Consider the following 57,671-nt stretch of genomic DNA (forward strand, 5'->3'; position numbering starts at 1 on the left):
CATCATCGTCATCATCGTCATCGTCGTCATCATCGTCGTCATCATCGTCATCATCATCGTCATCATCGTCATCATCGTCACGACTATAAATATAATCTAGGTCATCCCAATCGTCCCAGTCATCCCATAAATCATCTTCTTGATTTTGACGTTTCATATCAATTACGCGTTCTAAAAATGCAGCAAGATGTCCGCGCGTCACTTGGTTATTCGGTAAATAATAACCTTCATTTGTTGTAATATTTAACGCGCCAATTGTTCCAGCATATAAAATCGTTTCCTCTGCCTTCACATCTTTAAAGCTTTTTAGCTGTGCTGCGCGTAATTCGAAAGCCTTTACTAAAATTTTCGCCATTTGTGCACGTGTTAAGTTTTTATTTGGATTGAAGCGCTCACCATTATTGAACACACCAAGTTCTGTTAGTTTTGCAATCGCAGCGTAATGACTATTGGAAGGGTCAATATCTTTAAAGGCAGGCTTCTTATAGTTGTTTACATCTAGCTTTAACGCGTTCGCAATAAGTGTCGCAGATTGTGCACGTGTCACATTTTGCGATGCACGGTATGTACCGTCTTCGAATCCTCGAATGACGCCTTTATGCGCCAATTTATGTATTTCATTATAAAAATTATGTTGTTTTGGCACGTCTTTAAACGTGCTATTTGCAGAAGCGGGTGTAATCGCCGTTGTTAACAATATTGTAGAAAGAGCGGCGAATGCGAATGTTTTCTTCATAAAAATTCCTCCTAATCATATAAAACTATTAACATCTTACCTATTTTTAGTATATATAAATGATTTTAAGGATTAATTTAACATAAAATTTACATCAGCTTAACAAAAATGTATATGAAAATCCTTTTCAAAAAAACTAGCAACTGAATCCATTGCTAGAGCTAACGTACATCGAGTAGACGTAAAATAGACTGCGCCTGTTGTAAATGTAAACGCATAACATATTGGCTTGCTTGCATTAAAATACTCGCTTTTATAAAATTCATCATTTCTTTTGCAATATCCGTATCCCGTATACGTGATTCAGCCGCTGTTAAGTTTTCTGAAGTGTTCATTACATTATTATAGGCGTGCTCCATACGATTTTGGTATGCACCGAGGCGTGAGCGTTCACGTGATACATGCCCAATGCCATCATCTACAGCTGTTATCTCTTTTTCGGCAGCTTCTCTCGTTGCGATAGAAGCAGACTGTAAACCAATCGCATCCGCACCCATATCGTTTAAAAATAAGTCAATCGTTTGCCCACTATTTGCACCTGCTTGAATTTTTAACGAGGTAGCACTGTAGTCGCCGTTTAGCAATGTACGTGTATTAAATTCGGTTTGTGTAGAAACACGACTAATTTCTTTTTTTAGTTCTTGAAACTCTAAATCAATTTGCTCGCGGTCCGTATCTGTTAATGTATCGCTTGCAGCCTGTACAGAAAGCTCGCGCATCCGTTGTAACATCGCATGTGTTTCACTTAGTGCACCGTCTGCTGTCTGTACGAGGGCAATACCATCTTGAATGTTTTTACCCGCCATATTTAAGCTGCGAATTTGTGCGCGCATTTTTTCAGAAATCGCAAGGCCAGCAGCGTCATCAGCAGCACTGTTGATGCGATAACCTGTTGAGAGTCGTAGCATGGATTGATTCATTGTCTGTGTATGACGATTGTAATTCGAAATCATCATTTTCCCAATACTGCTCCACGTGCCGATACGCATTTGCCTCACCATCCTTTTGTTTTATAATATGTATCGGTATGTTTTATTATTTTTCAAATAATATGCATAATAATAGTCTTTTTATCACTTCTGTTATTATTCAATGCAATCATTATGTGTCAAATAACATAGTTCGTGTCGAAAACTAACTGCGTATGCATCATTTATCCTTCTAAATGTTTCATCATATGTAATCATTGGTTCTTTTTTCATTATTTTTAGTACAAAGTGTTGAGCTGGTAAATCATGTATGCTATGTTGAACATAAATTGAAGTCAAGGAGGACGTGCATGAACTATTCAAAAATCTTCTTTATTCTTATGCTATGTTGCTTATTATGTGTGCCGATGTCGGTGTCCGCTAATGAAAAATATAGTGCAGCAGGAAGCCATGCGAAGTCACTACTATTTTTAGAGTCAAAAGGCATCCCTGACTTAGAACGCTTTGGTCGTTCTGTCACACGCGCTGAATTTGCAATGTACATGGTGCGCGCATTACAATTACCGACGATGGTATCAGGCCGAAAATATAGCGATGTGGGTGCTTCACACATTTATTATGAAGATATTCAAACCGCAACAGCTGCAGGAATTATTCAGGGCGATACAACGACTGGAAAATTCAACCCGTCTGCACCGATTTCGCGTATTCATATGGTACGTATGATTACAAACGCGTTAGAGCTAGTCAATATTGTACCAACTTCAGCGAAGAACCCTAATTTTAGTGATACGAAAGGGGTAAGTGCTGATTATGCGAAACGTATTATGACGACGTATAATTTAGGCATCATTACGGGGGATATGGCGACTGGACAATTTAATCCGTTTAAAAATGCGACAGTTGCGCAATCTGCAACCTTTATTACACGTTTTTACGATGTGATTGACCGACAAAAGAAATGGTATAGTGTCGCAGATATTGTCAGTGGGAATCTTCAGTTAAAAGGTTATTACACAAGTTTCAACAGTGCGAAAAATGCGCTAAAGGAAGGGCAAATTATTTTATATAAAGATAAAGTTCGTTATATGAATGATGGCATCGTGTATTTTACAAAGTATAATACGATGTTTATTGAGTCAACATATTCTGATAACGACGCGATGTCACTTTTATCGAGTACGGAAGCCATGTACGTATCAAGTACGGAAAAAGGTGTAACAGTCCAAATTGGCGATTTACAGCAAACGTATACGCATGAAGAAGTATCGCTTATTCCAACTGAATTAACATCCGTGCCACGTTCCTATTACATAGTGGATAGTGGAGAGCTTGTGCATTATGAATATAAACATGTGTTAAAACGTTATGAGCCTGCGTATATTGTAGGTGCTGCACCTACAAAACTTACAGTAGGGCAGCGTTACTACAGTGTAGATGGCATTACATTTTATAATCAAAAAGCACAAGTGGTAGGCAATTTTTATAACTACTATCAATATATGCCGTTCCGTGTAGCCACTAAATATACAGCCAATCAGCTGAATGAAATGATTAGTACATTATTAGTTGAAGCTGAAAAGAAAGGCTACAAACATGCGACAACGCAAAGTAAACTAATTGGGCTAGGGCAAGCGCTAAAAGATGCAGAGCAAACATATCATATGAATGCGATGGCTTTATTAGCGATGGCTACGTATGAGAGCAACTATGGTATGAGTGAACAAGCACAAAAACACAATAATCTTATTGGTACAGCTGCAGTGCTTTCACAATACGGCAAAGCAAATTATCGTTCACCATCTCTGAATATTCAACAGATGGCACAATATTTTTCAGATGAGTATGTGACGCCTTATCGTAGCCAAATTGATAAAAAGCGAAAATCTGGACATGGCGCTGTGCTTGGCTCAAAAGCAGTGGGCATGAATAAAAAGTATACGGCAAATCCATTTTGGGGCGCACAAGTTGCGAGTATTTATTATCGATTAGATAAACAATTCGGCAACAAAGATGCGCAACAGCAGGTGAAGGTTGCGTTTACCGCTGCGCCAAAAGCTTCGTCATTGCCAACATATGAAACAGCAGATACGAGAGGTAAAATTGCGTTTGAATATCGTAATTTTGGGCTGCCAGTAGCCGTTGTTCAAATTGGTGAGTCATTTACGAAAATTATTGCTGACGATGACCGCTTCACACATGTATATATGCCATCGTCCTCATTAAAAATGATTCAAACAATTCAATAAAATGAAAGGGTGTTTTAGAACAGTTTCTAAAACACCTTTTTTGTTTGTTTCATTAAACATTCACCAAAGAAAGTGTTGGTATAGCAAGGATATACGCAATATTTAAAAAGTCTGAAAAATTATGAATAAATAGTTGACGTGTATTACTATCTGTATTATTATTAATTCAACAACAAAAACTGTTATAACACAGTTAACTTAGAGGAGGTCATGATGATGACACAATATACAGATGGCTATGAATTTTATAAAAAGATGTGCGAGGAGCACGGAATGGCACCGATTAATTTCCGACTATATGTAAAACAACTTTCGACTGAACAATTAATGGCATTTAACTGCCAAGCGAAAGGGTGAGCCACATGAACGACTATCGATTTGCGTATGAACGTTATACAATGGCATGTAACCGTTATGGAATAGAACCGATTAATTATCATTACTTTATGTTACAGCTTTCTACAGAACAAATGACTGCGTATTTAGCGCAAGAGGGATGTGAGGAAATCGCTTATAACTGATACAGATGCCGTCGTCTTTGTCCGTGAATTAAATACACCATAAAAAAGAAACGAACATCGTGTATAACACATATGTCGTTTCTTTTTTATATGCATTCAAACAGGCGTCTACTCTTCCTTTTCGGGAAAAAATCCGTTATGCTTAGTTGTATATATCTCGCAAAATTATGTTATTTTTATACATCGTATGACTATTACGCAGTACAGCGAGTAGATTGTCGGACAGATTGGAGGCGTATCATGACCGAATCACATCTACCTAAACCTTTTCCATCTTCTACAAAAGATTTCCAACAGCTTTATTATGCAGTTGACAATATGATTACCGCATTAGTCGTTGATCGCTACGGCATTATTACGTATGCGAATGAAAGCTTCTGTAAAATTGCTCAATATAACGTTGAAGAATTAATTGGTACAAATTATGAACGTTTATTTTCAACGTACCATGACCAACTATTTTTCACAAATATACGCAAAGCTGTGCAACAAGACTATATATGGCAAGGTGAAATATGCAGTGAAGCGAAAGATAATTCGCTTTTTTGGTTAGAAGCCTCTGTTTCACCTATTTTTAATGAGTATGGTCGACTTATTTATTATGTCGCTGTTTTTACAGATGTTATGGAGCAGCGAAATATCGCAGCGGTCACGAAACAGGCAAATCACGATAGCTTAACAGGTTTACCGAGCCGTAAAAGCTTACAAGCTCGTATCGAAAATGAAATGGAATATAGCACAAGGAACGGACAAGCTTTTGCGGTGTTTGATATGGATATTAACCGCTTTAAAAGCATTAACGATGGCTTAGGTCATACAATAGGTGACCAATTTTTAATTGAAGTATCGGAACGATTAATGTCGATTGACCCGATTGGTAATTCATTTTACCGACAAGGTGCGGATGAGTTTGCATTTATTTTAACGGATTTATCGCAACTAGATACGATGGCACTGAAAATTATGGACCAATTTAAAAAGCCCTTTGTCATTGACGGGCATAAGTTCTATTCAAGCGTTAGTATCGGCATCGCGAAGTATCCAGCACATGCAACAGATGCAGAGTCGTTAATGAATAATGCAGATGTGGCCATGTTATTAGCGAAAGAACGTAAAGGCAATAATTACTTCGTCTTTAATGCCTCTCTAGAAGCGCACGAAATGAAAGATATTACGTTAGAAACGAAATTATACGACGCGTTACGTTTAGAACAGTTGGCGTTACATTATCAGCCTAAAATTGATATTGCGACAGGAAAACTGATTGGGATGGAGGCTTTGCTTCGTTGGCATGATGAAGAGTTAGGTTTTATTCCACCAGACCGCTTCATCCCATTTGCTGAAGAAACGGGTTTAATTATCCCGATTGGCGAATGGGTTCTACAACGCGCATGCCTCGATGTAAAAGGCTGGAACGATTTATTTGACTTAAATTTGCGCGTAGCTGTCAACTTTTCACCGATTCAGCTAGCGTTGCCGAATATTATCGAGATGATTCAAAATGTATTGCATAGCACAAATGTAGATCCGTCCTTTGTAGAAATTGAAATTACGGAAATGAGCATGGTCGATTTTAATGACCAGCTGATGGAGAAACTCGCCATTATTCGTGAAATGGGCATTACGATTTCAATTGACGATTTTGGAACGGGCTATTCGTCTTTAAGTTATTTGAAAAATCTCCCTGTCGATACATTAAAAATTGACCGTGCCTTTATTATGGAAATTGGCACATCTGAAACGAATACAAATTTAGTCGGTGCGATTATTCATTTAGCACATGCGATGAATTTAAGTGTTGTTGCAGAAGGTGTTGAACGAGAAGAGGAGTGGGCTTATTTGAAAAGTTGTGGCTGCGAGCAAGCGCAAGGCTATTATTTTAGTCGTCCACTTTCGCCAGACCTGTTCTTCCAATATGTTTTAACACAGCCATAAAAAAGCATTTGAGACAACAGCAAACCCCCTTCAGCAATCGAAACTGCTGAAGGGGGTTTTTGGGCGTGTATTGCTACGCGAGCCAAAGATGCATTTTTTTATCATTAATAAATCGGGTAAAACATATATAACGGCTTTGCATAATGGTCGTAATTCAGTACGTACAGCACCATTTTCATCCGGATATACGATGTATAGCGTGCGATGTCGTCTAATACATCCTCCGTTACGACTAAAGTATTGCTAGCGCGTAACATTAGCTCATCATCTGCACAGCGAATAAGTAGCGGGACAGGTTGATGGGGGGTCTGCAACTGCTCAAAATATTTGAGTAAATACGCTGTTTCAAGACGTGCGTAAATATTTTGGCGTAATGCATCAAATTGCACAAATTTTTTATGTGCCTCTAAAAAATCTGCGCGTAAATACACATTGTATGCACATACAATATCCCAATGCACGAGCTTTTTATAACGGCTTAGCCAATAAAGTTCTAATGACGCACTGACAAGGCGCAATTGCTCCTCTGTAAAATGCTTCATATAGGCATCCATTTCTTTATGCGATAGCTTTTTATAGCCAAGCTTCGTGTAACGTTTTGCGGACAGTGATGGAATGCCTGTTACTAAATGTTCGGAGCCTGGCCACTTAAAACGACCACGATCAAATTCGAAATGCTCAAATACTGGTGGCGCTTCATACGTTTCACTTGCTTGGTGCATTGGCGACTCGCTAATAAGCTGTTCATACGGCGGCATCGTTGCATCTGGTTGTTCCTCTTCTTGTGCTGTCCGTAATTCTGCCACTTCTTTAAAAGAATCTGGGTGATCAATATTGAAGTGCTGTAAAAAATATCGACTCAGTGTGCGATGAACAGCCGGGTTTATCAGGTGCTGATGCCCACGCAGACGCTCGATATGTTTAATTAAGAAAAACTCGGATAATTGCTCGTTCATCTGAAGGATGTAGCGGAAATCAATGACATCTAAGTACGCTTCAAACTCTTCTGGATGCTGTTGGATCGCTTTTGCGCGCCACGGAATATAATCCCGTAAAAAATCCTTCGATAAATGTGGATTTTTTTGATGCAAATCTTCTAAATGAAGCTCATCAAAAATGACACTTACATGACTGGGCTCAATATGCGGATTGAAGTTTTCAGGAAACGTTAAAGCGCGAAAACCTTGTTCAATGTTAAAGCGACGCACACCAATTTGCATGGCTACCTCTTTTGGATGCCCGATTAATGAGTAAGAGCCAATGGTGCCACGCTCTTCTAATAATAAAAAAGCAAGTTCTCGGCGCTGCTCGTCCGATAATTGCGTATGTGCAGGGAATTTAACCGACGCGTAAAACTCCGGTGTTGCTTCATCAAAATAAAATTTAAATTCCCCTTGTTTATTGACGAGCGACTTTGGATGGGCATTCCGTTTCCAATACAACAAAGCGCCCGCAATTGGCGGTGCGTTTGTGAACTCAATATTCGCGATGGAAAATATTTTATGTGAAAGTGATTCGTCATAAAGAGCTTTAATAAAGTCTATTTTTTGTATCTTTAGCATGCAAGACATCCCTTCAAATTCATGTTCTATTATTATAACTGATTTCCTGTTGTTTTGTATGCACTGGCTGGGGATTGTGCTTGTTTTCTCCCTAAAAATAGGCAATAATAGCAACTATGTGAAGGAGGGCTTAGCCATGGAACAATCAATTTGGCAGCGTGAACAGGCACACTTAACGAATACAAGTGCACAAATTAAACAAGCGATTCAGCTGCTTGAACAATCGCTCCAAAAACAAAAGAATGACATTGTCGAAGAGCGTACATTCGTGTCATCCGAATTTAATGATGTGTCGGGTGAAAGTGCGATATCGTTTTCGCAAATGCTTCAAACAATGGCCCTACGAGAACGTGAATATATGAGTGCAAGTGAGCAATTACAAAAAGCAAAAGCATTATATAAAACGCCGTATTTTGGTCGAATTACAATTATTAATGAAGACGGTGCACCTGAACAGTTGTATATAGGTTTATCGACCTTTCGCGAGCCAACAACACAAGATGTTGCAATTTTTGATTGGCGCGCACCGATTGCTAGTCTATTTTATGAAAATACAACAGGGGATGCGGCCTATACGATACCAAATGGGGAAAATGTAACCGTTGAGATTACTGGTAGGCGTCAATATAAAGTGCGGTATGACCAATTATTACAAGTGTTAGATGCTGACATTTATATCGGGGATGACGTACTCCAACAATTACTAGCAGACACAGCGAAAACGAAAATGAAGTCGATTGTCGCGACGATTCAAAGTGACCAAAACGCAGTCATTCGTTCTAGTAATAAAGAAAACTTATTAGTACTAGGACCTCCAGGGAGTGGGAAGACGTCTGTTGCGATGCAACGTATTGCTTATTTGCTATACGAATATCGTCAAACGATGAATGCGCGTAATATTTTACTGATTTCGCCGTCCGATTTATTTAATGATTATATTTCTGATGTGTTACCGGAGCTTGGTGAAGACCATGTGCAACATACGACTTTTTATCGTTTACTTCAAGAAGCTGGCTTACAGCGTTATAAGGCAGAAACGCATTATGCGAATATTGAACGTTTACAGCGCGCTGACCGCGATATGTATAAAGCCTATGTGTATAAAACATCGACGGCATTTTCCAAGCTGTTGCAGCGTTATGTGCAATCATTAACAAAAGCCAATATGCCTTTTTATCAGTTAAAGCTAGACGGGGACGTTTTTGCCTCAAGTAAGGAACTAAGTCATTTATTTTATACGAAGTTTTACGGACTTGATATGGATTTCCGTTTGAAGAAAATCCGTACCTTTTTACAAAAACGTTTAGCGGTGAAAAAGCAGGCAGATTTTGACGTGACGGTCGCACAGCTAAGGGCGATGAATCATTACGTAGGTACAGACGAAGAGATTACGATGCAAGCACAGCAGCAAATCGCCAAAAAATATGGTCAACTCGCCCATGCGATTGAGCAATTACATTTTGTGAATACTGCTAAGATTTATGTTCAAGCACTTGCAAAAGCCGGTGGTACAAAACATGAGGTGATTGCGGCAATGACGCAAAAAGCGCTGCAAAAACGTCAATTACACTATGAAGATATTGCGCCGTTACTTTTTATTGAATTGCGTATTAAAAAGCTACAGCAGTATCCAACGATTAAACATATTGTGATCGATGAAATTCAAGACTATACACCGCTGCAACTAGCGGCGATTGAATTACTCTATCCAAAAGCTCGCTTCACACTGCTTGGCGACCGTCACCAGTTGGTCCACCCGCTTCAAAAAGAAGTGTTAGACCCTACATTTACCGAGCACTATAAAGTAGTGGAGCTAACAAAATCTTATCGTTCAACGAATGAAATCACCACTTATATGCGTGCGATTTTACCACACACTGCAACCGAGTCATTGGGCGTGCAAGGGGAGAAGCCGGCTGTTTTATATACGACAGATGCACACTATGACGAAACGATTGTTCAGCTTGTCACGAAAGCATTTGTAGAAGGCGAGAGCTTTGCACTTCTGTGTAAAAATAAGGCGGCGTGTGAAGCCTTTTATGCGCGTTTTTCAGCATTACTACCGCAGTTACAACTAATTACAGCTGAACAAAAAACGTATATGAAAGGGCTTCTTGTAATGCCTGCTTATATGGCAAAAGGTTTTGAGTTTTCAACGGTTGTTTTAGCCGATGCAGACGCAACCATTTATACCGACAAAGATGAGTTGTTGCTGTATACGATTGTGTCACGTGCAACACGTAAACTATATATCGTATCGACACATACATTGCCAGTACCACTTGCTTGTATACCAGAAGCGTATTATGACGTAGAGGAGAATGTGTAATGTGGGTTTCTCATAACGGTAAATTGGTGCATATGAAAGACGCGTCACGTCATCGTTATAAGACGTATATAAAAGAAGATGTACTCGCAAACTTAAAGGAATTAGCCGCCGCGCATCATACCGAGGTCGGTTATTTACTTGAAAATGGTGTGATGCATTTACTTGAAGAAGACGCTCTTACATTGCCGAAGCAGCCACGTTGTGCGAAAAAAGAATTTCGAACAACGATGGATGCAGCACTCTTTAACACATTAACGGCACGTGCTAAACAATTAGGTGTACCGATTAATCGTCTTTTGCAAGAAGCGGTACATTATATTGACATCGGCACGGTAAAACGAAAAGATTATCGTTATCGTATCGAATCATTAAAATAGACAAAGGCATGAACATTGGTTATCCAGCGTTCATGCCTTTTGCGTTAGAGCATCTAGGAAATATGTCAAAACCCGCTCCGAAAAAAGAAGCGGGTTTTGACATTATGAGCGATGAAGCATGTCCATTGCTTTTTCTGTATACTGTTCGACATTTTGCTGAACAACTGGGTCATTTTCAGCTTTTGTAATCGTTTGATGCGCTTTACGCTTTGCTGTTAAATTTAATTGCTCCACTTGTGCTTTTACACCTGCGAATGCTTGTGGTACAGCTTGCAGTTGTTGTTTTTGATAATTAACCGTTGTTTGCACTTGTTGAATATTGTTTTGTAATTTTGTGACTTCCGTTACGATTGGCATCGCATCTGCTTGCATTTTCTTCACACGCCCGAAAATATACTGGCCCGGCTCTTTTGCACCAACTGCTGCGACAATCGCACTTCCTAGAAACACAAGTATCCCAATGCCGACTAGTGCTAAGCTAATGATGTACATAATATGCATTGCTGAACCCTCCTTCATCTAATTACTCTTATTGTATACCCGAAATGAACGAAAGTGAACGGCAAATGGCATAAAAAGGTCAATGTATTATCGTGCTGTTAAAAAATCCGGTTGTTGGTATGCTGGGTTAGGGTAGTCATAAAATCCTTTACCTGTCGCAACACCCATACGACCTTGGTCAATCATGTCACGCTGAATTTTTTCGGCAACAAATTTAGCGGCTGGGTCTACTTCAGCACGCATCATATTTAAATTGTACGGTGTTTCCATCCCTACGATATCATAAATCGCAAAAGGTCCCATTGGTGCGCCTGTCGACAGCATCCAGTTTTTATCAATATCATGTGGGTCTGCAATATCTTTTACCCATAATTCCATCGCCGCTGATAAAAATGACACTAATAACGAATTTAAAATATAACCTGGTTGTTCTTTTTTTAATACAAATGGAATCTCATACCAATTGCTTGTGCAAATGCTGTGACGGCTTGTACGTGCTCTGGTGCTGTTCCTGCATGTCCTATAATTTCAGCCGTATTGTTTTTCCAAATAGAATTGGCGAAATGTAGCGCTAAAAACTGCTCAGGTCGCCCTGTATACCCCGCAAATTGACTTGGCAATAGTGTAGAATAGTTTGACGCAAAAATTGTGTGTGCAGGTGCTACAGCGCGTAATTGCTCATAAAAACTTTGTTTAATCGCTAAACGCTCTGGCACAGCTTTCTGCATAAATTGTTTGTAAGCTAGCCATACGTGTTTTGGCCGCTTCGATGGCTTCCTCATTAATGTCATATACCGATACATGGAATCCGAAAAATGCCGCTTGGAACGCAATTTGACTACCTAAAACGCCACTACCTGCAATTGTAATATGTTGATAGTTCATTATGAAAAACCCCTTTGTCTCGTTGATACCTTTATTTTACGCCATTCCATTGCATAATATACGTGTAGATGTAGGTGTTTTAAGTTCAAAAAACCATATAAATGAATGTGATCACATGATAGAACCTCAGCTTGCGTATAGCTTATTTTTAAAAATGTACTGTAGTGAACTGTTAGAAAGCGCGGCAATTTTTGTCGAAGAGCAGGCGACTACGATTGAAGAGAAACGTACATTACATGTTTTAACAACATCATTTGTTCAATTGTTAACGAATCAACGCGTTGTTGATAAAGAAGCACTTCATTACTGGGTGCAAATACGAAGCCAAACAATTCTTGCGCACAGCACATTGTTTGTTGAGGCACTTTCTTACGCGCTAGAGACGGTGTTACATGCAACCCAGTATACGTACCGAGACCAAGTGTTGCAGGTTCATGAAACGCTTCTTACGCAAAGTAAGGATTTTGTGTCACAATGGCATCAAAACAGCCAAGATGAGCCATTTTCAGAACAATGGCGACTGCAAATGGATACGTTTAGCAAAGCATTAATTCGCTACAATGGGAGTGAAGATTTAGCCATTTTACTCAAATTAGCAGAAGAAACATTTCAGTTTAAGCGTTGTATCTTTTTAAGTTATCATCCGTGGCTTGATGAATTTTCAGGGGCAATAGGGGCAGACCGACAAGCTTTAGAACGGTTACGTGGCAAAATTGATGTAGAGCCCGTGTTTTCGATGAAGCGGGCAATCTTTCTCAAAAATCCTGCGCCTTATGTTCAGCCCGTAGCTATTGAGATGCTGAATTTATCTTCGGTCATTTTCATTCCGATTATGCATGACCAACAATTATACGGTTGGCTGTCATTTGACCAAATGGGCGAATCCTTTGATTGTTCCGCTACGTATTTGAACTTCTTACAAGAGGTCGGTAATCGCCTAGGGATGTATCTCGGTAGACCACAGCTACGTAATCGCTTAAACCGGAACATTACCCTTACCGAGAAAGAAAAACTCGTGCTGTATTTGTTATTAGAAGGCCATAGTAATAAAGAAATCGCATCCTTACTGTATATGAGCGAATTTACAGTACGTGATTATGTAAAAATGCTTATGCAAAAAACCGAGGCACGCAATCGAACACATTTAATTACGTTAGCTTTCAGAAGCGGTTTAATTGATTAAAGAAAAGCACAGATGCCCTATAAATTGGACACCTGTGCTTTTATAATCATTTCTTATCGTAATGTAACAAGTGGACAGCTTTCATCGCTTGCCCATTCATTTAATGAACCGTCATATACAGCGACATTTTCTTGTCCTAATTTGTTTAATAGTAATGCATTCCATGTTGCCGCAATACCACCACCGCAGTACGTAATGACTTTTTTCGATGGGTCGAGTGCGCCCAGTTTATCAAATGTAGCACGTAATGTTTCATCATCGTATAGTAAACGTGTTTCAGGATCTGAATGGCTACCGAAAAATGCATGCTTACTACCAGGAATATGACCAGGACGTGGGTACGTCGTCGTCTCACCACGGAAATCCGCTTCTGATAAGCTGTTGATTAAAATGATATTGTCATCTTGTAATGCAGCTTTAACATCTTCTTTTGTAACGATTAATGCTTCACGACGCTCACCAGGAAACGCTGCAGCCTCATAACGTGAAATCCCTGACTCTGTAGGGCGATTTTCAAGCTTCCACTTACGGAACCCGCCGTCAAGCACTGCGACATTATCAAAGCCTTCATACTTTAACTGCCAACGTAAACGAGCAGACCAATCTGACGCTAAAATGTCGACATTTACTAATGGTCCACGGTCATAAATAACGACATACGTGTCTTGCGTGATACCGAGTGGCTCTACTGCTGCTAAAAATTGCGCGCGCGTCGCAATTGTGAATGGTGCTGTGCCGTTAGGGTCTGTAAAGTCTTTTAATAAATCTGCATACGCAGCACCTGGAATATGCTCCTCCTGATAGGCTTCAAAACCACTCCAAAGCTCAGGGAATCCAGCACCTTCAGGAATTTTTAAAAATGTTGTCGCATCAATTAAGCGTAAGTTCGGGTCACCTAAACGCTGTTGTAACCAATCGCCATCTACTACGTGAGGAATGTTTGTCATATAAAAATCTCCTTTAAAATAAATCGTATGAGATTAATATGGATTAAATATAGTAAAAAAGCAATTAAAAAGCGGTCAAAATCCGTATTCTTGCCAAAAAGCAGTTGAATATTTGTTACAATAAAAAAAGATGGAAAATTTTATGGAAGGGGTTTATATGCAATGATACATCAACAGCTATACGATGCCGTGAAACAATTGATCGAACAACGATATCCTACTGGTTGGGGCGGTGCAGCAGCCATCCGAGTGGCAGATGAGACTATTTATACAAGTATTGCACCAGAAGTGATCAATGATTCGACACATTTATGTATGGAAACAGGGGCTATATTAGAAGCTCATAAATATAAGCAAAAAGTAACGCACAGTCTTTGTTTAGCGCGAGAGGATAAACACGCACCGCTTAAAATACTTTCACCTTGTGGCGTGTGTCAGGAACGTTTATTTTATTGGGGTCCTGATGTGCAATGTGCCATATCCAGCAAGACAAACGATATTCTCTTTAAAACATTAGGGGAGCTACAACCCTATCATTGGACAGAAGCTTATTACACTGAAATGACAGAACATTGGCGCAATATATAATGAAACGGGGATAACTATCATGAAAAAAGGGATTATTGGATTGATTATTCTATTCAGCATCGTTCTTGTATGGGTACGCGTAAACCCGCCGTTAGAGTACGGGACCATCGCTGGCAATGAAGAAGGCACGTTATTGATTGTGGGTGTTGGCAATAAAGGGCTAACGAATATTGACATTACAGAAGTGACCATCAATAACGGCGAAAAGCCTGGCGATGTGAAGGTACAAGTAAACCATCCTAACCAGGGCTTTGTCGTAACCGATGATTTTTCGGCACCAGAAGTGGCTACGTATGCGTTTGTCGATGTGAGTATCGCCAAAGGAACGGATATTGACGCACTTTATGAACGACAAGACAATAATGAAATACAAGAAGATGAAAAAATTTATGGTTTAACCCTTTCACATGAGCAACCAATTCATGCGGCCGTTATCCATTACCGTTATTTAGGGATGCCTTATACGCTAGAAGTAAATGCGATGTAAGAGGGAGGAGACTGTTGATGAAAGAACATCTTTTACTTTGGGAACCGTTGGAGCACAATCCATTTTGCAGACAAAGAAATGAACTGCATCTCGTAGCATTTTCTTATGAACAGGACTTTATTTTACTGTTTGAAGATATTGAAACAAACGAACAATATCGTTTTATGTATGAATCGAGAGAAAATCACGGAAAACATGCTTTTATCACATTTCGTATGACAGAAGAATTGACAATACCAGATATAGAAGATTTAATTTCAGATTTTTTTAAGACAGAAAACGCGAATACTTTGAGTTATGGCCCTACTTTTTATAAGGTTGCAAATTCGGAGTATCTAAAATGGTATGACGCAAAAAATCCACTTAGAAAAGAAATTCGACCTAATGCGGAACATCATCTATTTGTGACATCCACACTATATATAGAAATTATTACGGAGATAGAGCCACGTGTATCTAAAATACGAAGTTTGCTCTGAACGAACCGATAAAAATCGCTGAAATCAACGTGCCCAAATGTTACGTGTAGCAGCCTTTTATACGTAGTTGGGTAATTTAAAGGAGTTAGTAATTAAGTGCAGAAACAGTAGATCATATACTATTCATTTTAGGATGTGTAATTATGAAGATAATTCATTCAATCATCGGAATCATGATCATTTTATTCGGGGCTTTATTTTTGAATATTACAGTAGATAATGAAGTTTTTAGAACGATTATGTACAAAGTAATAGGTGGGGTAATTTTGTTTTTAGGTGTTCTATACTTAAAAAACGTTGCGAAGTTTGGAAAGCAGTAATTGTACTTATTTACATATTTTTATTTTGATTTTGGGAGTGGTTGTTTGAAGAGAATTTGGCTTATTCTCATTGGCTTAATAGCACTTGTGATGATAAATTTTATGTACCTACAAAATCAATTGATTACGGATTATCGTAGTTTACTTTACAGTGATCTAGAATATTTAACTCTACCAGTAGAGCGTATACTCGCGTTCCATGAAGAATCTGGAAGTTACGATGAAACAGAACGCACTGAAAAATTAAATCAGTTAAACCAAACGTACGCAGACTTTTTCAATTACACTGGTGGAGGTCTACAATTAGAGCCGGCTATACGTGAAAAATATTACCTAACATACTATGATACCAAGATATCTTATTTTCAAATTATTCAGCGTTATTCGGAGGCAACCACAGAGGAAGAACGTGAACGTGCTTATCAAGACCTCAAAGAGAAAAATGAAGAATATCGGCAGTTCCTTCAAATAGCGCTTGAAGAATTAGTTGAACTGGTTTAAAGCGATTGAATTTTAAAAGCATCTTACATCAATTGTATGTCTAAGATGCTTTTCTTTCACCAAAATAATTGGGAAGTAGGGGGATAACGATGAAGGAAAAAGAGTCATTAATTGAATGGAATCCACTGTCAGAAGCTGTTTACGATCGTTTTATGCATCCGATGTTCTTAGTGAATATTGAGTTTAATGGCGAATTAATATTAACGGTTGGACCAGAAGAGAACCGTTACCAATTTTCGTATAATCGAACAAAAAACTATTTTTACCCCGTTAGAACTTATCGTATTTTACAAGAACACATACGCAATGATATTGAAGAATTGATCCAACAAAAATTCGAAAGTGCAAAAGATCAATCTATACCTTTACCTAATTACAATCCTACATTTTACAAAGTAGAAAATTCATCGTTTTTAAAATGGTATACGACGATTGATGATTCAATTCCTGATATGGAACTAGCGAAATTAGAGCATCACTTATATATATGTGAGGATTACTTTATCGATGTAATCGCAGTAGTTCAACCGAATATCATCAAATTATAAAAAATTAATAAAAGTGTAAAAATGAGGTGGAATACTTTATGTTGGATAAGCCAAATATAAAAGGGAAAAGTTACTAAGAATTAATAAGAGTGTTATTTTAACATTGTAATGTTGTGAAATGGCGCGTTATGGATGATTTTGAAGAAGCGGCTATTTTATTGGATATATCCTTATCCTGAAGATTCCTGACACATTTCATTTTTCATTTTTAAAAGAAACGATAGAAAATGTCATTAAATAAATCACATAATTGGATACAGCCATTGTTATTACATGATTTTCATGGCTCGTGTAGCTATCGCTATTTGCATAAATTTGAGATTTGAGATGCCGTGAAGGCTCTATGGATAGAAAGCAACATAATTACTGGAGATACGGAAAAAGAGGAAATTTAGAACAGGGCATATAAAATTCGACAAAATTAAAATAGGACACGGACATAATATATATTATATTGAGTTATGTTTCAAAATTAAGTTTACTTATAATAGTGAGACAAACGCGTTTCGTTCGTATTAGATTTTCATATATACATAACGAATGTTTATCAGGTTATTTACGGACAGTCGTATAATTTTGAAGTGTTTTGTCGAGTTTAAAAAACCCTCATGAGACATGTCTATTATTATAATGACTCGTGAGGATTTTTTCCGTTTATAACGTTGCAACAAATAATTGTTCTTGGACATCTCTAATTGCTTCATCGACGAAGCTCGCGTATGTGACTAGCTCATTTATTACTTGTTCATAGTCTTTAATTGTTAGCTTACCAAATAATTGGCGCTCCCATTCAGCAATTGCCTGTTGCACAATAATATCACTTGTTTTTTCTATTTTTAAAAAGACCGATTGTTGCATTTTTTCTAATCGCGGTGGATCAATTTGCTGAAATAAATGTTTTTCGTACGCTTTTACCGCTTCTGTTAGCTGCTCGTGCTGTTTTTTGATTTCATGACCTTCTGACATCCCTAATCGGTGTTTTAACTGATTATTATTCATTGTAATCGTTGACATAGAGAGCGTTTGCAACCCGTCTAAATTAGGTGTATAACGCGCTATAATATGCTCCCACTGTTTTTCGTAGTCATCAAGTGCTTGTTTTATCAGTAGATTATAAGTTTTTTCGATGGCTGTTGGGTGTAAATAATGCGCCAATGTTTTCTCAATAATGCTACGGTCATCTAATTCATCGATATTTTCTAGTTTTTCTTGTGGGATGGATGATTTTTTAGCCATTTTAACAAGTGGATTGTACACCTAAGCAGCCGCCTTTTTAGATGTATCTGCTAACGAGCTATGCCATTTTATATTTTGTTCAACTGCTTCTTTCATTTGCGTCAGTTGTTGTTCAAAATACATATGGAGTCCTTGCTGAAGTGTTGTTTTAAATTGTTCGATAATACGTGTCCGTTCATGTAGCATCTTATTTTCAATACGGTTTAATTCATTCAGATAATTTAAGTACGTACTACTTTCAGCCTGAACTGCTACTTTCATATGTGATAACGCCAAATATACTTGTTCATACGTTTTCGCTTGTGTAATATGTGGTAGATTGTCTTGAAAAAGACGTCGCAATGAGGTCTGTATCGGTAATGCTTTTTGTGCGTCTCGTCGTTCTATTCGTGTGAGTACATCTTTAAAAAACAATGGATCACAAATCGCTTGTTGATGATGAAAATGCACAGTAGGCTCTGATGTTGATCGAGGCTGCATTGCTATCGCCATATTGAGCAAATGGATACGCGGAATTTTTAGCTGTACTTGCGAAAACTTTCGTGCATGCTGTAAAGCTGGGAGTGTATCTTGAAATAAATGATATTTTCGAAAACTTTGTTGCTCCTTTAGAGACCAGTGCTGCATCTGAATACGGAATACATTCATAAATTCCGCTTCTGTAAATGCTGGGAAGACAATTGCTTTACCGATGCAACGAAAAACATCTATCTGATAATTAGATTGAATAAATTGCTGTAGTTGTTCTACATGAGCAGTTACTTGAGAAAATGGATTTACTGTTGTTTTATTTTTAAACACGATTACGCCATTTGACTGCACATGCTGTATACTTTATAGGGTAAAGTTTTTTACCTCTACAATAAAAAATGCCTCATTGGGCACAATCACAATAAAATCAGGCTCTAAAACACCAATAGCTGGCTTTGCAATAATAGTCGCTTCTATTGGCAATAATTGTTCTAATTGCTGAAGTATTTGTAACTCTCCTTGTATCCCCTTTTTATCCTTCCCTGTAGCTTGACGAAGGTTTTCTGTTAATAGATCACGTCCGTAGACAATTGGCACATCTCAACACCCCTTTATTCCTCTATAATTATATCAAACGCCAACTAAAAGCCGTTCCATGCATTTTCAACGTTAATTGATGACGTAATAAATAAATTCTATACGTTCAAACGCCTATCTCTGTTTTTTTACGGCGGATAGAACGAAGTGTTGTAGAATATTATTTAAGCAAAGGTCAACGCGTATTTTTTAAATCACCAATTCACATTGGCACAAAAATCTTTGAGCGAATTAGCTCAGGCACCTCAATCTGTTGTATGGCGTTTAAGAGCCGCTGTTAATTCTTTCTCGAACAATAAACGTAAACGTTGTACAAGCTCTCGATAATGGCTTTGGACGTCAGCAGGAACATCTAAAAACAAACTAATTTTAACTTCATGGTATTCGGTTGTATAACAAAGGACTTTACATAATAATGTAGACGTCGACGCTGGTGGTAATTGAATATTTTTTGCTACCATTTGCAACGAGCGTTTAGCTATTTGCAGCGGACCTTCAATATATGCTTCTGCCCCAACCTTGACAATAAAACTCGCATCATCAAATGAACCGACATGCACATCCATGAGCACAATCGGCTGATAAAAAGTAGCGGTGGCTAATTTATCTAAAAAATGAACAGGCATGTAACCACTCCTTTTGTTATATTTCTTCTTTTATTATACAAAATATTCCTTTTAAAAGGTTTAAAAATTTGAAAATAGACAATTTTTCGTCATTTTAAAATATCTTGAAATCTACGTTTTATGTTAAAATGGAACGAACCTTTAGAACTTGATATACGTATAAAGTCCTGATTATGGAAATTTCGTGAAAGGCGTTTATAAAAATGAATAAGAAATTGATACATAGTCTCTTTTTTATCGTTTTACTACTATTTTCAGCATTATTAGCTACTAATTTAACATTTGACTATGGTAAACAAATAGAAGACATTGACCCTCAAATGGAATGGCACTTTTTTCATGAGCAATTCATTCATCCGTCTACCGCGAAGGAAGTTTTGCATAAAGGTGAAATCGTTACACTCCCCCATAAATTCAGTGAGCACTATGACACCGCAAAAACATACGGTACATACATTGCAAAAGTGACGTTACCAATGCAATATGTAAACGAAAAAATCGGGTTGTTTATTCCCTTTCAATATGGTAATTATGATGTTTATATACAAAACGAGCTTGTCTTATCCAAAGGTGATGTTTCGACAACACCGAATGTTTTACATATGGGTGCTGTCATTGGTAATTTTACAAGCACGCAGCGCGAAGTATATATCACGTTGCAGCTTTCTAATTTTTCGTCGATGCGAGGCGGATTTGCACAACACTCGCAAAGCATTATACAACGATTACTTGTTATTTCTTTATTATCAGTCTGATTTTTATGCTAGGTATCTTTTTATTACGCTTTTCATTGCTGACAAAAACGAATAAAAGTTCATACTTACTCGCGGCAATTTGTATTACGTTTGCTATTCGTGCAATATTTGCGCGACCTTTTTTCTATTCGTTAATATTCATTGACATGCCATGGGAGTATGCAGTACGAATTGAAGCACTTACAACATTATTCATTATGTTTTTATTTATTATGTTTTGTCAGGAGCTACTGTCACGCTATATTCGCCCGCTTCATTTATCGATTGCATATAGTAGTGTCATATGCCAAAGTATACTTGTCATCACGGCATCACCTATGTTGTTTCAGCAAACATTTATGTATTGCTTCATCGTTTATATAGATCATATGCCGTATTGCCTGTATATTATCTTTAAACATTACCACCAATTAGACGCAACAAAAAAACTACAAATTTTAGCTATAGTATGTTTAGCTGTTGCGACAATTCATGATGTTTTTATTGTGTATCAAGTAAGAAATCAACTGATGCTCATTCATTTTATGTTGATTGCCTATGCACTTTTACAAATTATGATTGTGACGAAAAAATATGAGGATACATTGAAGGATGTTTTACAATTAAATGAACAAGTAACGGCTTTGAACGTTTCACTTGAACAAAAAGTCAAAGAACGTACGCAGGAATTAGTAACTTTAAACAAAAAACTGGAAGTGCTCGCATCTAAAGATAGTTTAACAGGTATCGCAAATTGTTATCATTTCGACCGTCGTCTTACGTATTATTTTGAAGAAACACGGAAGCCAGATCAAGCGTTAACGTTATTTATGATTGATTTAGATTACTTTAAACAATATAACGATACGTATGGTCATCAAGCCGGTGATGAATTACTTATAAAGGTTGTTGAGACATTACAACGTGTTATTCCTTCTGATGCACTCTTTGCACGTTACGGTGGTGAGGAGTTTGCGATTTTAAGTGATGATGTGCACCTTGATTACGAGCGTTTAGGCAATGCCTTAACATACGCAGTAGAAAAGGCAGCCTTTACGCATGCCCATTGTTCAAAGGGCATTGCGACTGTTAGTGTAGGGGCGTATCATATTCGGTTCGGTCATGCCTTCAAACGACCAGAAGAATTAATTATTGCAGCAGACAAACAGCTATATAAAGCAAAGTATAATGGCAAAAACCAATCCCGCTTCTCGATAGATTAAAATGATATTTTTTTGATGTCGGTTTGAAAAAATACGGGATTTTAAAAAGAGAAAAGCAAAAAAATAACAAAACACCATCTGAGCGTGCATGCTCGGATGGTGTTTTTAACGAGAATTTGAGGGTTTTCTCGTCTAGAAGCGGCAATTAACCGTGTAAATAAAAGGACTGTCGAAAATGATGCCTCGGACAGTCCCACCTACCTACAATTATTGAGCTGTAATTCCACCATCAACAACGAATTCTGAGCCAGTTGAGTAGCTTGACTCATCAGAAGCTAAGAATAATACAACTTGTGAAACTTCTTCTGGTTGTGATACACGTTTCATTGGAATATGTTTTGCGAATGCTTCAATCGCATCTTTTTGATCGCCTTGCATAATCATTGGTGTTGCAATCACACCTGGGTGAACTGAGTTTACACGGATACCCATTGGTGCTAAGTTAAGCGCTGCAGCTTTTGTCATACCGCGTACAGCGAATTTTGTATCTGTGTAACCAACAGCACCACCAACTAAACCGTTAATGGATGAGATATTGATAATTGAACCGCCACCTGCTTTTTGCATTGAACCTGCAACAGCTTTAATGCCTAAAAATACAGATACTTGGTTAATGTTTACGATTTTCATATAATCATCTAACGTTAAATCTAATACAAATTTATTGAATGAAATCCCTGCATTGTTTACTAATACATTTACTGGACCAAATGCCTCTTCTGCCTTTGTAATTACGTTTGCCCAATCTTCTTCAGAAGCTACGTTTTGTTTTACGAATAAAGCGTTTTCGCCTAATTCAGCAGCTAATGCTGTTCCTTTTTCTTCATTTAAATCTGTGATGATGACTTTTGCACCTTGCTCTACGAATAAACGTGCGTGTGCCTCGCCCATACCTTGTGCGCCACCTGTAATAATGGCAACTTTGTTTGCTAAACGACTCATGTAAAAGCCCTCCTCTTAATTAAAAATGATAGTTATCTATCACTTTAAATATACAATACCAAAAAGTCTTTTTAGTCGTCAACTATTTACACATGAATATACGTTAAAAAAATATCTTTTAACATACGCAGCTGAGCTGAAGCAGTTAATGTTACGGGTAAGTTCGGGTCATGGCTTGTTAGTACGCTTTCCGTTGAGAAAAAGCTAATATTATGCACAATTGTCATCATATACACATCAAGGTCAATATTTGTACGAACAGAGCCGTCTTGCTGCCCTTTTTTGGCAACTCGTAGCAACGTTTGTGCCATTTCATAACGAATGCGTGTATACGTTTCGTACGTTTCCCCTGTTGATGCATCCGGTGTGAAGTTTTGAAACGCTTTAAAAAATGTCACAAATTGATGGGCTGGATGCTCAACAAGCCCGATATAGTAATCTAAAATTTGTTCAACCTGTTCATACGCGGAAATGGGTAACTCCGAAATGCGCGTAAGTGATTGTAGCATTTCTTCAATAATGACATTGTTTACAGCGATTAATAATTGTTCTTTATTTGGGAAATATCGATAAAGTGTCGCGATGCCAATACCTACCGCGTCGGCCACATCTTGTAATTGTACTTGCTGAATCCCACGCGTTAAAAAGAGTTCTTGAGCTGCCTGCGTAATTTTTTCCCTGCGCTCGATCTTTTGTTGTTCTCTTTTATTCATTTGCCTATCTCCTCTACTTGCTTTACATAGTTGTATTGTAACATGTAATAACGCAGGATTTCAGAAGATAGACGATCTTACTTCACTTGATTCTACAAGAGTTTGTAAATACTGAAAGCTTGTACAAACATCGTCATATGCCAAAGAAGATTGTAGTGGATACCGTTCTTGCTCAATCGTGATAATGCCGTCATATTGAACTTGATGCACCGTAAGCTTTTCAAACTCGCCTATCTTTTTCTCCATTTACGAAACATTTTACTTATATTTACGTATATGAGAAAAGGAGGTGTTCCGTTATGGTGCAACAGCAGCTTTTACGCGTAGCCAATTTGATTGGCTACGGTACATTTATACTTATGACTGCCTATTCCTTATTGATATTGCCGGACTTACCACAGCAAGTTGCGATTCATTTTAATATTGCGGGAGAAGCGGATAACTGGGGCTCGAAATATGTATTATTGTTAATACCTGTTATTGTTTTATTTATGACCCTTGCGATGGAGGCCGTTGAAAAGCATCCAGAATGGCATAATTATCCCGCGTCAAAAACAAAAGCAAATGAACAAGCGATGTATAAAATTAGCCAACGTACGATGAATTTAGTGAAAAATGCGATACTACTTATATTTAGTCTCTTACAACTTGAAATGATTCGAAGTGCAACGACTGAAAACACATCAATAGGCGCAGCATTTTTTGTGCTGCTCTTAACGGTTGTTGTCGCCCCACTTATATGGCATTTTGCCAGTATGCAAAAGCTATAATCACAAAAAAAATGGTGAAAGAAATGGGCTATCCTTCTTTCACCATTTTTTAATTCTGCGCCCATACGATATCGTCTTTTTTCCAATTTCAGCACAATGACAAGGCATCAATTGCGCATTCGCTTTTCATATTTGGATGAAGAGATTCTTGAAAAAAGCATTACTACACTCTGTGAGATGATGACATCTTATACAGAGATATTGCAGTAGCAAAAAGCCCTCAAAAAGCAAAATAAGCATTGTTGAGGGCTTTAAACATGTTTTACAGCAGCACATATAAACTAACAGCAGCAAGTAGATTTGGTAGCGCAAGCAGCAACATACGGGTCGTCCACGTTTGACGTGTATAACGACTTTCAGCATCTTCTTGCATAAACCGTTCATGCATATGCATGCCTTCAGTGCTCGTTGTTTGTGGAAATGAATCGGATGTAATGATACAGCCAAGCAGTAAAAACATACCGATAATGCCAACAACACTCGCTGCGGTTTGAATATTTGCGATAACTATACTAATCCCCACTGTCACAAGGGCAATGACTGTGCCAACTCCGATGTACTTCATCTTACTTCTCCACCTTTCACTTGCTTATTCTACGTAAAGAAGCAAAGATAAGTTTCAAGAAAATTCGAATAAATTTATGTGTAACTGCTTATAACTCCTCATGCAGTAATTTTGACCAGTCAATTTCATTACTTACTGCGCTAATCGATGTTTGCACAATCGCTTCATCCTCTACTTTATAATAATAAATAATATCTTTCTCATTCAAGAACGTTACGGCAAACGCATAGCCACTAGATGAAGTCGTTGCAGTATCATAAGTAATTTGCCATTCTTCATTCGGATAATGTCGTTGTAAATGTGCTTCAACTTGTGGTTGTAGTTCTTCAAATGTCGCCGTAATACGCTGGGGCAAAGTCACTTCATAAACGATAACTATAGTCGTCATAACTAGGCAAAATGCTAATGTCGCACGTTGGAAACGATTGAAAAATGCACTTGTAAGTATGACAAGCAATAACAATGTTACAAACACCATCAAACGAATCATTTCATAATCCATGTGCATCCCTCCTTCTTTTTCTTTTATTATTCGCTAGTAGTGACCGGAAACCCTTCAAACGAAAACCCCTCTAGCTGTCGAATGCTAGAGGGGTACTTTAGGCTACACATATATTTGGAGGCCATTGCACATTCATGATCAGTGGGTAGCCTAAAAGGGGGAATCTATCGTTAACGATAGTGGCAACGCCTGCGAGACGCTACACAGCTTGAGCCATGTCAGTTGAAACAGATACCGTCATGATTAAAAAAGAAGCAAACCGACAGATGTCAGTTTGCTTCTTTTTCGGTTTTTATCCCAAACTCTTTATTCGTTTATAATTTAAACTCAATTGTTTCGCCAGGCCCCATTGGTAAACCAAGAAGTAACCAAACAGCGAATAAAATAATCCACATAATGGCAAAGAAAATTGAATATGGGATTAATGCAGAAATTAGTGTCCCCATTTTAATGTTTTTATCGTATTTTTTCGCGAATGCTAATAACATTGCGAAGTACGCTAATAACGGTGTGATTGGGTTTGTAATTGAGTCACCCACACGATATGCCATTTGTGTAACGGCTGGTGAGTAACCTAAATACATAAACATCGGTACGAAAATTGGTGCAAGTAATACCCATTTCGCTGATGCAGATGCCATTAATAAGTTCACCGTTGCAACGATAAAGATGAAGCCGATAAACATTGTGACACCATTTAATTCTAATGCTTGTAATGCTTCAGCACCTTTAATTGCTAAAATTGAACCGATGTTACTCCAGCTAAAGAATGCAATCATTTGTGCAGCTACGAATGCTAATACGATGAATGATGATAAATCTGACATCGCTTTAAACATCATACCTGCTACATCACGGTCTGATTTAATTGTGCCAACGACCACACCATAAGCAATTCCTGGAATTAAGAATAGGAATAACATTAATGGTACGATACCCGACATAAATGGTGATTGTAAGAACGCACCATTTTCACCGCGTAAAATACCGTTTTCTGGTCCAACCATTGCAACGATAATAGCAATGTATACAAGTGCTGTAATACCAGCCCAACGTAAACCTTTTACTTCAAGTGGTGTTACTTTTTCTAAAGTTTCTTGTACACCTTCGTATTTACCAAAACGTGGCTCAACCACTTTTACGGTTACCCATGTTGCAACAATAATTAATAACACTGTCGATACAGCCATGAAGTAGTAGTTCATTGTTGCAAGACCTGTATAATTCGGGTCTACCATGTTCGCCGCTTCTTGTGTGATCCCTACTAATAAAACATCTAGTGACGTAATTAAAATATTCGCACTAAATCCACCAGCAATTGCCGCGTATGCTGCAACCATACCAACTAATGGGTGACGTCCTACTGATAAGAAAATCATCGCAGCGATTGGTGGTAAGATGATGTACGCAGCGTCTGTTGCGATACTACCAAAAATCGCTGTAAAAATTAATACAGGCACGATTAAGTTTTTTGGCGCGCTTAACACCGTTTTCTTCATTAGTGCTGTAATTAATCCACTATGCTCAGCTACACCGATACCAATCATTGCGACAATCACGATACCTAGTGGCGCGAAGCCTGTGAAGTTTGACACCATATTCGTTAAAATTTGATGCAAGCCTTCTTTAGACAGCAAGTTGACAACTTCTAATGTGTCACCTGTTGCTGGACTTTTAGCCGTTAAGCCCATTTTATTAAAAATAAATGAGGCAATTAATACAAGTCCCGCCAATATTGCGAAAATTGTAATTGGGTCTGGGAGCTTATTACCGGCTACCTCTACACCGTTTAAAAAACGGTCAATAAAAGATTTTTTTTGTTTCTTTTCCATGTCAAACACCTCCTATAACTTGTTTATTATAAAGAGTGTCTTCGAAAAATCTAACAATAAAAATTTTCTGAATTCTATGTTTTTATCTTATTTTTTCTGTTTTGTACTTATTTTCGCTATCATCTTTCATTTCATACTTATTTTCTGTTAATCTTCCAATTTTTTTGTAGAAAATGCAGTCGTTTCATTTTTATACATTTGTGGCGAAAATGTGGCGAAAAACTTAGGGTGTATGTACCTCTATTTCATATACATACAAGTATGTTGTTTTACCGTCAGATACAATTGTTTTTTCATAGTGGAGCCCATTTTTCTCCGCAATGCGCATGGAAGCGATGTTATGCGCCGTAATTTGCGATACAAAGCGCTCAATCTCCCATTCTTCTACTGCATATTGTACAAGTGCGGCTGTCGCCTCAGAAGCATAGCCTTGTTGCCAATAACGCGGATGTATCCAATAGCCAAGCTCAATTTCAAAGCAATCATCAATTAGCTGTGCAACGAATCCTGCATGTCCTATATAAGCACCACTTTCTTTTTCGACAAGGGCATGCAAGCCGTATTCGTCAAAATTCGTATATTGTTGCTGCATACGTGCTAAAAACTGTTGTGCGTACTGCTTATCTTGTGGCAAACCAGTCCCAATTGTCGCCATAACAGCTGCGTTCGTAACAAGCTCTTCAATAAACGGCAAGTCACGAACCGTATAGCGTTGAAATAATAATCTTTTTGTTTCAAGTTGTAAAGGCATTTAGTTCTTCCTTCTATAGTAAGAGTTCGTCTAGTTGCGCTAAAATTTCACCAGCTTTCCCGTAAAACGTAGCATCAAATTGCTGGTCGTTCGAGGCTGGCTCTAAATTAATATAAATTAGTTTACCTGTTGTCATACTTGGCAGTTGGTTAACGGGATAGACGCTTAAACTTGTTCCAATCACAAAGACGATATCTGCATGACGAATGGCTTGTATCGTTTTCTCCCAAGCTTCTTCTGGTAAGTACTCACCAAAGAGTACAACATTCGGACGTAATGCTCCACCGCATGTACATCGAGCTTCGTTTAAAAAGCGTGTCGCATCGTCATACTGCTTCCCACAAGATTGGCAACGTGTTGTTTCAATATTGCCATGGAGTTCTGATACATGCGTTGCACCTGCTTTTTGGTGTAAACGATCGACATTTTGTGTCGCAATATGCGTAACTCTTTTTTGTTGTTGCCATTTTGCTAAAATATAATAGCCATTATGCGGTGTGACATCCACTAATGCTTGTATTCTTGCTCTATAAAATGATTGAAATAACGCATAATTTGACTTTAAAGCTTCTACCGTAGCAACAGTTAATGGGTTGACTTGTTGCCATCTCCCTTCTTTTGAACGAAAATCAGGAATCCCACTTTCTGTCGACATGCCCGCACCTGTTAACACAACAATAGATGTTGCTTGTTGGATCCAATCTATCACGTTTTTCATTTTATCTATCCCTCCTTTTGTTTTCATTGTAACATTTTGTTATTATGAAAATTTTTAGAATGATTAAGAAAAATAATAATACCTGCATATGCTAACATTGGCGCTGTTTTTGTAACATACTCGTCATGAAGATGAATTGCACAACAAAAGGGCTTTTTTATATACTGTATTTGACAAAAATATAATACACATATTGTAAAAATGAGAAATCGTATTTACGCGAGAAGCATCGGATAGATTGGCCTATCCGATGCTTCTCGCTTTTTTTATTGTATTCCATGTAAAATTAAACCTTGAATTAGCGGAAATTCACCTTTAAACAGTCTATCTCCGCCGTCAAAACACATAAAACAGAAAATAAAGGCCTCCAAGTACATAAAATTGTTTTATTTTAAAAGAAAACCCCCTTTTTAATGTGGAATATTTCCGCTCCCTCATCTTCTGTACTAGTACAAAATAACATCCAACTTTTACTACATGTATATCATATGTTATTAAAAAATCCCACACAAAATAACTACTTTAAGAAGGTTTTTTGTCAATAAACTCCTCAAAGTTGTTTTGATATTATTTCACACGTGCTATTATTCGGATTTCGAACTTTTTTCATAAAACCGTAAAAATGCGTCTAAAATAGCTAATTTAAACATCTGTATTCATGTAAGTGTTTTCAGATGAGTCTGAAAATTAGTATTGCATTATAGCTAAATTCCTTCTAAAATAAATTTCATACCTAGAGATAACGTAGAAATTTCAAGGTGTTACACAGATTTATTTTACATAAGGGGGAATTTTCATGGCAAACAAACCAGTGGAAACGATCAACTATGATGCAATCGACAAAATGGAGTCATTTAACCATTTTGTTAAGAAGAAAAATACGTTTCTTTTCAGCATCGCAGGGGCATTTTTAACATTTTATATTCTGCTTCCTATACTCGCATTCACGTCTGTACTACAACAAAAATGGATCGGCAACATTACAGGTGTATGGATTTATAGTGCAGCATTATTCTTAATGACAATTGTGCTTTGTACAGTATATATTCGCAAAGCGTCACAATTCGATGCAGAAGCCGCAAAAGTAATAGCGGAGTTCCAGCAAGGGGGTAAATAAGATGGATTTAGTAACAGTTGGCTTTTTCGTAGGGATTGTAGGTTTAACATTAATTGTCACGTATATCGCGGCCAAAAAAACATCGTCAGCATCTGACTTCTATACAGCTGGTGGTGGACTAAAAGGGTGGCAAAACGGATTTGCGATTGCTGGTGACTATTTATCAGCAGCAGCGTTTTTAGGGGTATCCGGTGCTATCGCTTTAACAGGTTTTGATGGTTTCTTCTTCTCAGTAGGTTATGTAGTAGCAAACTTAGTTCTTTTATATATTATCGCAGAACCAATGCGTAACTTAGGACGTTTCACATTAGCAGATATGTTAACAGCACGTTTTAATGAAAAACGTATTCGTGGTGTAGCAGCAGCAAGCACAATTACAATCGTTATTTTATACATGATTGCTCAATTAGTAGGCGCAGGCGCACTTATTAAATTATTATTCGGTATCGAGTACTGGTTAGCGGTTTTAATCGTAGGAGTTATGATGACAACCTATGTATTATTCGGTGGTATGACAGCAACATCTTGGGTTCAAATTATTAAAGCAGGTCTTTTACTATTCGGTACGGGTATGTTAGCCGTATTAGTATTTATGAAGTTTGACTTCAACTTAATGACAATGTTCGATACAATCGCACAAGATCATGGTGAAGAATATTTAGTACCTGGTCAAAAGTATACGTCAACACTTGATTCAGTTTCAATGATGATGGCATTAGTACTTGGTACATCTGGTTTACCACATATTTTAATGCGTTTCTTCACAGTAAAAGATGCAAAAACAGCTCGTTCTTCAATTTCTTGGACAACTTGGATTACAGCGATTTTCTTCTCATTAACAATTTTCTTAGGGTTCGGTGCTATGCACTTCGTAGGTATCGACCAAATTATCGCAGAAAGTGCTGCTGGTAACACAGCTGCCCCACTACTTGCAGAATATTTAGGTGGGAACATTATGTTATCGTTCATCGGTGCAGTAGCGTTCGCGACAATTTTAGCAGTAGTATCTGGTTTAGTATTAACAGGTGCTTCAGCGATTTCACATGATATTTACGGTGAAATTATTAAAGATGGTCAATTAACAGAGAAACAACAAGTATTAGCTGCACGTATCGGTTCAATTTCAATCGCAGTTATCTCGATTTTCTTAGCATTAGGCGCTCAAAGCTTAAACGTATCATTCTTAGTATCATTTGCATTCTGTATCGGTGCTTCAGCAAACTTACCAGTAATCATTTATACAATTTACTGGAAAAAGTTCAACTCAACTGGTGCAGTTACAGCAATGACAACTGGTTTAGTATCATGCTTAATTTTAGGGGCAATGGGTCCAAATATTTGGAGCCCAACAGGTAACGCTATTTTTGTAGGTGACCCACTTGTAAACTTAGCAGTACCAGCAATTATTACAATTCCACTTGGCTTCTTCGCAGGTTGGTTAGGTTCTGTAATTGGTGCGAAGAAAGTCAACCAAGCAGAAGCTGAAAAGATTTACAAAGAGATTCGAGTAAAAGCAAACACAGGTATTGCAGTACAAGACGTATCTCACTAAGTCATTACAAAAAGAAATATCCTTCAGCCATTACAACGGCTGAAGGATATTTTTGTTAAACCACATAACGGACGCCTTTTCACAGGTAAAGTAGATGTGCCGATTTAACATCTTTAAAAGCTCCTGCGTATACTTTATCGCAGAACAGCATTGCTAGCCTTACTGAAGTCACCGCTTTATCGACTCCATCAATTCATTTGAAAGTGCTGCGCAACAATTTGTGGCAAGTCATCGATGTGCTTAATTAAATACGTTGGCTTCGCGGCTACTAATAACGGCTCTGCATCGTAGCCCCAACTTAGTGCAACTACTGGCACATTCACTTTATGACACGCCTCAATATCTCGCATTTCATCGCCAATATACAACATACTTTGTGTAGGGATGTTTTGCTCTTTCATAAACTTTTTCAACATGCTATCCTTCCCAAAAATCTTACTAGATGTTAAAATTTCTTCAATTCCTTCTATATGATGCTGCTTGAAAAATGCTTCGATATTTGTACGTTTATTACTCGAAATCACGGCAACCTGATAGCCTTCATGAATAAAGTGCTCTATGGTCTCACGTACGCCTTCTTTTACGGTCACAAGCGCCATCTGTTCACGATATATTTTATAAATGCCTGGCATAATAATTGGTAGTTTGAACAATGGGAAATTATACATCGCTGCACGTTCTTTAATCGTATATTTTAAAAGTGATGGTACATCCTCTAAACGAAGCGGTGTAAAATGAAATTTTTTCGCTGCTACATTCCACGCATGAACGAGCGCTTTTGTTGAATCAACAAGCGTTCCATCAAAATCAAATACAATATATTTCATCCAATCTCTCCTTGTTTTTTTCATATTTCACCATGTTACACGAATTCAATTAAAAGAAATAGATTAAAACAAAATAATTGCCGTCTATGTGTAATCCCTTTCAACCACAAAAACAGTAGAAACCTTATTTTATCTTGTTAATACGCTTTTTTTCTACTAGAAATCGCTTTCTCTTTCAAATTTTTAAAATAATTTTATTGCAATTTTGTGAACGTTATCATAAGATGAAATTGTAGCTAACATGTTACAGAAATTATGCAACATAAAGCAGAAAATTTTAAATCACAAAGGGGTGGATGAATGATGGCACAAGTGAAGCATGACATCGTAGATTACGATAAAATCGCAGCACAACAATCGTTCAAAGATTTAGTAAAACGTAAAAAAGGCTTCCTTTGGACAATTACAGCAATTTTCTTAATTGCGTACATGTTATTGCCAATTTTAACGTCTTACACAGATCTGCTACACCAAGAGGCATTCGGGGGAATCTCTTGGGTTTGGATCTACGCAGCTGGTCTATTCATTATGACATGGAGCTTATGTCACTTATACGTGGCAAAAGCAAATAGCTTCGATAGAGAAGCGCAAGCAATCATTGATGAGTATGTAACAAATGGAGGTGCTCGTTAATGAATGATATTTCGATTACAGCGGTCTTGTTCTTCGTTTTAATTGTAGGTTCAACACTAGTCGTTACATGGTGGGCGTCTAGACGTACATCATCCGCTTCAGACTTCTATACAGCTGGTGGTGGTTTAACAGGGTGGCAAAATGGTTTAGCCATTGCTGGTGATTACTTATCAGCCGCTTCATTCTTAGGGATTGCCGGGTCTATCGCATTGTTTGGGTTCGATGGATTCTTCTTCTCAATTGGTTACTTAGTAGCCTACTTAGTTGTACTTTATATCGTAGCCGAGCCATTACGTAACCTTGGTAAGTTCACATTAGCAGATATGATTACTGCTCGTTTTAACACACCAAAAGTTCGTGGTACGGCAGCACTTTCTACAATTACAATCGTATTATTCTATATGATTGCTCAATTAGTAGGTGCAGGCGCACTTATTCAATTATTATTAGGCATTGACTACTGGATTTCAGTTTTATTAGTAGGTGTCATGATGACAACTTACGTATTATTCGGTGGTATGACAGCAACATCTTGGGTACAAATCATCAAAGCAGGTCTTTTAATGATTGGTACATTAATTATTTCATTCTTAGTATTAGCAAAATTCGACTTTAACATTTTCACAATGTTCAAAGAAATGGCGACTGTTACTGAACACGGTGCAGCCTACTTAAATCCAGGTCTTCGTTATACAAATGGGTTAGACACAATCTCAATGATGATTGCCTTAGTACTTGGTACAGCAGGATTACCACATATCTTAATGCGCTTCTTCACAGTAAAAGATGCTAAAACTGCTCGTTCTTCAGTAATTTGGGCAACATGGCTTGTAGGTATTTTCTACGTGCTAACAATCTTCTTAGGCTTCGGTGCAGCAGCATTCGTCGGAACAGATGCAATTGTAGCAGCGAACCCAGCTGGTAACATGGCGGCTCCATTACTTGCTGAAGTACTTGGTGGCGACATTTTATTCTCATTCGTATGTGCGGTAGCATTTGCGACAATCTTAGCAGTAGTAGCTGGTCTTGTATTATCAGGTGCCTCTGCCCTATCACATGATATTTACGCAGAAATCGTGAAAAAAGGAAATATTACTGAGAAAGAGCAAGTAATGGCTGCTCGTATCGGTTCAATCACAATCTCTGTTATTTCTATCTTATTAGCATTAGGTGCGCAAACATTAAACGTAGCGTTCTTAGTATCATTAGCATTCTGTATTGCGGCTTCGGCAAACTTACCAGTAATTATTTACACAATTTACTGGAAAAAGTTCAACTCAACTGGTGCGATTACAGCGATGTTAACAGGTTTAATTTCAGCATTAGTTCTTGTAGCATTATCACCAAATGTTTGGAATCCAGTAGAAGGTGCAGCAATCTTAGTTGGTGAAGCTATCTTCCCATTAGGTAACCCAGCCTTAGTCTCTGTACCACTTGGCTTCTTAGGTGGTTATATTGGTTCATTAATTGGCGGTAAACAATCTGCTGATGAAGAAAAGAAATTCCGTGAAGTCGATGTAAAAGCGAACACAGGTATTTCTGTACAAGATATTTCTCACTAATTTTTGATAAATTGCCTATAACCCGCTCGATTACTTGTTTTTGCCGGCAAGTAATCGAGCGGGTTTTTTTGTCCTTTTTTATGTAGATTTTGTTATATATATGTGAAAGTTTTTAGAAAAAGAGCTCCTTGGTTAGAAACTACTTTTTTCATTTATAAAATATAAAGTCGGATAAAATATTTTAAATAGTAACTATTACGATTTGTGTTGACAAGCACTTTTCATTCGTGTTACATTTCAAAGCGTAAATATTACGATTTATATTTTGAGAAGGTGGCTTATTTATGACAACAAAACACCCATTACAGTACTAAGTGGTTACTTAGGTGCTGGAAAAACAACATTATTAAACGCATTGCTACAAAATCGCGATGGTCGACGCTTAGCTATTATTGTGAATGATATGAGTGAAATTAATATTGATGCACAATTAATTGCGAATAGTGGCTTTATGCGTACTGAAGAATCTTTTATAGAACTTACGAACGGCTGCATTTGCTGTACATTACGTGAAGACTTACTACTAGGTGTTCATTCCCTTCTTGAACGCGGTACACTTGATGGCATTATTATTGAATCGACAGGCATTTCTGAGCCATTACCGGTTGCGCAAACGTTAACAATTGAAGATGACACGCTCCCCGTCTCAATAACTGAACGTAGCTATGTCGATGCAATGATTACAGTCGTTGATGCTGCACGTTTTATGGAAGATTATGAAAGTGGTGAAACACTGCTAGAACGTGCACAAACGGACGATGAACATGATGTACGTGATGTGTCAGATTTACTCATTGACCAAATTGAATTTGCAAATATTTTAATTGTATCAAAATGTGATGCCGTTCCCCGTGACTACGCAGAGGCACTAAAAGCACTTTTACATACGTTAAACCCTGATGCTGAAATTCATGAAGCTTCTTATGGGCAAGTGCCGATTGAAACATTGCTTAATCGACATGTATTTGATTTTGAAAAGGCCAGTATGAGCGCAGGTTGGTTAAAAGAATTAAATAATGAACATGTTCCTGAAACAGAAGAATACGGTATTAGTTCCTTTGTTTATCGTCGTCAGCGCCCCTTTCACCCACAGCGTTGGTACGATTGGTTAACGGCATTTCCAGGTGAAATCACACGTGCGAAAGGATTTTTCTGGCTTGCTGGACGTGATTTAGCTGGATTATTATCGCAAGCGGGTCCTTCGCTGCAATTTCAAGCGGCTGGTCAATGGGTAGCTGATTTACCAAAGCGCCAACAAGAAATGGCATTTGCACAAGATAGTAGCTTACGCCAACGATGGCATGCGCAATATGGGGACAAAGGAAATGAGCTCGTTTTTATCGGTATTGATATGGATCAGCATGCTATTTGTGCAGCTCTTGATGCCTGTCTACTCACAGATGAAGAATTAAGCCAAGATTGGGCAACATTCGATGACCCGCTCCCACCATTTGTAGCGGCACAATAAATTGTATTTTCGCATAATAAATCCATGCCATTTCTCTAAAAATCGTCGTATAATAGAGACGAGGTGATGTGTTATGCAAAAACATATAGCTTGGTCATTCAAAAAAAAGTGGTGGCAATGGCTTTTTAATAGTCTCGGTATCACATCTGTAGCACTTGCTGTTTTATATATACTTGTTCATTGGTCAACGTTACCAATAGCAGTTCCAGTTCACTTTAATACCATTGGAGAGTTCGATGGATATGGCTCGCGCTATGCCCTTTTTCTAATCCCGACAATTGCTGCGGCATTATACGGACTTTTTCATTATTTAGAAACGACACCAACAATTTATCGCTTTATGACAATGGAAGATGAAGTGCCCGCTAAGTTAGCAGACGTCATTCAATATGTCGTACACATTATTAAAAATACGACGATGCTATTGCTTAGCTATACAACGATTTCATTAATGATGAGTGCGCTGAAAAATACATCTAGTATTAATATGTGGGTGTTTGGTACATTACTTGGCTTTATTTTACTTCCGTCCATCATTGGCGCAATTTATTTAATACGTATGCAATTAAAAGCCTCCGAATAAAAGAACATGGGACATAACGTAATTGTTGAGAAGATTTTGCATCGTATATTACATGTTCTGCTAACAACTATTTCTATCATGCATCCAACAATATATTAGAGAAACGCGTCCGCTATGTGCAGGAGCACCAAAAACAAAAAATATCCTTCAGCAGTTGCCGTTGCTGAAGGATATTTTTTGTCTCTCTCATTTTCGTCTTATTACTTTGGCATCGCAATCCGTTCATCTAACCAGTAATTAATTTGTTGTTCATCCCCATACGCAATCACACCACAATCTGGCGCAATATACGTGATTACCGTTGAACCAATTGCGTACGTATCTTCAATGATAACGACATTTGTATAACGTTTTCCTGCAAGTGTGATCGTTGCATCCGTATCAAGTATACGCTGACGTGATGCAAATAAATACTGTTCTGGGTTCGTCTTAAATAACGGGCGTGTATCATATTTCGTACCGAGTGTGAATGGCTTAGCTGCATGTGTCATGACATCCCCAGCTTCAATATCACCTACCCAGCGGCTTGCACTATTAATATAGATAAAATCAAAAGTTTGATTTGGCTGTAATTCATCTAAAAATTGCCACGTATCTATCGTTTCCTCACTACCTAATTGTCGTGTCTTAAACTGCATACGGTAACGACTTGTCTCATCTTCATAATAATATTTAAATGCTGGATTTGCCGCGTAATCCCCACTCTTTAATGACATCGCACGCGCTAAAAATGCTGAAAAATGTGCACGTGTTAACAATTGATTTGGTTTAAATGCATAAGTTGTTTGGTCGGCTTTTACAGTTGGAAACCCTTGCGCAACATTATTCATCGTTACCAGTTGAATGACGTTATAAAATGGATGAGTTGTTGGCACATCTTGGTACACTTGCTCGTTTCCTCGAATAGCCTTCAACGAAAAGCCACTTGCTAATAATTTCGCCATAAAGGCACGTGAAATACTTGATTCCGGTTTAAAATAAGTTGCTTTACTAAATAACCCTGCTGTATAACCAGCTGCAATCTCTATATAGTACGGGTGTGTTATCGGTACATCTACGTATCCTGGATTTTTAATATTCGTTGTCGGTAAATCTAACGCGCGTACAAGCATTGCGGCGATATGCTTTTTAGCAATCGGATTATTTGGCTGAAATGTGCCATCTGAATAGCCACTGATTACACCATCTGCTGCTAATGCTTCAATTTCAATTGATAAGGAATGGCTTGCTGGGACATCACTAAATGTTTTGGCACTGGTCGGTTGGCTCATTAATAACACGAGGAAAGCGGTTAAACAAAATATTGTCATCTTTTTCATACATTCACTCCTTTATTATTAGTACTTTTATTTCACTAGAAATAAGAACATTCTGATAATAAAGTATAAAGATAGGACTTTTGACATTTATTTATGTACAAAATGAAAAAAACACGTTAAGGGTATTTACCCTTAACGTGTTTGGAATGTAAAATTAAAGTTTTACGATGTTAGAAGCTTGAGGACCACGAGCGCCTTGTTCGATTTCGAACTCAACTTTTTGGCCTTCTTCTAAAGTTTTGAAACCGTCGCCTTGAATTGCTGAGAAGTGTGCGAATACGTCTGCTCCGCCTTCAACTTCGATGAAACCGAAACCTTTTTCTGCGTTAAACCATTTTACTGTACCTTGTGTCATGAGTGATGACCTCCAAATAAATTATTAAATAATAGGCTTTCCTCGTGTTGAAACAAAAAAAGCTAACTATTACAAAATGTATCGAAAGATTACCGATTACGCTTTGTAATAGTTAACTTCTTCAATCTTGTATGCCGTTCTTATTATTTCCTTAATTATATAAGAAAATATCGCAATTGGCAAGGGTTTTATGAAAAAAATTATCAAACGAGCATATTTTCTCTTTAATGCATGTATATGTTACAAAGTGCACTTGAGGAAAATCGCAATTTCCCTCAAGATTACTATTCGAATAAACCAAATTTCGTTTTAATACGTTGTAACTTCTCTGTAATCGGTTTATACAAGACGAGTAAAAACACGAGGTTCGAGACAATATAAATCCCTGTAAATGGTAAAGCTGTAATTAATGCCGCGACAAAAGCCTCCCACTGAAATAAACCAGTTGCTGACATCGCCGTCCAAATATCCATACCTGCTGAGAAAAAGATGCCCGCAAAAATTGAGAATAACACAAGTGCCCACCATTTATGCATGATGCCTGTTTTCCCTAATAAACCTGCAATATAGCCTATTAAGCCCCATGTTAGCATTTGAAACGGGGTCCACGGACCTTGCCCAAAATACATATTCGATGCAAACGCCGTTAATGCGCCTGTTAAAAAACCCGCTTCTGCACCAAGCGCAAAACCTGTAATCGCGGTAAGTGCGGTTACAGGTTTAAACCCTGGTAACATCATAAACAATACCCGACCCGCAATGGAGATTGCTGACATAACCGCAATTACAACAAGCTCTCTTGCATTTGGCTTTTTACGCTCAAGCCGTATAAAAAAAGGGACGAATGCGACAACGAGAATGGCGAAAGATAACACATAATATTGTCGGTCGCCTAAAACACGTAGGCCGATCCATAATAATAGCGGCACGCCGATGCAAAGAAGAATGACTGAAAAGATACGATGCTTTGTTAACATCTGCTCATCACATCCTCAAATGTAATGGCATTTTCAAGATGCGGATACGTTAAGCGATGTGCTGCCGTCGTGTAAAAGCGATTGCTCGCAAAAAATGGACGTGGCGCCTGTATTGCCAATAGTTGACCATCAAAGAACATTGCACAACGTTCGCTAACAGCTGCACAAAACTCTAAATCGTGACTAACGAGCACAATTGTTTGTCCTTGCTGCTGAAGCTCCTTTAGTAGCACTATCAGCTCTTTTTTCATGTGTGGGTCTAACCCTTTTGTTGGCTCATCTAGTAATAAAATTTTTGGTGCATGCGTTAAAATTTTAATCAAGGCAATTTTTTGTTGTTCACCACCGCTACAATCATACGGGTGGCGCTGTAAACAATGTTGTATTGAAAAGCGCTCGATATATTGCTGAATGCGCGCATGTTTATCCGCTCCGATGCCGTCAAACAGCTCTTGTTGCACGGTTTTATGTAAAAATAATGTCCGTGGGTTTTGTGGTAAAATCCCAAACCATGTCGTGTACAACTCATTTGCTTTGTAGCTTGTCAGCTTCTTCCCAGCAAGTTTAACCGTGCCACGTTGCGGTATGAGTAAATGGCTAATGCATTTAAGCGCTGTGGATTTACCAGAACCATTACTACCTACAATCGCTAGTAATTCACCTTCATAAATCGTACAGCTAAAATTACGCACAATAAATGGTGCTTGTGGTGTGTAACGAAAACTCAGCTCATGTGCTTCGACTAATGGGTTTCGCGTTGGTAATGTTTGTTCGTTAAATCGTGTTGTATCCGTAATCTGTGTACGCACCCATCGTTGTCCTTGTTGAATTGTTAGTGGAATATTTTGACGTTGTCGAGACATCGCCACACGTGCAGCAATCGGCAATGATTCATACAAACGCGATTGTGGCGTCACCGCTTCAGCAAGTGCTTGCGGTGTACCGTCGTAGAGCTGTTTGCCTTCTTCTAATACGACAATCCGATCACTTAATGGTAATACCTCTTCTAAACGATGTTCAACAATAATCACGGTTAAACCAAGCTCTTGTTGCAGCTGCTTAATTGTATGTAAAAATGATTTTGCCGCAATCGGGTCAAGTTGTGCAGTCGGTTCATCTAATAGTAGAACAGTTGGGTGCATTGCTAAAATAGCGGCTACGTTGACGAGTTGTTTTTGTCCACCTGATAAATGCATCGTCTCTTCGTGAAAATAGCGATGAATGCCGAAATAATGCGCAACTTCTGCTACTCGCTTACGAATTTCTTGTTGTGTACAGCCAATGTTTTCTAAACCGAATGCCAGTTCATGCCATACACGGTCTGTAACAATTTGTGTTTCAGGGCTTTGGTGTACAAAACCGAGCATTGTCGCGGACTGTTGCGGTGTTAATGTCTGTAATGATTGCCCATCAATTGTAATCACACCGCTTTGTGTACCATGAGGCGTGAGCTCCGGTTTTAAACATTTTAATAATGTTGTTTTACCACTACCTGATGCGCCAACAATTGTTAACCATTGCCCTGGCTCCACCGTAAAATGAATGTTTTGTAAAAGAGGTTGCTCGTTTGGGTAACAAAATGTTACTTGCTGACATTGTATATGTGCCATTGCTTTTGAAAACGTCCTTCCTGCCAAGCTGGGATAAAAAAGAATAGTGCATAGCCGCTATACAGTATGAGATGCAGCGGTGCAACTTGCATCGTTGAAAACGTTGGATAATACGCATAATAGGTACTATCCATCAGTGTCATGATGACTAATAAGCCAATAAATGTGCCAAGTGCATAAAGGGCTGCGCGGTCTTGTGACGTCATCGTATAAATCGAAAACGTCGTACGCTTTTGATCCCCATATCCACGCGCGCGCATCGCATCTGCGCCTTCAATCGCCTGCTCTAATGCCCACGTAATCATCATCGATAATATACGAAATGCTAAGCGCAGCCTACGAATATACGACCCTTGTGCTACATCTTGCCCAATCGCGCGCTGTGCTGCAATCATTTGTAAAAGCTGCATTTTAAATAATGGTACAAAACGTAGTGTCATCGATAATAACAGGGCAAATGTCGGTGAGCCTTTACTACATAAATAGTAAAATGCATCACTGGTCATTGTAAGTTGAAAAATTTGACACCATAGCATCATCGTTGCAAGCAAGGTGCCAATCGCAAAACCATACGCAATCGCTTCAAGTGTGATGGCATTACTATTCACATATAAAATAGGGTGCTCTCCGTTATGACTGAACATCGGATTAATGACCGCAGACAATAAAATCACTGGTACTATCCAGTATAATTGCTTCCAAGCTGTCTTCCCCTTTATGCGACACAATAATGTAAACGCCGCAACAAAACTAATTACAAGTAACACAGGATGCATAAAAAACATCGTACATGCGAGTAGCACAACAAAGAAGCTACATAGTACAAAGGGGTGATAAGTACTTAATTCGCTCATAACTCCACCCCATCTAGGTCACGGCCTAAATCAACCGTATAGCGCCAGCGAATCACATCACCAGGCTTGACTTCATACTGGCTCGCTCCAACATTAGGTGCGACACCATTTACTTGATATACCCAACCGCTTAAATTGCCGGCGCTGAATTCATATAAATGATGAATGCCTTCAATGTAAACCGAATCGTATATATTTTCATCTGCTCCTTGAACTTCCATATGAATCTTAAATTCACGTACAGCTCGTTGTAAAATATCAAAAACGGTTTCACCGTCGCGCACAATTTCATATTGGGTTGGCGCTAAAATAACACCGTCTTTTGGCACATATTGTTCGCTCTGTAACGCACGCTGTAATTTGTCATAATGTGCCGCGTCTAATAATGTTTTCGCATCAATTGAAATTGTTACCGTATTGGTCGTCTTCTCCGGCATGTTCGGCTTTGTATTCGGCACGACTGCGTCCGGTTGTGATTGTTGCGATGTTGCTGGTGGTGTTTCTGTCGGTTGCTCCTGCTGTCCAACTTGTTGCTTCGCTGGTGCTTGAGCTGTTGTTGATTGTACTTCCTCTGTTACAGGTGGCTGTTTCTCTAACTGAGCTGTTGCGCTCGTTACCGCTGTTTCTTCTTCATTTGCTAAAACGGCTGGTTCACTTTGTGTCACAACCTCTTGTGCCTCTTCTTCCACTTCAGCTTGTACGGTTGCACGTTGCACACTTTTTTCGGTTTGCTGTTGTTGTTCTTCAAAATGCTCCACTGTTTGAATTTGACAGGCACTTAAAAAAAGCACTGAAATTATCATCACTAGAATTCGCTTCATACTAGTTCACCACACCAACAAATTGGACAAACATTTTTGCTGCATGTGCACGCGTTGTCGGCTGTGCCGGCATAAATGTCGGAGCTTTACTCACAATACCGTTATTCGCTAAAAAGGCAATCGCTTGCTGCGTCTCAGCGTGATAGTTTGAAATATCTGTAAATGTTGGTACACTTTCAGGAATCGATAATGTTGTTTTGTACGTATAAGCACGCGCCATCATAATCGCTAACTGCGCACGTGTAATCGATTTTGCTGGATTAAATTGCCCCCCATTATACTGAATGAGGCCCGCTTCGTACGCTTGTTGAATCATTACTTGTGTTTCTTGTGCGTAGCGTTGTATATCGGTAAATACAGGCTGTTTTGTCGGTGCTGGTAGCTGTAAGGCACGCACTAAAATCGATATCGCTTGAACACGCGTTAATGCTTGGTTTGGACGGAATGTACCGTCTGTATAGCCATTCATTAATTGTTGTTGTTGTGCTTGTTGAGCATATGGGTTCACCCAATGATTGACGGTATCTGTAAATGGTCGAACCGTTGTATCATCCGTCATAACATATAAGCTTGTTTGTCCTTGTAATGCGCGCTGATATGCGGTATAAGCATAAGCTCCTTGCTCCGTTGCCATACCATTCACTGTGGCATCCGTTTTTAGATGTTTAAAGCCACCTGTTTTCGCATCGTAAAATGATAGTAATGACGGTATAACCGTATGAAATGGCGCTTGATCAAACGGTAGTTGCAATGCACCTAGTGCAACGACAATTTGTGCGTAACTTTCTGAACTCGTAATCGTTCGTAAATCCGCTTCAATATAACGTAATGCATTCGCAATGCTTTGTTGTACATCTAGACGTTCTTTATACGGTGCAAGCGCCTGTAATGTCATCGCTGTCATATCGATATTATTTTCTTCACCATCTAATGTAAAACTACCTGATGGTAATTGATTCGCTAAAATACGTGTCAATAATTGTTCGCGAATTTGTGGGTTTGACGTCAGTGTATATTGCTTACTATCAAGTGCTAATAATGCAAAAACTGGACCATTGACACCTTGAATCTCCACATTGTCTACATTGCGTAACATTTCATATAAATTATAACCACCAATATTCGCTGGATTTGCGCCAATGGCATTCAGCGCTAAAATAACACGAGAATATTCCGTATATTTTAATGTGTGGAGTACCCCTTTTTTCTCCGCAACCGTCTTGGCTACATCTTGAATATACGCAGCATAGTACGCATCATTTTCGTACCCACCACGCGCTAACGCTAAAATAATCCATTCATCCCCGTACTGCGGATTTGGCACAAGTGTTTGCAAGCGCTCAGACATATTTTGCCAAAGTGCGTCCTGTGCATGTGTTGGCTGTGGCACGAGCATAAAACTAAGCATCATCATTACTACTAAAAATAGTCTTTTCATCGTCACTCACCTTTCCTATACATAATGGCAAAAGAGCCGGACAGCTACTCAATACATACGTAGCGTCCTGCCCCTTCACGTAGCGATTATTGTTCAATCACTTGTAATGTTAAAATTAATAATTTCGCCATTTGCTGACGTGTTAATTGTTCATGTGGATTTGCAAACCCAGCTTCATTCCCTGTTAAAATACCTAATTGTTGTAATGTTGCGAATGCCGTTTGTGCATACGCTGAAATTGTGTGTGCATCCTTAAACTGGGGTGCTGTTGTCACTGCTTCTGTATAGCCGCCGTATTGTAAAACACGGTATAACATCACAGCTGTTTGTTGTCGCGTAATTGTATTGCCAGGTTCAAATGTTGTCGCAGATGTTCCCTGTACGATACCCGCTTCTACTAATGCTTGCACCGCATCCGCATACCATTTCCCTTGTACGTCCGCAAACTGAATAGCTTTTTCCGATTTAAGTGCTAATGCACGTGCTACCATTACTGCGAACTGAGAACGTGTTAAGCTAGCTGTCGGTGCGAATGTTGTTGCGGTTGTACCTGTTGTAATATTACGTGCATAAAGCTCTGCAATATACGGCGCACTTGCAAGGCCGTTAATATCTGTAAACGGAACTTCTACTTCTGTCGGTTGTTCTGGTTCTGTTGGTTCTTCCGGCGTTACTGGTGTTTCTGGTTCTGTCGGCTCTTCCGGTGTTGTTGGCACTTCTGGCTCTGACGGTTCAACTGGTGTTGGCACTGTCGGAACAGTCGGAGTCGTTGTTTCATATACGTATACCCATGCCATCGTATCGCCTGCCGACAATACTTCACGGTCTGCACTATTTTCTGGGTACACACCATTTACATGATATGTCCAGCCACTTGTTTTCCCGTACTGCATTTCCATTAAGCCTGCAATACCTTCTACATACTGACCGAATGTTGTTTCACGCACTTGAAGTGAAACATTATTTGCCGCCGCTACTTGTTGCAGCACTTGTAACGCTGTTGCGTCTTTTTTCACGGTGATTGTTTGGCCTGTGACAATCGGTGATAATCCTGTAATGGATACTTTTACAGACATTGTTTGCTCTGCTGGCGTTACCGGCGTTTCTGGTTCTGTCGGTACTTCCGGTGTTACTGGTGTTTCTGGTTCTGTCGGTACTTCCGGCGTTACCGGTGTTTCTGGTTCTGTCGGTACTTCCGGCGTTACCGGTGTTTCTGGTTCAACCGGCGCTGTCACACGGTCATATGCTTGTTTTGAAAAACTTGAATATTGTTGAAGAGCATCATGTATCGCAATAATAGCTTGTTCTGTTGCCATTAAGTTTGATGCGGCATCTGTCGTTTTCCACTTAAAACTACCATCTTCTAATTGGTAATCTTCTACTAAATGTAAAACTAATTGATTACCTTCCCAATCTGTCCACTTTGTACTAAATACATCCTCACCAACAGACGCTAACCCTGAAATAATTGCTGCTCCGCTATTGGCGTTATCGTATCCATTGTTTGTGAAATGTGCATGTACACCTGCTACAGCTTTATCAATTGCTTCTTTCACCGTTGGATTCTCTTTGTGTGGTGCAAGTGCCATTAATGCCCAACCTGTTGAATCAAGTGAGCCCCATGCTTCCCAAATGCCTGACTCTTTATTTTGTAAGGCAATCATCGCTTCTAAATGTTTCGCTTGATCATACGGCGCTTCAATTAAATCCAGTGCAAGGAGTGCAAATGCTTCATTATTAATCGCACCAAAGCTGCCATTTTCTTGTTGTTGCGCTAGTAAATCTGCAACGATATTACGTGCTTTCACATTTGTTGGATCTAACCCTAAATAAGTTGCACCTAAAATTGTCCCGGCGTTCGCATTTACTGCTGCTTGCGCTTTATCCAGTGGTATTAACCAGCTACTACCTTCTGTATATGGAGATGTTGCTTCGTCATACACATATGTTGCTGGGTCAATACCTGCTGCAACAAGTGTTGCATACATCCAAAAACCACTATATGAGCCTGACGCTCGTTTTGATACGATTTCAGCATTATTCAATAAATACGTTTTTGCAGATGCTGCTGCTGCGATTGTTTGTTCACGTACTTCTTCTGCTGTATATGTCGGAAGTACGTCTGCTGTAATCGTTTCTGCTGTTTGTACAGTGAATGAAGTAGCCTGTTTCCCTAATAAGGCCGCTCCTTTTACGTTAATCGTTAGAGGTGCTTCTTCTGTCACATTCAAGTCACGTAATTTAATTGTTACATCTGCTGCTGTACGTTCCTCATTTAGCGTGACCGCTTTCACAACACCTTGCGATACAGACCAATTCGATAATGTTGCCGCTGCTGCTTTAAATTCATCACCTTTTAATGTGATATGTATTGTTGCAGTTTGCGTCTCGACAACATCTGTTGTTTCTAATACTGGGTATGTGCCGTAATACACTTCTAATGTATCGTTTGGTTCTAGCGTATAAGAGCCTAACCCTACATCTGGCGCTTCGCCATTGACTTTATAGCTCCAGCCGTCCCAGCCATTGTATGTGCCCGCAACTTCTCCGTTAATCGCTTCAATATATGGTCCAAAGCTTGACTCTGTTACAGTAAACGGAATATTTTGTGCTGTTAGTAGCGCTTTTAACACCGTTAACGCATTTTGGTCCTCGGTCATATCAACCGTTGTTGCACGCACAATTGTTGATGTTGCACCTTTTACTGTAACTGTTGCTTCTTTTTTCTCTTCAACTGTTAACGTTTTATATGTACGTAAAATACGTGGGTAGTTTTCTAAAACTTTGTCACCCTCGTCAGACTTTAACGTACCTGGTAAATCTTTTGTGAACAATAATTCGTGGTCACCTGTTGTTAACTCACTTGCTGGAATTGTCGCAATTCCTTGCTCATTCGTCGTGTATGTGTTGTCACCTACTGTAATGTTCACACCGTTTAACGGAATCGTCTGTTCACTAAACCCTTCCGCTTGTGTATAAAAATATGTCAGTGTGTTATACATGCCTTTTACGTTAATCGTTACATCTGTACCTTCTACAACACGCTGTGGCATATCAATAATTGGATTAAATGTAATTTGTTCGACATCATCTGCACCTGAATACATCACTAGATTATATTCTGGGTACTCTAAGTTTTGCATAACATTGAATGCGTTAATATAGTGCCACTCAATGACGTCACCAGCTTGAATTGGTGTAGCACTTGCGTATACATCTGGGAATGTACCATTTACGGCATACACCCACCCGCTACCAACACCTAATGCTTTTTCAGCTTCACCGTTAATCGGATTAAAATAATCCGTTGTTGCAGAATGTGTAAACGGAATATTGTGTTTTTCTAATGCCGCCTTTGTTGCTTGTGCTGCATTTTGAATCTCTTCCGTTAATGGTAGAGCACGCTCGTATACAATTTGTCCTTTATATCCTTCTACACGTACACTTACCGTATTTTGTTGCTCGTCAAATACCGCATAGTTTGTTTCATTTTGCTCACTAAATGACGGCTGTTGTTGCTGTTCTTCTGCTGGAAGTGCAGTATCATCAGCGGCTGTTTGCGCTACTGTGACTACTTCCGTTTCTGTTACTGCTTGCTCAGCTAGCTGCTCGATATCACTTGCTTGTACCAATGTTGGCGATACTGTTGAAAATACAAGCACAACTGCAACAAGCCACTGTAACAATAAAAAACGCTTGTTCATGAAAATCCTCCTCTTACTTAGTTCATGTGAATGATTAGCAGGACAACAAAAAACCGCTCCTTCTATAAAGAAAGAGCGGGTAAAAGAACATAATGATAAAAAAGAATATACTTAATCTTATGTCACCTTTGCCATTCTTTCTCCTAGCTTCCGAAGAGAGTTGAACGATAAGATTAAGATAGGTCTCCTGACTTGTACTTCACTTTACTTTGAGCCCTTCCCGGTTATCCCAGTGGCATTGCTCATTTCATCTGTACTCACAGTTGCGGAAACAGTTTTGGATTTTCACCAAATTCCCTTTTATACATTCACATGCACCTTAATCCTGCAATCGATATTCACTTGTTCTCGATTGTAGCACAGTTTTTTTATAATGCAATAATTTTCTGGTATCTTTAAATTTTCAATTTAGTCTCTCTCTAACAATTACTAGCAAATTTTTACACCTACCATTATACTATTAATAAATAATATATTTTAAAGGAGCTGTACTTATGGTTGCTTTGCTATCGTTGTTAACAGTCGTTTTCTTTATTTTATTTGTCGTTGGTCTGGTGTCACCGTCCTCCGTTTTTTTTCGAGCATCGGCGCGTGGTGAACATACAACCAAAAAAGAGGTATTCCGCTTTTTTGGTATCCCATTTCTACTGTCTGCTATTCTACTAGTGTGGCTGATGCCCACTTCTGAAACAACAACAGATGCCGTTGTAGAGCCCGTTTTATCTACTGAAACGGAAGTGCAAGAAGAAGTAGCAGCCGTTCCTGAAGAAGCGCAAGCTCAAATTGAAGCTGAGGAGCAAGCGAAAAAGGACGAACAAGCTCGTATTGAAGCTGAGGAGCAAGCGAAAAAAGATGAACAGGCTCGTATTGAAGCTGAGAAGCAAGCAGCTGGTACAATGGAACAACAACAAGCTGTTCGAACAGCTGAAAGCTATTTAAATTATTCCGCTTTTTCACGTAGTGGATTAATCGAACAATTGATGTATGAAGGCTTTAGCGAAACAGATAGCGCATTCGCCGTGGATGCGCACAATGTTGATTGGCAGCAGCAAGCAAATAAAATGGCACAAAGCTATATTGACTATAGTGCATTTTCGCCGAGTGGATTAATTGACCAGCTAGTATATGAAGGCTTCAACGAACAACAGGCAACGAACGCAGTCAATCAGCTATCGGTAGACTGGGTACAACAGGCTGTATTAATGGCGGAAAGTTACTTAGAATACTCGTCATTTTCGCGCAGTGGATTAATCGACCAGCTCATCTATGAATGCTTTAGTGAGGCAGATGCAAGCTATGCTGCTACACAGGCAGGTCTTTAAACGATAAAAAAGTATGCGTAGCACATCGCTACGCATACCTTTTTTGTTGCTCGTTCCGCTCGTAATCATTCATAAGGGGTTTCACGTCCATCATTGTCGGCAAATACGAGATGAAGTGGGTATAGAATACGGTTCGATACAACTTATTGGGGCGAATGCTAGTAAAGTATGTATACATGAACGTCGGGGAACGTCATGCTTGCCTCACTCAACAAACGCCCGGCGATTACTAACCAACAATTTCGTCCTTCATACAATCAATTGCATGGGCAATACTATTATGTTCATATGGATACAGCGCTTCTAATTGCTGCTGAATACGTTCTAATGACAACGGCTGCGCTAACATATAATTTGTCATCACACTGGCACGAATATAGTCGATAAACTTTTGCATATTTTTGTCCTCCATTATTGCACAGTCACTCGCTGACGTAGTTGTTGTGCCACTTCCACCATATGAGAAAGCGCTGCGATGGTTTCTTGTTCCCCACGTGTTTTCAAGCCACAGTCTGGATTCACCCAGAAGTTTTGACGTGGAATAACATGTAAGCTATCGGTCGCTATTGTTAGCATTTCTTCGACACTCGGTACACGCGGGCTATGAATATCATATACACCTAAACCGATGCCATATGGATACGCATCCGTTGCTAATACATCAATTAATTCTCCGTGCGAGCGGGACGTTTCTAATGAAATGACATCTGCATCAAGTGCGGTAATTGGTGCTAAAAAGTCATTAAATTCGCAATAACACATATGTGTATGAATTTGCGTCGTCGCAGCAACACCACTTGTTGCAAGTTTAAAGGCGTCAACAGACCAGCGTAAATAATCTGCATGTTGCTCTTTTCGTAGCGGTAAGCCTTCTCGTAAAGCTGGCTCATCTACTTGAATGATTTGCACATTTGCGTCTTCTAATGATGCAATTTCTTTTCGCAGTGCAAGCGCAATCTGCTGTGCCACCACTTCGCGTGGAATATCATCACGGACGAATGACCAATTTAAAATTGTCACAGGTCCTGTTAACATCCCTTTTACATGCTTTTGTGTATATTGTTGCGCGTATTTAATTTCGTTTACCGTCATTGGTGAAACCCATGCAACGTCACCATAAATAATCGGTGGCTTCACACAGCGAGAACCATATGAGACAACCCAGCCATTTTGTGTAAAGGCAAAGCCATCCAATTTCTCACCGAAAAACTCCACCATATCTGTTCGTTCAAATTCACCATGAACGAGCACATCTAAGCCAATTTCTTCTTGAATCGTAATCCAACGTTTCATTTCCTCTTCAATAAATGCCTCGTATTCAGAATTCGAAATTGCTTGCTTGCGCCACTTTGCACGATTTTGCTTGACCGCTGTGGATTGTGGGAAGCTACCAATCGTCGTCGTTGGGAAATCTGGCAGTTGTAACGCTTCAATTTGAAGGGCTTGTCGCTTTTCAAATGGTATATCTCGCGTATAATGTGCTGGTTGCAATGTACGCAAAGCCTCTGCCACATGTTCATTATGCCTACTTTTGTGCCCAAGGAGTACTTGTTGCTGTTGCAAACTTTCAGCTAAGATATTTGTCGTCTGTTCCGTGCCATCAAGCGTTTGGCGAATCGCGACAAGCTCTCGAATTTTTTCATCAGCAAAGGCTAAACTCGGTTGTAAAAATTGTGGTAGCTTCGTTTCATGCATCGCACTTACCGGCACATGCTGTAAGCTACATGAAGTTTGTAGCCATACATGTGTTGGTTGGACTAACTGTTCAATCGCACGAACATCAGTTACACATTGCGCTAAATTTGCTGCCCAAATATCGCGCCCATTAACGATCCCTACACCTAACACTTTTTCTTCTGGGAAGCCATGTTTGCGTAAATTTTCGATATTTTCCTTTTTACCGTGTACAAAATCAAGCCCTAACCCATCGATTGGTAACTGACTAATAACATCATAAGCACTACATGCTTCGAAATATGTTGTGACAAAAATTTTCGTATCGACTTGCTCACAAATTTGTGTATACAGTGCTTGAATTAATTGTTGTTGTTCGTCATTTAATGTTGTTGTAAACGCCGGCTCTTCTAATTGAATCCACGTTACACCTGTTTGTGCCACTTGCTGTAAAAGCTCCGTATATACATGAATTAAATCAAGTAAAAATGCCGCTTCTTGCTCCTTTTGAATCCCTTTTGTTAATGTGAAAAATGTATACGGTCCAATAAATGTTGGCTTTGGTGTTACACCTAACTGCAGCGCCTCATCGATATATTCAATATAACGATGAGATTGTAAGCGTAATCGCTGCCCTTCATATTCAGGCACGATGTAATGGTAGTTTGTGTTAAACCATTTTGTCATTTCACTTGCAACAACGTCTTTCGTACCACGCGCCATCGCATAATACGTTGAAATACCTTTCTCAACTTCTGCATATCGCTTCGGAATTAAGTTAAACGCTGTCGCTAAATCCAGCATGCGGTCATAATACGTAAAGTCGCCCGTTGTTATGGTCTCGACACCTAACGCATATTGACGCTTTACATTTTCAAGTCGCTGTTCTTTCAGCTGTGCATGTAGCGTCTGTTCATCAATCATACCTTTCCAAAAGCTTTCTACTGTTTTCTTCCATTGTCGTTGCTCCCCAATATATGGGTAGCCGATAACCGTTGTTTCATAAATCATATACGTCGCCTCCTTCAAGTATTACATAACTCCAAATTATGGCGAGCGAAAGAAGAGCACAAAAAAGCCTGCTCCAATACTGGAACAGGCGACTTGTTAACTCAAAAAGAATATAAAACTACTGCTATATTCAATCTTCGCACAAAACACCACCTATTTCCACGTAGGTATGGGTGTGTACTCGAATTGGCAGGTCTCCTGACTTATCATCAACGCGTACTTCTGACCTTCCCGTTTCCAGTGGTCATATATAGAAGTCGCTCCGAATTACAGTTGCGGGACAGTGTTGGAATTGCACCAAGCTTCCCTTTTAAGCTCGCGATTAAGCAAGCACCGTTTCGTAACACGTTATGTAATTGCTTATTATCGTACGCAAATAAATCGCTATTGTCAAACTATTTTTTAAACTTGATACTATTACGGCAAAAATCCATTTCTTAGTAGCTGCTGTTTTTTCGAACAACAATTAAGGTCGGATAATATGAGTGATGGAACATCTGCCAAAAACGCCACGTCGTGTGGCAAGTCAGAAAAATATCCTTCAGCAACGACAACTGCTGAAGGATATTTCTTTTTGGCCCACCCTCACCTTTATATAACGAAATGATTGTGAAACATGGACATTGACGTATAATAAAAACGAGAAAGAAAGAGGTGTATTTCATTGCTTTACGGATATACAGTTTGTCAGCTAGATACTGATAGCTATACATTAACTACGCGCTTTCAGGAAGGGAATGCCTTTTTCGAAGCGTTCCGCACTGAAAGTATTTTGCGCCGCCGTACACCGAAAAATGGTGATACATTTACGTATGCTTACGTGCCCCATTTGCTATATGTCGAGGCGACAAGCATTCAGCACATTCAACGACTACGGCACGGGCTTATTTTAGATGAACTTGCGCCCAAAAAACGCCTTCTTTGTGTGTTAGAAACACTTGAGAATGGAAAATTTGCTCCGTATACGTATAAATCCAATGTGCGTTACACAAAGCCTTTTGTAAAACCAATCTTATATGAAGCACTCGATGAACAGCAGTTACATACCGAAGGCTGGTATTATGCGGCACCGATACGTGAAGGACATACATTAACAGCGCTACCGGATATTATTGAGCAATTGACTGGCTATCGTCCACATGAGCTTCATCGCCTTACACTATTTGAACAATTATTAGCACAGCCAATGACGATGTGTGACAAAGCGCTAACAAATGTCGCACTTGATTTACGTGCGTACACACAGCAAACCTCTTTAATATGCGATAGCTTTCTACAACGCGAAGCTGGTGAGGCTGGCTCCTACACGCTTCAACAAAATGCCATGGCAAACGCGCTTATTGTCTCAAGCGATCTATTACAGCGTTGTGTAAATGATGCTACATCGATAATCACCGTGACCTCGCTTGCCGATATTCAACAACAATTAGAAGAAGCCATTATTTATGAAACAGGACCACTGGCGAATTGTGTCGTCATTATTGGGGACGCTACGCAGTTACAAGCATGGCTTCAGCCACAATTTATTGCACCGCTTCAAGTAGCGCAACCGTTAATGATTGGCTGGCACAGTGAGCAATCATTTGTAGCACCGAAACAAGCTGTTACACCTTATATAAAGACGAGTGAGCAAGGGGTGTATTACGGCTTCGTAGACCCACTTGCTTATACGAAAACACCGCTTGTTACACGCGGACATGTTATGACGAAGCAGCAACAACTTCGCTTTATTGATACACCAACTGGACAACCGATGTTGCAGCCATTTGAAGTCGAAAAAGCCGTGATCCCGCTTGCGTCGAATGTCGTATTATTTCACCCGCAAGATTTTTTACCGTATCGTAAAAAAGTAGTGCTTTACGAGGATGATGCTGTCTTACCGCTTTTTGTGAAACAAGGACCGCTTCGCCAATCCGTGCATTACGATACATTGCAGCAATTTGCAGAGCAGCCGTTACTCCCGGCACAAATTGCGCCAGCACATACGATGCCCACAACACCCTTTTATCAGATGCTTGCTACGCATCATATTCATCTCAATGCCCAACAGCAACAGGCAGTCGAAACAATTGATGGACCCGTAATGATTTTAGCAGGAGCAGGAACCGGCAAAACGACAACTTTGATTAGCCGCATTGCATATATGATTGAAGAAAAAGGCATCGCGCCACATGAAATTTTACTTGTGACCTTTACAAAAAAGGCTGCAAGTGACATGAAAGAGCGACTCATGCACTTACCAAATGGTGCGCTGTATAGTCAAGTAACAGTCGGCACATATCATGCCATTTGCTTACGTATTTTACGAGAACAACAGCGTACCTTTACACTGTTAGCATCAGACGCAGCTAAGCATTTCCGATTCAAGATGATTTTGAAGCAGCTTGGCTTAACAGAATCACATACACCTGAAGGAATTATGGGCATTATTTCAAACTGGAAAAACCGTATGCTCCGCCCGATTGATATTAAAAAAGAGGTAGAAGCGAAACAAGACGCAACTGAACAAAAGGAATTGCGCGCTTTATATGATGTGTATAATCTATATGAGCGTGAGAAAGAATCTCGTAATGAACTAGATTTCGATGATTTTTTATTAGAGGTGTATTATTTACTACTTTACGATGAAGAGGCGCGCGTGCATTATCAGCACCGCTTCCGCTACGTATTATGCGATGAGTTTCAAGATGTTTCGCTCGTCCAGTACGAATTAACAAAGCTTCTTGCAGCACCGTATGACCATTTATGCATCGTCGGGGACGATAACCAAACGATTTACACATGGCGTGCCGCTTCAAGTGACTTTATGTTGCAGTTTACAACACTCTATCCTAACGCGAAACAAGTGAAGCTCGAAACGAATTACCGCTCAACAGCAGATATTGTTGGCTTCAGCAATGATTTAATTGCACATAATAAACATCAAATTAAAAAGACATTAAATGTGCCAACAGCTTACCGCCATGCTATTTATGTCGAAGTGTGTGCAACGCCTGAAGAAGAAGCACAGCTCGTGCTACAAGAAATTCAACAGCTGCGCGCAAGTGGTATGCGCTATCAACAAATATGTGTCTTAACACGCTCAACAACGTATGTCCGCACGTTATTTGAGCACTTTGTGTTGCATCATGTACCGGTAATTGATTATGCGAAGCAAGGCGAAAATTTTTACGCACATGATTATATTAAACGTTTTATCGCAGCGATGCGTGTGTCACTTCAGCCAAATGACGCAGACGCACTACTGCTAATTGGCAAGTTAATGTATATGCCGCAAGAACGCTGGGCTGCAACGATTACACATGAACAGCTACGTATAAGTGACACATCACTATTAGAGCGTGTCATGTTACAAATGGCAACCGAAAAACGTGAACGCTATCAACAAGAAGCGATAAAAAAACAATTACACATGCTACTTCGCTACCGTACGATGAAACCGCAAGATGTGTTGCTTGATTTACGAACAGGGACAATCAACTGCGAAAAACAGCTTGATTTAGATGCAAAAAAAGAAAAGACATTATATCGTGAAGAATTACGGGAGGTATTCGATGAATTCGATACATCGCTTCGACGCTTCCAATCCATTGATGCCTTTCTACAGTTTCATGCAATGCTTGAGCAAAAGAAGCAGGAAATGGAGCAAATGCGCCAAGACCCAACTGTTGACGCTGTACACTTAATGACCATTCATAGCGCGAAAGGCTTGGAATATGACGCGGTATTTGCGATTGGTTGGTTTGAGGGCATGCTGCCACATTTCAAAGCCTTAGCTGGTGAACAAGGGCTGCTCGCTGATGATTTATTAACGCACCAGCAAGCATTAGAGGAGGAGCGTCGCCTTGCATATGTATGTGCTACACGTGCGAAGGAACGGCTCTATATTAGTAGCGTGCGACGTTATCATAATCAGCAGCGTAAGTTTTCACGCTTCTTATTAGAAGGTGCTCGGCTAACAGCACCAACACCATAGCACAAAAAAAGCACTGATGAGCAAATAACGCTCCAGTGCTTTTTCTCTATTCCCTACAGGCCGTTTCACGTTTGTTTCACATCATAATTGATGTCATGAAGTGTTTCCAGAAATAACCGTTCAAACATACGCCCTGTATTTAAAAAGTGCAATAACTTTAGTCATTTTTTAGTAAATCACCATGCAGTTTTTCACGCAATGTCGTCATAATATTCGTCAACGTCGGGTCATGTTGTGCTCCGTATTGGTTCACTTTTTGTGTTAATAAAACCGCTAGCCACACTTTTTGGGAGGCGGTTGCCTGTGTAGAAAAGTGCGTAGCATTTCCAAAACGCTCTAGCCACTGCAAATAGGCTGATTCTGCTACATACGCCATTTCTAAATATGGATTTACATAACGATTTCGTGCAGGAACGGATAGCACAAGCCAGCTGTTTAGCGCAACCACCCATGCATCTTGTTCATCGAATAATGCAGGTGTCGTTTGTGTCATATACGCATTTGTCTGCTTCACATCGGCAATAAATGTGTGGACTACTTGTTTATCAATCGCAAAAACGCTATCTCTTACCGTTAATGTACGATACATATCCATCCTCCTAAGTTAAGAATTGTCTGACTTTAATAAATAGCAAATTTCACCTATAGATGCAACTAATATATAAGAGTTTTCTTCCTATTCCTGCTGTCAGGCACAATATGCGACCTTTTCCTATAAAAACGGTATACTAAAGATATGTATATTGAAAGGTAGGTAGTCTTTATGAAATTAAGTATATTAGACCAAATTCCCATTCCAAAAGGAACATCTGCTGCAGAAGCATTACATAATAGTGTTGCACTTGCAAAGCTCGGTGACACACTTGGCTATACACGCTTTTGGCTAGCAGAGCATCACAATACAACGTCACTGGCAAGCTCTGCACCTGAAATTTCAATTGCTCATATTGCAGCGAATACACAAAATATACGCGTCGGCTCAGGCGGCATTATGTCGATGCATTACTCTGCCTTTAAAATTGCTGAAGTGTTCAATACGTTAAGTGCGTATACTCCTGGCCGTATCGACTTAGGAATCGGTCGCGCACCTGGTGGCGACCATCCATCAATTGCGGCACTTGCGCAAGGACGCCGTATGTATATGGATGACCAATATGATAAAATTCAAGCCATTTTAGATTTGATGCGTGGTGAAATGTCGAGCTTACCAGAATACCGCCCTGTTCGTGTGACACCTGCGCATGTACCACTTGTTAAACCATGGTTACTTGGTTCTACAGGTAACAGTGCTTTACGTGCTGGTCAACTCGGTTTAGGCTATTCATTTGCTCAGTTTTTCAACGGACAAGCATCACGCGCTATTTTCGACCATTACAAAAAGAACTTCGTTGCCAATGACTATATGAGCGCACCTGAAATTACTGTTACATACGCTGCAACGGTTGCTGAAACAGTGGAAGAAGCTGAATACCGCGCATTACCAATTGACTTATATCGTCTTCAGCTTATGCGTGGGCAAATGCCTATAATTATTTCAGCAGAAGAAGCTGCCAATACGGCATTAACAGAAATGGATAAAATGATGATTGAAGAAAACCGTAAGCTCCATTTAGTTGGGACGGCTGCGCAAGTAAGTGCTAAATTACAACAAGATGCTGATGATTTCGGCTTTGATGAAGCGATGATTAACGCGAACCAAGCGACACTTCAACAACGTATAGAAACATATACATTACTTGCAAAAGCATTGTTATAGCAACATAAAAGGGCTAGGTGTGGAATCGTTTTTAACGCCACACTTAGCCCTTTTAATCTATTATTTATTTCACGTCTACTGTCACATAGCGCATAAACTGTGACCAATGCGTAATGCGCTCAAACGATTCATCACGATTGTACGGCTGATCGCGTAACACCGCAATCGTTCGTAACTCTTTTAACGAATGTAAAATTTTCGGCTTATCATCGACATACACATCTAAATCAAGCTCTTCAATAATCGCTAACTTTTCATGGTCCTGCATGCCGCAATAAAAATGCCCGTCTTTTACCGGATACCCATTATCAATCATCCATTGACGCGTGCGCAAACAACTGCTTTCAGGACGTGC

The 57,671-nt window shown here is 39.2% G+C and carries 54 protein-coding genes, 1 pseudogene and 2 riboswitches (1 of these 57 running past the window's edge); of the genes and pseudogenes, 24 read left to right on the forward strand and 31 right to left on the reverse strand.

Annotated elements, in window-relative coordinates; all coding sequences use genetic code 11:
• The coding region (locus A6M13_RS08205) for an S-layer homology domain-containing protein (protein ID WP_141680925.1) at positions 1-736 on the reverse strand (736 nt) is incomplete at its 3' end.
• Positions 737-897: 161 nt separating this feature from the next.
• Entirely contained in the window at positions 898-1,725 is an 828-nt protein-coding gene (locus tag A6M13_RS08210) for a flagellin N-terminal helical domain-containing protein (protein ID WP_066544880.1), read from the reverse strand.
• Positions 1,726-2,015: 290 nt separating this feature from the next.
• On the opposite strand from A6M13_RS08210, the gene A6M13_RS08215 reads away from it, so the two are divergent.
• The 4 genes from A6M13_RS08215 to A6M13_RS08225 all read left to right on the forward strand — a co-directional run bounded on the left by A6M13_RS08215 (position 2,016) and on the right by A6M13_RS08225 (position 6,370).
• Positions 2,016-3,914, forward strand: a complete 1,899-nt coding sequence (locus A6M13_RS08215; protein WP_066544884.1) for an S-layer homology domain-containing protein — start codon at positions 2,016-2,018, stop codon at positions 3,912-3,914.
• A gap of 216 nt (positions 3,915-4,130) precedes the next feature.
• The gene (locus A6M13_RS08220; RefSeq protein ID WP_066544885.1) at positions 4,131-4,271 is read left to right on the forward strand and encodes a transcriptional regulator; all 141 of its coding nucleotides are present in this window, start codon (positions 4,131-4,133) and stop codon (positions 4,269-4,271) included.
• A gap of 5 nt (positions 4,272-4,276) precedes the next feature.
• Positions 4,277-4,435 carry a transcriptional regulator gene (locus A6M13_RS16120; RefSeq protein WP_141680926.1) on the forward strand — a complete coding sequence of 53 codons (159 nt, stop codon included), beginning with the start codon at positions 4,277-4,279 and terminating at the stop codon, positions 4,433-4,435.
• Between the two features lie 240 nt (positions 4,436-4,675).
• Positions 4,676-6,370, forward strand: coding sequence for a putative bifunctional diguanylate cyclase/phosphodiesterase (locus A6M13_RS08225; protein WP_066544886.1), 1,695 nt, complete (start codon positions 4,676-4,678; stop codon positions 6,368-6,370).
• Between the two features lie 104 nt (positions 6,371-6,474).
• On the opposite strand, the gene A6M13_RS08230 is transcribed toward A6M13_RS08225, so the two are convergent.
• Positions 6,475-7,932 (reverse strand): hypothetical protein, encoded by a 1,458-nt coding sequence (locus A6M13_RS08230; RefSeq protein WP_066544887.1) that lies wholly within the window; start codon positions 7,930-7,932, stop codon positions 6,475-6,477.
• 136 nt (positions 7,933-8,068) lie between these two features.
• Between A6M13_RS08230 and helD the strand changes: the two genes are divergently transcribed.
• Complete coding sequence (gene helD, locus A6M13_RS08235) at positions 8,069-10,261, forward strand: RNA polymerase recycling motor HelD (protein WP_066544888.1); 2,193 nt, start codon at positions 8,069-8,071, stop codon at positions 10,259-10,261.
• Positions 10,261-10,638: a hypothetical protein gene (locus A6M13_RS08240; RefSeq protein ID WP_066544890.1), complete on the forward strand. Its 378-nt coding sequence runs from the start codon at positions 10,261-10,263 to the stop codon at positions 10,636-10,638. The genes helD and A6M13_RS08240 overlap by 1 nt, the downstream gene beginning before the upstream one ends.
• Before the next feature lie 102 nt (positions 10,639-10,740).
• Here A6M13_RS08240 and A6M13_RS08245 read toward each other — a convergent pair whose 3' ends face one another.
• Together A6M13_RS08245 and A6M13_RS08250 are read right to left on the reverse strand one after the other, a co-directional pair.
• Positions 10,741-11,139: a hypothetical protein gene (locus A6M13_RS08245; RefSeq protein WP_066544892.1), complete on the reverse strand. Its 399-nt coding sequence runs from the start codon at positions 11,137-11,139 to the stop codon at positions 10,741-10,743.
• Positions 11,140-11,226: 87 nt separating this feature from the next.
• Positions 11,227-12,024, reverse strand: a pseudogene (locus A6M13_RS08250) (3-hydroxyacyl-CoA dehydrogenase NAD-binding domain-containing protein).
• 115 nt (positions 12,025-12,139) lie between these two features.
• Here A6M13_RS08250 and A6M13_RS08255 point away from each other — a divergent pair.
• Positions 12,140-13,207 (forward strand): LuxR C-terminal-related transcriptional regulator, encoded by a 1,068-nt coding sequence (locus tag A6M13_RS08255; RefSeq protein ID WP_066544894.1) that lies wholly within the window; start codon positions 12,140-12,142, stop codon positions 13,205-13,207.
• A 53-nt stretch (positions 13,208-13,260) separates the two neighbouring features.
• Here A6M13_RS08255 and A6M13_RS08260 read toward each other — a convergent pair whose 3' ends face one another.
• Entirely contained in the window at positions 13,261-14,154 is an 894-nt protein-coding gene (locus A6M13_RS08260; protein WP_066544895.1) for a sulfurtransferase, read from the reverse strand.
• 162 nt (positions 14,155-14,316) lie between these two features.
• Between A6M13_RS08260 and A6M13_RS08265 the strand changes: the two genes are divergently transcribed.
• The 5 genes from A6M13_RS08265 (at position 14,317) to A6M13_RS08285 (ending at position 17,077) form a co-directional block, all read left to right on the forward strand.
• Positions 14,317-14,742 carry a cytidine deaminase gene (locus A6M13_RS08265; RefSeq protein WP_066544896.1) on the forward strand — a complete coding sequence of 142 codons (426 nt, stop codon included), beginning with the start codon at positions 14,317-14,319 and terminating at the stop codon, positions 14,740-14,742.
• Positions 14,743-14,761: 19 nt separating this feature from the next.
• Entirely contained in the window at positions 14,762-15,229 is a 468-nt protein-coding gene (locus tag A6M13_RS08270) for a hypothetical protein (protein ID WP_066544898.1), read from the forward strand.
• A gap of 17 nt (positions 15,230-15,246) precedes the next feature.
• Positions 15,247-15,708: a hypothetical protein gene (locus A6M13_RS08275; RefSeq protein WP_066544899.1), complete on the forward strand. Its 462-nt coding sequence runs from the start codon at positions 15,247-15,249 to the stop codon at positions 15,706-15,708.
• Between the two features lie 365 nt (positions 15,709-16,073).
• A complete protein-coding gene (locus tag A6M13_RS08280; protein ID WP_066544900.1) occupies positions 16,074-16,529 on the forward strand; it encodes a hypothetical protein in 456 nt (151 codons plus the stop codon).
• Positions 16,530-16,618: 89 nt separating this feature from the next.
• Entirely contained in the window at positions 16,619-17,077 is a 459-nt protein-coding gene (locus A6M13_RS08285) for a hypothetical protein (RefSeq protein WP_066544901.1), read from the forward strand.
• Between the two features lie 654 nt (positions 17,078-17,731).
• Here A6M13_RS08285 and A6M13_RS08290 read toward each other — a convergent pair.
• The 4 genes from A6M13_RS08290 to A6M13_RS08305 all read right to left on the reverse strand — a co-directional run bounded on the left by A6M13_RS08290 (position 17,732) and on the right by A6M13_RS08305 (position 20,007).
• A complete protein-coding gene (locus A6M13_RS08290) occupies positions 17,732-18,334 on the reverse strand; it encodes a hypothetical protein (RefSeq protein WP_066544906.1) in 603 nt (200 codons plus the stop codon).
• The gene (locus A6M13_RS08295) at positions 18,335-19,114 is read right to left on the reverse strand and encodes a hypothetical protein (protein ID WP_141680927.1); all 780 of its coding nucleotides are present in this window, start codon (positions 19,112-19,114) and stop codon (positions 18,335-18,337) included.
• A gap of 33 nt (positions 19,115-19,147) precedes the next feature.
• Positions 19,148-19,381, reverse strand: a complete 234-nt coding sequence (locus A6M13_RS08300; RefSeq protein WP_066544908.1) for an NERD domain-containing protein — start codon at positions 19,379-19,381, stop codon at positions 19,148-19,150.
• 245 nt (positions 19,382-19,626) lie between these two features.
• Positions 19,627-20,007: a hypothetical protein gene (locus A6M13_RS08305; RefSeq protein WP_066544909.1), complete on the reverse strand. Its 381-nt coding sequence runs from the start codon at positions 20,005-20,007 to the stop codon at positions 19,627-19,629.
• A gap of 203 nt (positions 20,008-20,210) precedes the next feature.
• Between A6M13_RS08305 and A6M13_RS08310 the strand changes: the two genes are divergently transcribed.
• Both A6M13_RS08310 and A6M13_RS08315 read left to right on the forward strand, forming a co-directional pair.
• Positions 20,211-20,762 carry a hypothetical protein gene (locus A6M13_RS08310; protein ID WP_066544910.1) on the forward strand — a complete coding sequence of 184 codons (552 nt, stop codon included), beginning with the start codon at positions 20,211-20,213 and terminating at the stop codon, positions 20,760-20,762.
• A gap of 5 nt (positions 20,763-20,767) precedes the next feature.
• Positions 20,768-21,964, forward strand: a complete 1,197-nt coding sequence (locus A6M13_RS08315; protein WP_066544911.1) for a sensor domain-containing diguanylate cyclase — start codon at positions 20,768-20,770, stop codon at positions 21,962-21,964.
• Between the two features lie 207 nt (positions 21,965-22,171).
• Here the strand turns inward: A6M13_RS08315 and A6M13_RS08320 are convergent, their stop codons facing one another.
• The 3 genes from A6M13_RS08320 to A6M13_RS16125 form a co-directional block, all read right to left on the reverse strand.
• Positions 22,172-22,906 carry a glucose 1-dehydrogenase gene (locus tag A6M13_RS08320; RefSeq protein ID WP_066544912.1) on the reverse strand — a complete coding sequence of 245 codons (735 nt, stop codon included), beginning with the start codon at positions 22,904-22,906 and terminating at the stop codon, positions 22,172-22,174.
• An 86-nt stretch (positions 22,907-22,992) separates the two neighbouring features.
• Positions 22,993-23,619: a TetR/AcrR family transcriptional regulator gene (locus tag A6M13_RS08325; protein ID WP_066544913.1), complete on the reverse strand. Its 627-nt coding sequence runs from the start codon at positions 23,617-23,619 to the stop codon at positions 22,993-22,995.
• Between the two features lie 60 nt (positions 23,620-23,679).
• Positions 23,680-23,865 (reverse strand): hypothetical protein, encoded by a 186-nt coding sequence (locus tag A6M13_RS16125; protein ID WP_141680928.1) that lies wholly within the window; start codon positions 23,863-23,865, stop codon positions 23,680-23,682.
• A 53-nt stretch (positions 23,866-23,918) separates the two neighbouring features.
• Between A6M13_RS16125 and A6M13_RS08330 the strand changes: the two genes are divergently transcribed.
• Positions 23,919-24,389, forward strand: a complete 471-nt coding sequence (locus tag A6M13_RS08330; protein WP_066544914.1) for a DUF1648 domain-containing protein — start codon at positions 23,919-23,921, stop codon at positions 24,387-24,389.
• A gap of 262 nt (positions 24,390-24,651) precedes the next feature.
• Here A6M13_RS08330 and A6M13_RS08335 read toward each other — a convergent pair whose 3' ends face one another.
• The 5 genes from A6M13_RS08335 to A6M13_RS08355 all read right to left on the reverse strand — a co-directional run bounded on the left by A6M13_RS08335 (position 24,652) and on the right by A6M13_RS08355 (position 28,757).
• Positions 24,652-24,954: a DUF5316 family protein gene (locus tag A6M13_RS08335; RefSeq protein WP_066544915.1), complete on the reverse strand. Its 303-nt coding sequence runs from the start codon at positions 24,952-24,954 to the stop codon at positions 24,652-24,654.
• 88 nt (positions 24,955-25,042) lie between these two features.
• Positions 25,043-25,456: a hypothetical protein gene (locus tag A6M13_RS08340; RefSeq protein WP_066544917.1), complete on the reverse strand. Its 414-nt coding sequence runs from the start codon at positions 25,454-25,456 to the stop codon at positions 25,043-25,045.
• A 314-nt stretch (positions 25,457-25,770) separates the two neighbouring features.
• Positions 25,771-27,288, reverse strand: coding sequence for an AbgT family transporter (locus tag A6M13_RS08345; RefSeq protein WP_066544918.1), 1,518 nt, complete (start codon positions 27,286-27,288; stop codon positions 25,771-25,773).
• 223 nt (positions 27,289-27,511) lie between these two features.
• Complete coding sequence (locus A6M13_RS08350; protein WP_066544919.1) at positions 27,512-28,039, reverse strand: GNAT family N-acetyltransferase; 528 nt, start codon at positions 28,037-28,039, stop codon at positions 27,512-27,514.
• 13 nt (positions 28,040-28,052) lie between these two features.
• Positions 28,053-28,757 (reverse strand): SIR2 family NAD-dependent protein deacylase, encoded by a 705-nt coding sequence (locus tag A6M13_RS08355; RefSeq protein ID WP_066544920.1) that lies wholly within the window; start codon positions 28,755-28,757, stop codon positions 28,053-28,055.
• A 796-nt stretch (positions 28,758-29,553) separates the two neighbouring features.
• Here A6M13_RS08355 and A6M13_RS08360 point away from each other — a divergent pair.
• Complete coding sequence (locus tag A6M13_RS08360; protein ID WP_066544924.1) at positions 29,554-29,874, forward strand: DUF485 domain-containing protein; 321 nt, start codon at positions 29,554-29,556, stop codon at positions 29,872-29,874.
• Between the two features lies 1 nt (position 29,875).
• Positions 29,876-31,426 (forward strand): solute symporter family protein, encoded by a 1,551-nt coding sequence (locus A6M13_RS08365; protein ID WP_066544927.1) that lies wholly within the window; start codon positions 29,876-29,878, stop codon positions 31,424-31,426.
• A gap of 188 nt (positions 31,427-31,614) precedes the next feature.
• Here A6M13_RS08365 and A6M13_RS08370 read toward each other — a convergent pair whose 3' ends face one another.
• Positions 31,615-32,253: an HAD hydrolase-like protein gene (locus tag A6M13_RS08370; RefSeq protein ID WP_066544928.1), complete on the reverse strand. Its 639-nt coding sequence runs from the start codon at positions 32,251-32,253 to the stop codon at positions 31,615-31,617.
• Positions 32,254-32,553: 300 nt separating this feature from the next.
• Between A6M13_RS08370 and A6M13_RS08375 the strand changes: the two genes are divergently transcribed.
• The 4 genes from A6M13_RS08375 (at position 32,554) to A6M13_RS08390 (ending at position 36,499) form a co-directional block, all read left to right on the forward strand.
• The gene (locus A6M13_RS08375) at positions 32,554-32,886 is read left to right on the forward strand and encodes a DUF485 domain-containing protein (RefSeq protein WP_425393916.1); all 333 of its coding nucleotides are present in this window, start codon (positions 32,554-32,556) and stop codon (positions 32,884-32,886) included.
• Positions 32,886-34,448 carry a solute symporter family protein gene (locus A6M13_RS08380; protein ID WP_425393917.1) on the forward strand — a complete coding sequence of 521 codons (1,563 nt, stop codon included), beginning with the start codon at positions 32,886-32,888 and terminating at the stop codon, positions 34,446-34,448. The genes A6M13_RS08375 and A6M13_RS08380 overlap by 1 nt, the downstream gene beginning before the upstream one ends.
• 265 nt (positions 34,449-34,713) lie before the next feature.
• A complete protein-coding gene (locus A6M13_RS08385) occupies positions 34,714-35,916 on the forward strand; it encodes a GTP-binding protein (RefSeq protein WP_245669271.1) in 1,203 nt (400 codons plus the stop codon).
• A 73-nt stretch (positions 35,917-35,989) separates the two neighbouring features.
• Positions 35,990-36,499 (forward strand): DUF1648 domain-containing protein, encoded by a 510-nt coding sequence (locus A6M13_RS08390; protein WP_066544931.1) that lies wholly within the window; start codon positions 35,990-35,992, stop codon positions 36,497-36,499.
• A gap of 200 nt (positions 36,500-36,699) precedes the next feature.
• Here A6M13_RS08390 and A6M13_RS08395 read toward each other — a convergent pair whose 3' ends face one another.
• The 8 genes from A6M13_RS08395 to A6M13_RS16445 all read right to left on the reverse strand — a co-directional run bounded on the left by A6M13_RS08395 (position 36,700) and on the right by A6M13_RS16445 (position 47,577).
• A complete protein-coding gene (locus tag A6M13_RS08395; RefSeq protein ID WP_066544932.1) occupies positions 36,700-37,818 on the reverse strand; it encodes an S-layer homology domain-containing protein in 1,119 nt (372 codons plus the stop codon).
• A gap of 154 nt (positions 37,819-37,972) precedes the next feature.
• Positions 37,973-38,173 (reverse strand): cold-shock protein, encoded by a 201-nt coding sequence (locus tag A6M13_RS08400; protein WP_066464059.1) that lies wholly within the window; start codon positions 38,171-38,173, stop codon positions 37,973-37,975.
• 284 nt (positions 38,174-38,457) lie between these two features.
• Positions 38,458-39,150, reverse strand: a complete 693-nt coding sequence (locus tag A6M13_RS08405) for an ECF transporter S component (protein ID WP_066544935.1) — start codon at positions 39,148-39,150, stop codon at positions 38,458-38,460.
• Complete coding sequence (locus A6M13_RS08410) at positions 39,144-40,760, reverse strand: ABC transporter ATP-binding protein (RefSeq protein WP_066544937.1); 1,617 nt, start codon at positions 40,758-40,760, stop codon at positions 39,144-39,146. Before A6M13_RS08410 ends, A6M13_RS08405 begins: the two co-directional genes overlap by 7 nt.
• Positions 40,733-41,614, reverse strand: a complete 882-nt coding sequence (locus A6M13_RS08415; RefSeq protein WP_066544939.1) for an energy-coupling factor transporter transmembrane component T family protein — start codon at positions 41,612-41,614, stop codon at positions 40,733-40,735. Before A6M13_RS08415 ends, A6M13_RS08410 begins: the two co-directional genes overlap by 28 nt.
• The gene (locus tag A6M13_RS16440) at positions 41,611-42,435 is read right to left on the reverse strand and encodes a DUF4430 domain-containing protein (RefSeq protein ID WP_066544941.1); all 825 of its coding nucleotides are present in this window, start codon (positions 42,433-42,435) and stop codon (positions 41,611-41,613) included. Before A6M13_RS16440 ends, A6M13_RS08415 begins: the two co-directional genes overlap by 4 nt.
• A gap of 1 nt (position 42,436) precedes the next feature.
• On the reverse strand, positions 42,437-43,873 hold the full coding sequence (locus A6M13_RS08425) for an S-layer homology domain-containing protein (protein ID WP_066544943.1): 1,437 nt from the start codon (positions 43,871-43,873) through the stop codon (positions 42,437-42,439).
• 86 nt (positions 43,874-43,959) lie between these two features.
• Positions 43,960-47,577 carry a DUF4430 domain-containing protein gene (locus A6M13_RS16445; RefSeq protein WP_066544946.1) on the reverse strand — a complete coding sequence of 1,206 codons (3,618 nt, stop codon included), beginning with the start codon at positions 47,575-47,577 and terminating at the stop codon, positions 43,960-43,962.
• 160 nt (positions 47,578-47,737) lie between these two features.
• Positions 47,738-47,914: riboswitch (cobalamin riboswitch) on the reverse strand.
• 157 nt (positions 47,915-48,071) lie between these two features.
• Between A6M13_RS16445 and A6M13_RS08435 the strand changes: the two genes are divergently transcribed.
• Positions 48,072-48,899 (forward strand): Ltp family lipoprotein, encoded by an 828-nt coding sequence (locus A6M13_RS08435; protein ID WP_066544947.1) that lies wholly within the window; start codon positions 48,072-48,074, stop codon positions 48,897-48,899.
• Between the two features lie 229 nt (positions 48,900-49,128).
• Here A6M13_RS08435 and A6M13_RS16295 read toward each other — a convergent pair whose 3' ends face one another.
• Together A6M13_RS16295 and metE are read right to left on the reverse strand one after the other, a co-directional pair.
• Positions 49,129-49,296: a hypothetical protein gene (locus A6M13_RS16295; RefSeq protein WP_169817425.1), complete on the reverse strand. Its 168-nt coding sequence runs from the start codon at positions 49,294-49,296 to the stop codon at positions 49,129-49,131.
• Positions 49,297-49,310: 14 nt separating this feature from the next.
• Positions 49,311-51,584, reverse strand: a complete 2,274-nt coding sequence (gene metE, locus A6M13_RS08440) for a 5-methyltetrahydropteroyltriglutamate--homocysteine S-methyltransferase (protein WP_066544948.1) — start codon at positions 51,582-51,584, stop codon at positions 49,311-49,313.
• Between the two features lie 171 nt (positions 51,585-51,755).
• Positions 51,756-51,937, reverse strand: a riboswitch (cobalamin riboswitch).
• 311 nt (positions 51,938-52,248) lie between these two features.
• Between metE and A6M13_RS08445 the strand changes: the two genes are divergently transcribed.
• Complete coding sequence (locus tag A6M13_RS08445; protein WP_066544950.1) at positions 52,249-55,560, forward strand: ATP-dependent helicase; 3,312 nt, start codon at positions 52,249-52,251, stop codon at positions 55,558-55,560.
• A 157-nt stretch (positions 55,561-55,717) separates the two neighbouring features.
• Here A6M13_RS08445 and A6M13_RS08450 read toward each other — a convergent pair whose 3' ends face one another.
• Entirely contained in the window at positions 55,718-56,149 is a 432-nt protein-coding gene (locus tag A6M13_RS08450; RefSeq protein ID WP_066544955.1) for a hypothetical protein, read from the reverse strand.
• Positions 56,150-56,323: 174 nt separating this feature from the next.
• Between A6M13_RS08450 and A6M13_RS08455 the strand changes: the two genes are divergently transcribed.
• Positions 56,324-57,316, forward strand: a complete 993-nt coding sequence (locus tag A6M13_RS08455; RefSeq protein ID WP_066544956.1) for an LLM class flavin-dependent oxidoreductase — start codon at positions 56,324-56,326, stop codon at positions 57,314-57,316.
• A gap of 64 nt (positions 57,317-57,380) precedes the next feature.
• Here A6M13_RS08455 and A6M13_RS08460 read toward each other — a convergent pair whose 3' ends face one another.
• Positions 57,381-57,671 carry the 3' portion of a 5' nucleotidase, NT5C type gene (locus A6M13_RS08460; RefSeq protein WP_066544958.1) on the reverse strand. The gene runs 282 nt beyond the window's last position, so the window shows 291 of its 573 coding nt (coding positions 283-573); the start codon falls outside the window, past its right edge; its stop codon occupies positions 57,381-57,383.

Origin of the sequence: Caryophanon tenue (assembly GCF_001700315.1) — a bacterium.
Lineage (GTDB): Bacteria > Bacillota > Bacilli > Bacillales_A > Planococcaceae > Caryophanon > Caryophanon tenue.

Bases quoted from the DNA above. Each gene is read 5' to 3' on its own strand.
- A6M13_RS08455 (WP_066544956.1), top strand. From the start codon at position 56,324: ATGAAATTAAGTATATTAGACCAAATTCCCATTCCAAAAGGAACATCT.
- A6M13_RS16295 (WP_169817425.1), bottom strand. From the start codon at position 49,296: ATGCAAAAGTTTATCGACTATATTCGTGCCAGTGTGATGACAAATTAT.
- A6M13_RS16125 (WP_141680928.1), bottom strand. From the start codon at position 23,865: ATGGAGAAAAAGATAGGCGAGTTTGAAAAGCTTACGGTGCATCAAGTT.
- A6M13_RS08370 (WP_066544928.1), bottom strand. From the start codon at position 32,253: ATGAAATATATTGTATTTGATTTTGATGGAACGCTTGTTGATTCAACA.
- A6M13_RS08400 (WP_066464059.1), bottom strand. From the start codon at position 38,173: ATGACACAAGGTACAGTAAAATGGTTTAACGCAGAAAAAGGTTTCGGT.
- A6M13_RS08425 (WP_066544943.1), bottom strand. From the start codon at position 43,873: ATGAAAAGACTATTTTTAGTAGTAATGATGATGCTTAGTTTTATGCTC.
- A6M13_RS08405 (WP_066544935.1), bottom strand. From the start codon at position 39,150: ATGTTAACAAAGCATCGTATCTTTTCAGTCATTCTTCTTTGCATCGGC.
- A6M13_RS08365 (WP_066544927.1), top strand. From the start codon at position 29,876: ATGGATTTAGTAACAGTTGGCTTTTTCGTAGGGATTGTAGGTTTAACA.
- A6M13_RS08265 (WP_066544896.1), top strand. From the start codon at position 14,317: ATGATACATCAACAGCTATACGATGCCGTGAAACAATTGATCGAACAA.
- A6M13_RS08340 (WP_066544917.1), bottom strand. From the start codon at position 25,456: ATGGATTATGAAATGATTCGTTTGATGGTGTTTGTAACATTGTTATTG.
- A6M13_RS08315 (WP_066544911.1), top strand. From the start codon at position 20,768: ATGCTAGGTATCTTTTTATTACGCTTTTCATTGCTGACAAAAACGAAT.
- A6M13_RS08380 (WP_425393917.1), top strand. From the start codon at position 32,886: ATGAATGATATTTCGATTACAGCGGTCTTGTTCTTCGTTTTAATTGTA.
- A6M13_RS08450 (WP_066544955.1), bottom strand. From the start codon at position 56,149: ATGTATCGTACATTAACGGTAAGAGATAGCGTTTTTGCGATTGATAAA.
- A6M13_RS08350 (WP_066544919.1), bottom strand. From the start codon at position 28,039: ATGCCTTTACAACTTGAAACAAAAAGATTATTATTTCAACGCTATACG.
- A6M13_RS16445 (WP_066544946.1), bottom strand. From the start codon at position 47,577: ATGAACAAGCGTTTTTTATTGTTACAGTGGCTTGTTGCAGTTGTGCTT.
- A6M13_RS08325 (WP_066544913.1), bottom strand. From the start codon at position 23,619: ATGAATAAAAGAGAACAACAAAAGATCGAGCGCAGGGAAAAAATTACG.
- A6M13_RS08415 (WP_066544939.1), bottom strand. From the start codon at position 41,614: ATGAGCGAATTAAGTACTTATCACCCCTTTGTACTATGTAGCTTCTTT.
- A6M13_RS08220 (WP_066544885.1), top strand. From the start codon at position 4,131: ATGACACAATATACAGATGGCTATGAATTTTATAAAAAGATGTGCGAG.
- A6M13_RS08260 (WP_066544895.1), bottom strand. From the start codon at position 14,154: ATGACAAACATTCCTCACGTAGTAGATGGCGATTGGTTACAACAGCGT.
- metE (WP_066544948.1), bottom strand. From the start codon at position 51,584: ATGATTTATGAAACAACGGTTATCGGCTACCCATATATTGGGGAGCAA.
- helD (WP_066544888.1), top strand. From the start codon at position 8,069: ATGGAACAATCAATTTGGCAGCGTGAACAGGCACACTTAACGAATACA.
- A6M13_RS08435 (WP_066544947.1), top strand. From the start codon at position 48,072: ATGGTTGCTTTGCTATCGTTGTTAACAGTCGTTTTCTTTATTTTATTT.
- A6M13_RS16440 (WP_066544941.1), bottom strand. From the start codon at position 42,435: ATGAAGCGAATTCTAGTGATGATAATTTCAGTGCTTTTTTTAAGTGCC.
- A6M13_RS08335 (WP_066544915.1), bottom strand. From the start codon at position 24,954: ATGAAGTACATCGGAGTTGGCACAGTCATTGCCCTTGTGACAGTGGGG.
- A6M13_RS08410 (WP_066544937.1), bottom strand. From the start codon at position 40,760: ATGGCACATATACAATGTCAGCAAGTAACATTTTGTTACCCAAACGAG.
- A6M13_RS08395 (WP_066544932.1), bottom strand. From the start codon at position 37,818: ATGAAAAAGATGACAATATTTTGTTTAACCGCTTTCCTCGTGTTATTA.
- A6M13_RS08305 (WP_066544909.1), bottom strand. From the start codon at position 20,007: ATGCCTGTTCATTTTTTAGATAAATTAGCCACCGCTACTTTTTATCAG.
- A6M13_RS16120 (WP_141680926.1), top strand. From the start codon at position 4,277: ATGAACGACTATCGATTTGCGTATGAACGTTATACAATGGCATGTAAC.
- A6M13_RS08360 (WP_066544924.1), top strand. From the start codon at position 29,554: ATGGCAAACAAACCAGTGGAAACGATCAACTATGATGCAATCGACAAA.
- A6M13_RS08215 (WP_066544884.1), top strand. From the start codon at position 2,016: ATGAACTATTCAAAAATCTTCTTTATTCTTATGCTATGTTGCTTATTA.
- A6M13_RS08375 (WP_425393916.1), top strand. From the start codon at position 32,554: ATGATGGCACAAGTGAAGCATGACATCGTAGATTACGATAAAATCGCA.
- A6M13_RS08345 (WP_066544918.1), bottom strand. From the start codon at position 27,288: ATGGAAAAGAAACAAAAAAAATCTTTTATTGACCGTTTTTTAAACGGT.
- A6M13_RS08245 (WP_066544892.1), bottom strand. From the start codon at position 11,139: ATGCATATTATGTACATCATTAGCTTAGCACTAGTCGGCATTGGGATA.
- A6M13_RS08330 (WP_066544914.1), top strand. From the start codon at position 23,919: ATGGTGCAACAGCAGCTTTTACGCGTAGCCAATTTGATTGGCTACGGT.
- A6M13_RS08390 (WP_066544931.1), top strand. From the start codon at position 35,990: ATGCAAAAACATATAGCTTGGTCATTCAAAAAAAAGTGGTGGCAATGG.
- A6M13_RS08275 (WP_066544899.1), top strand. From the start codon at position 15,247: ATGAAAGAACATCTTTTACTTTGGGAACCGTTGGAGCACAATCCATTT.
- A6M13_RS08225 (WP_066544886.1), top strand. From the start codon at position 4,676: ATGACCGAATCACATCTACCTAAACCTTTTCCATCTTCTACAAAAGAT.
- A6M13_RS08240 (WP_066544890.1), top strand. From the start codon at position 10,261: ATGTGGGTTTCTCATAACGGTAAATTGGTGCATATGAAAGACGCGTCA.
- A6M13_RS08255 (WP_066544894.1), top strand. From the start codon at position 12,140: ATGATAGAACCTCAGCTTGCGTATAGCTTATTTTTAAAAATGTACTGT.
- A6M13_RS08320 (WP_066544912.1), bottom strand. From the start codon at position 22,906: ATGAGTCGTTTAGCAAACAAAGTTGCCATTATTACAGGTGGCGCACAA.
- A6M13_RS08210 (WP_066544880.1), bottom strand. From the start codon at position 1,725: ATGCGTATCGGCACGTGGAGCAGTATTGGGAAAATGATGATTTCGAAT.
- A6M13_RS08310 (WP_066544910.1), top strand. From the start codon at position 20,211: ATGAATAAGAAATTGATACATAGTCTCTTTTTTATCGTTTTACTACTA.
- A6M13_RS08285 (WP_066544901.1), top strand. From the start codon at position 16,619: ATGAAGGAAAAAGAGTCATTAATTGAATGGAATCCACTGTCAGAAGCT.
- A6M13_RS08230 (WP_066544887.1), bottom strand. From the start codon at position 7,932: ATGCTAAAGATACAAAAAATAGACTTTATTAAAGCTCTTTATGACGAA.
- A6M13_RS08270 (WP_066544898.1), top strand. From the start codon at position 14,762: ATGAAAAAAGGGATTATTGGATTGATTATTCTATTCAGCATCGTTCTT.
- A6M13_RS08355 (WP_066544920.1), bottom strand. From the start codon at position 28,757: ATGAAAAACGTGATAGATTGGATCCAACAAGCAACATCTATTGTTGTG.